The sequence below is a fragment of the Sporosarcina sp. Y838 genome (assembly GCF_056786515.1).
The window spans coordinates 57,672-115,342 of the sequence record NZ_JBXCJD010000006.1 but is presented as its reverse complement, the minus strand read 5'-3'; the positions used below and the strand labels follow the sequence as shown (position 1 = coordinate 115,342).

Here is a 57,671-nt window from a genome sequence, read left to right as displayed (position 1 = left end):
GGAAATTCGACTTACGGAAGCGGTTCCGTCTTCTGTCTTACAAACACTAATTGCGATTAGCAAATCCCTTATTGTTGAGACAGAATCGATTAACGAAGATATGACGAAGGCACGGGTCGTACAAGCTAAGGAATCTGTAGAGCCTACACGTATTTTACAAGGGCAAGTAATTGTACGTGAAGGCCAAGTTATCGATAAAGAAGTATACAGGCAATTGGAGCTTGCAGGTGTGTTGTCAAACCAGTCATCCATGAAGCCATTGGTTGGCCTGATTATCTTTGTTGTAATTATCGGTGCAATCATTTATATGCACTTTGGATCTTGGAACGAAAATAGAGTAACAAAAAGAAAAGCATTACTTATTGCGCTATCAGTCTTTTTTCTATTAGTAGTCATTATGAAGTTACTATCGCTTATTGGAAAGGATTTTGATGTCCTTCTCGCATTTCTATTCCCAACAGCCCTTGCACCAATGTTAATGAAGCTGTTAACCAATGAACGTCTTGCGATATTGTCAACAATCATCACGGCTGCAACTGCGGGAATAATTCTTCAGGAAGGTTATGCAGCAATCATTCAAATGGAAGTTGCATTATACATACTTTTCGGCGGTATTGTGAGCTTATATTTGCTTGGTAATGGTGGGAGACGTTCGAATATTTTACGGACAAGTCTTGGGGTATCCGTTTCAAATATGATGTTTATCGCATTTTACCTCTTGATGACACAGTCTTCTTATGATTTGACGGAGCTAGTGTATTATGTGATAGCGGCAATTGCTTCTGGTATTTTATCTGGAGCACTTACAATCGGTCTCATGCCATTTTTTGAGTCTGCCTTTCGATTATTGTCCGACATGCGTCTAATCGAATTATCCAATCCAAATCATCCATTGTTGAAAAAGGTTTTGACCGAAACACCAGGTACTTATCATCATAGTGTTATGGTTGCCAATCTGGCTGATGCGGCGTGCGAATCGATTGGAGCGAATGGACTTCTTGCAAGAGTCGGGAGCTATTATCACGACATTGGCAAGACCATCAGACCGGGCTTTTTTATAGAAAATCAGCTTGCTGGACAAAATCCTCATGATGCTTTACCACCGGAGAAAAGTAGGGACATTATTATCGCCCATGCGGAAGATGGTGCAAAGCTGCTTGAAAAGCACAAGATGCCAGCTGAAATCATCGATATCGCGCGTCAACATCATGGTACGAGTACATTAAAGTATTTTTACTTTAAAGCGAAGGAATCTGGTATGGATGTTAAGGAGGAGGAATTTCGGTATTCGGGTCCTAGACCGCAAACAAAAGAAATCGCAATAATATCAGTAGCTGACAGTGTTGAAGCAGCAGTACGTTCGATGAAAGAACCCACACCACAAAAAATAGCAGCACTTGTAAAATCGATTGTAAATGATAAATTAAATGATGGCCAATTCGATGAATGTGATCTTTCAATGAAAGAATTAAAGACAGCTGAAAGAGTTATTTGCGAAACATTGAATGGGATATTCCACAACCGTATTGAATATCCAAAGTGAGTTTGAAAGGAGTGTCAGAGAATGCTGGAAATTTATTTTGAAGATGAAACTAAAAAAGTAGATAAAGAAACAGAAGACTTGATAAGAGAATTGCTAAGCCATGCTTCAGTAGAAGAAGGTTTGACTGGAGAAATAGAATTGGCTGTAACATTCATGACAGATGAGGAAATACAAGAAGTGAATTCTGAATATCGTGGTAAAAATGTTCCGACAGATGTTATTTCATTTGCTCTTGAAGAGATGACGGAAGGCGAAATTGCAATAATTCCGATAGAAGGCATGCCGACCGTATTAGGTGATATACTTATATCAGTGGAAACAGCTGGTAGGCAAGCAGAAGAGTATGGGCACGATTTTCATCGTGAAATCGGTTTTCTAGCACTGCATGGTTTTTTGCATCTGCTAGGGTACGATCATATGACAGAAGTTGACGAAGCTAAAATGGTCGGCAGGCAGAAAGAGATTCTCGCATCATTCGGACTTGAGAGGTGAATACTCGATGCGGAAGTTTTTGCTATCATTCGTCTACGCGTGGAATGGAATCCGTCACGGTATACTAGTAGAACGAAATGCTAAATTGCATTTATTTTCCGCTATTATTGTCGTGTCTGCAGGAGTACTGACTGGATTGTCACGATACGAATGGTTTATCATTCTCATTTTGATTGGCGGGATGCTCGCACTTGAAATGTTGAATTCGGCGGTGGAACGTGTTGTTGATCTTGTAACAGATACGCGCCATCCGCTTGCAAAACAGGCGAAAGATCTTGCTGCGGGTGCTGTGCTAATATACGCAATGATTAGTGCATTAATCGGGTTGATTATTTTTTTACCGAGATGGTTTAACTAAATTGAAGAGGTGTTTTTATGGATGTAGAACAATTATTAAATGAGTCGAAAAAAGCACGTGAAAAAGCGTATGTACCATACTCGAAGTTTCCGGTCGGGGCTGCACTTTTGGCTGACGATGGAACTATTTATCACGGTTGTAATATTGAAAACTCTGCATACAGTATGACGAATTGTGCGGAAAGAACGGCATTTTTTAAAGCGGTTTCCGATGGTGTACGGACGTTCAAAGCACTTGCAGTAATTGGCGATACGCAAGGTCCAATCTCCCCGTGCGGAGCATGCAGACAAGTCATAGCTGAATTTTGTGATGGCGCAATGCCTGTATATCTGACAAACTTAAATGGGGACGTAGAAGAAACAACGGTAGCAAAATTGCTTCCGGGCGCATTTTCCAAGGAGGATCTTTCATATGCAGCAAAACAATAATAAGTTTAAATCAGGGTTCATATCGATTATTGGCCGCCCTAATGTTGGTAAATCAACATTTCTAAACCATGTAGTCGGTCAGAAAATTGCCATCATGAGCGATAAACCCCAGACAACACGCAATAAAGTGCAAGGGGTTGTTACAACAGATGAATCACAAATAATATTCATTGACACTCCAGGAATTCATAAGCCAAAGCATAAGCTTGGTGATTTCATGGTGAAAACTGCTCGTAACACGTTAAAAGAAGTAGATATAATCATGTTCATGGTTAATGCTGACGAAGCGATTGGCCGCGGTGATCGATTCATCATCGACTTACTTGAAAACTCGGAGACACCCGTGTTTTTAATCATCAATAAAATTGACCTAGTACACCCAGACGAGTTGTTTAAAATTATCACATCTTATACTTCCGAATTCGATTTCGCTGAAATTGTTCCAATTTCAGCTTTAAACGGTAATAATGTGGAGCGTTTGCTAGAAACGATGACGAAGTACTTACCTGAAGGGCCCAAATATTACCCTGATGATCAAGTAACGGATCATCCTGAGCGATTCATTATTTCTGAATTAATTCGCGAAAAAGTATTACATCTAACGAGAGAAGAAATTCCACATTCCATAGCTGTTGTTATTGAAAAGATTGAACGCGAGGAATCACGTGAAATGGTTAACGTAATGGCAACGATTGTCGTTGACCGCGATTCTCAGAAAGGCATTGTTATCGGTAAAAAAGGTGCATTGCTTAAAGAAATCGGCACGAAAGCAAGATATGATATTGAAATGTTACTTGGTTCAAAAGTATTTCTTGAGTTGTGGGTTAAAGTGCAAAAAGATTGGCGTAATAAGCCAGGTCAACTGAAAGAATTCGGTTTCAGGGACGATGAGTATTAAGAAATGAGTTGCATAAGTTGACAAAGAGGTGATTGCTTCGCTGAACAAATGGGAAGGAATCATTTTAAGAGGCATTCCGTATGGCGAGTCCAACAAAATTGTTACGCTGTTCACACGTGAAGGCGGTAAAATGACGGCAATGGCGCGTGGTGCGAAGAAACCGGCTAGCAGGCTAGCAGCAGTCACACAACCCTTCACACACGGTTCATTTCTGATTCGAACTGGCAGAGGAATGGGGACACTTGAACAGGGTGAACCACTCGACTCAATGCGGCATATTCGAGAAGACTTGGAAGCAACGGCCTATGCCAGTTATATTGTCGAATTGATTGATAAGCTTACTGAAGATAATGAACGTATCGTGGGAATATATGGATTGTTATATGATGCGCTTCACGCAATTAACGAACAATATGACCCCGAAGCGATTGCGTTATTCGTTGAGTGGAAAATGTTACCGATAGCTGGCATTCATCCAGTTCTTCATCAATGTGCAAACTGCGGAGCGACAGAGGGAGAGTTTGCATTTTCCTTTATGCAAACCGGTTTTATCTGCCATAGATGCTTCCAGGTAGACAAATTTGCAACCCGAATTACACCAAGTCAATTAAAACTGATTCGGACATTTTATACAGTCCCCATCAATCGAGTTGGTAATTTGACATTGAAAAAGACAACGAAAGAATTCATGAAAAAACTTGTTCGTACAATTTACGATGAGCAAGTGGGAATTCGTTTGAAGTCGAGATCATTCCTCGATCAGCTAGATTCGACACCCGAACTATTGCCCAGAAAAGAAAAACCTAAAGAAGAAAGCGAATAACTTTCTGAAATAGAAACCCCGAATTCTGGACTCTTTTAACTAGAGCCTGAATTCGGGGTTTATTATCGGTAAAAAGATTTACTCACTAATCACTCGTACTGTTCCATAATAACGTTGGCATTGAGAAATTTAAATTTCAAAATTGCCCTCAGCAAGCATACTGAATTCGGGACCCTTTAGTGCGAATTCTATAGGGTCACCACTTTCAACGTGAAACGTGACATACTACTTTGTACTAGCAGATAAATAGGTGAATATAGCTGCAAAATGCCCCAATGTATTTAGGATAATAGACTTGCCATTATTGGTCTTGGCGTAAAAGTAGTTTCAGAAGTCTATCGTAAAACGTTGAAAATTCATTGCGACCTTTGATATTTACATAGTAAATCTCTATACTGATACGAATAGAGCATCAAGTTAATGTGAAGGAAAGTAATAAAAGGGGGCAGCGTATTTTTGAAATACATAAAAATATTTTCGCAGATCGTAATTTTATATGGTTTTGTCCTAATCGGTAACTGGTTAAGAGACTTCCTGCACTTACCACTTTCAGGAAGTATAATCGGTCTTTTATTATTACTAGCAGCTCTTTCATTAAAAATATATAAGCTTGAATGGATAGAATCGGGTGCTTACTTTCTTTTAGCTTATTTGCCACTATATTTTATCCCTGCAACTGTCGGTGTGATGAATTATTGGCATGTTTTTGCAGGAATTGGTTTTTTGTTAATTCCAATTACCATAGTTAGCACGCTATTGGCGATGTGGATTTCCGGCACTACAAGTCAATCCTTGGCTCGTAAATCTGCAAAAAGTAAGGAGCAGGTTTCATGCGAATAATAATGCTTTCCATTCTGTTTTTAGTACTAACCCTCGCTATATATCTTGTGATGAATTTCGTATTTGTTAAATTTCGCAGAGTGTTCCTAATCCCAATCCTGACAACAACAATTGGAATCATATTGGTACTAGTGCTTTTCAAAGTTCCTTATGAAACATATATGCTTGGTGGAAAGTGGGTGGATTTGCTTTTGGGACCCGCGATTGTAGCATTGGCAATTCCTTTATATAAACAAAGGGAATTGATAAAAAAATACATGCTTGCGATCCTTGGTGGTATTTCGGTCGGTGCTGTTGTTGGTATGTTAAGTGGAGTAATATTTGTTAAACTTGCTGGTTTCTCAAAGGAAATCGTCATGTCATTATTACCAAAATCGATTACAACACCTATCGCTATTCAAATATCTTCAACACTTGGCGGTGTTCCTTCGTTAACCATCGCTTTTGTAATGATTGCAGGTTTCACTGGAATCATAATTGGACCGGCGTTGTTGAAATGGATGCACATTGATACAACAATTGGCCGAGGAATTGCATTAGGGACGGCTGCTCACGCACTGGGAACTTCGAAAGCAATCGACTACGGTGAGGAGGAAGCATCCTACAGCTCCCTTGCTATGACACTTTCGGCAATTATCGGTTCTGTCATAGGTCCGATTGTGGCTTGGATGTTTTATTGAAGGATAATAAGAATCAAAAGAGTGTATGTTAGGGAAAGGAATTCTTTTTTAAAGTCCATTTCCTATCAATCACAGTATTGTAGTATCTAGTAAATAGGAAATGTTGAATAAATGGTCTAGTTCACAGAAAAACTCACAAACCGGAGGTACCTATGTTTTTTATGGAAGCAAAACGTATTATTGTTGTTATTTTTGGTTCGTTATTAGTTGCAATATCACTTAACTTCTTTTTAATTAATGCAAATGTTTACGCGAGTGGATTTGCTGGGGCTGCGCAGCTAGCTTCTAGTTTGTTTGAAGATTATACCGATTTTAGCATTAGTACGGGAATCTTGCTGTTATTATTTAATATTCCTGTCTTTATTTTAGGATGGTACAAAGTAGGAAAAGGATTTACCATTTATAGCATTATTTCCGTTATATTTGCTACTATCTTTATGGAAATATTACCTGTAATCTCAGTGTCCGATGATATTATTTTAAATGCAGTAATTGGTGGGGTAATTGCTGGCGTAGGTGTCGGATTATCCTTAAAGTTAGGTGCATCTACTGGCGGTATGGATATTGTTGCAATGTTTTTATCACGATTACAAGACAAGCCAATCGGTACTTATTTTTTAATTCTTAACGGGGTTATTATTGTTATGGCTGGTATTTTATATGAGCCTGAAAATGCCTTATATACAATGTTAGCGTTGTATACTACGACAGCCGTAATTGATATGATCCATACACGTCATGAAAAAGTAACAGCAATGATTGTTACAGTTAAAGCAGATGAGCTACAGCATGCTATTCATCAAAAAATGGTGCGCGGAATTACGATTATTCCTGTAAAAGGGGCATATACAAAAGAAGATAAAAATATGATGTATTTGGTCATTACGCGTTATGAATTATATGATTTGGAAACAATTATTAAAGAGGTAGATCCAAAAGCATTTACAAACATTGTACAGACTGTTGGCGTTTTTGGGTTCTTTAGACGAGAAGGCGAAGTAATTAATAAGTAAAGCGGGTATTTCGTCAATCGAAGAGATAACTTTCATACAAAAAGGATGGCTAAGATTACCTTAGCTGTCCTTTTTAATATTTGAAACTGATAGTCATTAAGAGCAAAATATATACAGGAAAGATTTCTTGCTATTTTTATTTAGCTGATATATAATTGAATTAACGATTTGTTAATTGTTAATTGTTAATTGAAATGAAAGTTTTTGATTTTAAGAAATGATAAATAGATAGTTATCTGTTGAACAGCAATGGGCGTCTCTAAGGAAAAAATGAAGTCTAATCGACAGTTGGTTTATAAGCAAAGGAGATGAAATTGGATGTCAAAATTTAATACAGAAGAAGCACTACAACATTATGATTCGAGTCAGTACAGAACGCCGGATGGGTATACAAGTGATATTGCGATATTTACATTACTCCGCAATGAGGAATCGACTGTTGGAAGTGATTCGACTTCTATTCACTCATTAGCTTTGATGTTGATTAAACGGGCAGAGTTCGATGCTGAAGGTGAACCTAACATCGAAGGCGGAAAATGGGCTTTACCAGGAGGGTTTATCCATCCAGAAGAAACAGCATACGAAGCGGCTAAGCGGGAACTGAAAGAAGAAACAGGTGTAGATGGTATTCACATCGAACACTATGGTGTGTATGACAAATTAGGTAGAGATAAACGCGGATGGATAATATCTAATGCACATTACGCAATTGTTCCTGAAGAAAACGTTGAAAATATGGAAGCTTCTGATGATGCTGAAGATGTTCAATTATTTACGATAGATGAAGTCTTTACGTTAGATTTGGCTTTTGATCATTACCAAGTGATTAAAGATGCTTTGGAAGCCGTTCGAAAAGATGTGTTTCAAACAACGGTGGTTAAAAACTTTTTAACAGAGGAATTCAAGTTGGAAGATTTACGCCAAGTGTTGCTTGCGATTATTAATGACCCTGTTGTGAATAGTAAGCCTGGGTTCTTTAGAAAAGCACCAAGTCTGCCTTTTATCGTAGCTGCGTTAGATAAAAATCATATACCTAAAACAGCAGAACCAACGAGCACTACCAAACGACCAACAAAATTATACCGATTTGTAGATGTAGACATTACGCCTTCGATTTGGCGCTAAATTTGTGAATGGGGTATGTACCTGAACTTGTGAATCAATAAAATATGGATGCCTACTGTTGCAGGCAGTAAGGTGTCCGAAATCTCTAGTTTTTTATTTTTCAGTATAACAATTAACAAATGTGTAATTGTTAATTTAGATTAAAACTAAAGGAGTGTGTTGAAAATGATGAAAACTAAATTTGAGGAAATCGTTGATGTTTCAAGGGTTGGAAGTGAGAATTCGAAGGGATTAAATGAATTAATGGTCCTTGCGAATGCGGAGAAAATGGCACCTTCAAGAGGAGATGTTGAAAGAGTATTGTTCATAGGGATTGATATTCAAAATGACTTTATGGAAAACGGAGAACTAGGTGTCCCAAATTCCCATAAGGATGTTGAACGTGTAACTAAGTTCCTTTATCAAAACCTAGATAAGGTGACGACGATTGCCTTGTCGTTAGATACACATCAAATGCACCAAATATTCCATCCGAGTTGGTGGGTAGATGCAGAGGGGAATCATCCTGTTCCATTTACAGTCATCACAACAGAAGATGTTGAAAAAGGTAAGTGGATGGCTGTAGAAAAACAACAAGAAAGCTTGGCGTACATTATTCACTTAGAGCGTTTAGGGAAAAAACAATTGTTGATATGGTCTTATCATTGCATTGAAGGGACCCATGGCGCCGCCTTAGAAGGTCAGTTTTCGAATATGGTTCACTTTCATTCTGTGATACGGAAGTCCAGCATACAAAAAATTGTGAAAGGGCAAGACCCATTAAGCGAAATGTATGGAATCATTCAGCCGGAGTATGCCAAAACAGACGGAACAAATTATGCGTTTCTTCAATCCCTACTCGCTTACGATAAAATTGTTATCGCTGGGGAAGCAAAATCTCACTGTGTATTGGAATCCGTTCGGCAGATAGTTGAGTACTACGGATACAAGCATGAATTGCCATCAAAGATTTATTTGTTAGATGACTGCATGAGTCCCATCCCTGGATTCGAAGTATCAACAGAGCATGCATTTAAAGAACTTCAAAAGAATTATGGCTTTCATATTGTGAAATCAACCGAATTTATATTGTGAAAACGAACAAAACACGGCTGTTTGTACAATAAAAGAAGTGGCACTGTTAAAGAGACGGTGCGGTTTAGAAGTAATCAATGAACCTTATAGAGGAGGAGAATTCAATGACTAAAAAGTACTCAGATGATGGGTTAGCACTACACACGGATCTGTATCAAATTAACATGACGGAAACGTATTGGGAAGATGGCATGCACAACAAACGGGCGGTGTTTGAACTCTATTTTCGCAAGTTGCCTTTTGAAACGGGTTACGGTATTTTTGCAGGATTGGAACGAATCATTGAATTCATTAAAGAATACCGTTTCACCGATAGTGATATTGCTTATTTACGTGAAGAATTGGGTTATGCAGAAGACTTCCTGATCTATTTGCAATCGGTGCGCTTTAATGGAACGATTCGAGCAATGAAAGAGGGAGAATTGGTTTTCGCGAATGAGCCGATTCTACAAGTCGAAGCAAGTTTGGCAGAGGCTCAGTTGATAGAGACAGCTCTCTTAAATATTGTGAATTACCAAACACTCATTGCGACGAAAGCAGCACGTATCAAACAAGTGGTAGGAGAACAAACCGTAATGGAATTTGGAACAAGACGTGCACATGAATTAGATGCGGCGGTGTGGGGAACAAGAGCGGCTTATATTGCTGGGTTTTCTGCAACGAGTAATGTAAGAGCCGGTAAGATGTTTGGTATCCCTGTATCTGGAACACACGCACATTCAATGGTTCAGGCGTATAAAGATGAATACAAAGCATTTCATAAATACGCTCGTCGCCATAAAGAGTGTACGTTTTTAGTGGATACCTTTGATACGTTGCGGTCTGGTGTTCCGATAGCGATTCAAGTTGCGCAAGAACTGGGAGACAGCATTAATTTTAATGCGATTCGATTAGATAGCGGCGACTTGGCTTACTTATCAAAGGAAGCTAGAAAAATGTTAGACAAAGCAGGATTCAGTAAAACAAAAATCGTTGCTTCAAACGACTTAGATGAAAAAACCATTATGAACTTGAAGGCGCAAGGAGCGAAAATTGATATGTGGGGTGTCGGAACAAAAGTGATTACCGCATTTGACCAACCTGCTCTCGGTGCTGTTTATAAATTGGTGGCGATTGAGGATGATAACGGTAATATGGTTGACACAATAAAAATATCTGGAAATCCAGAGAAAGTAACGACTCCAGGATTGAAGAAAGTGTATCGTATTGTGAACTTGATGAATAATCGTGCGGAGGGTGATTACATTGCTATGATCGATGAGAATCCGCAAGCGGAAGAAAAAATAAAAATGTTTCACCCGACTCATACGTTTATCTCAAAGTTTGTGACGAACTTTGAAGCGATCGAATTACTCCAGGACATTTTTGCAGAGGGAGAGCTTGTGTATGTGTCCCCATCTATACAGGAAATTCAAGCGTTTGCTAAAAACAATTTAAACCTCCTGTGGGATGAATATAAGCGTACCTTGAATCCAGAACAGTATCCCGTGGATTTAAGTCAGAAATGTTGGGATAATAAAATGAGAAATATTCGTGAGGAACAGGAAAAAGTACAGAAGCTGAATAGCTAAAAGGTTTGAGATACAAGGGAATTAGTAATGGATAGGGTTGAGGGGCAAGGGCGATCCCTTGTCCCTTATGCATGTTGATAGGTTTCATAAGGAAACCTATCAACATGCATGAGAATATTCGTTCTTAAGTATACAATTTAACAGAAATTCTAATAGAGTGATGAACACCTTTCAAGGCTGCTCGGTACATTTATCTAGAATAGAAAAAACGAAAATACACCATCTTGTGAAAGATGATGTGGGTTCGATAAACCTTGTTGTATAGAGGTTTTAAGTATATGAAATTTTCTTCGATATTATAATCCGTCAACCGACGAGGATATCCGCTATTCGTAATGCTTCTTCGGCATTTTTGATTTGGTCTTCATTGTCCGCAACGATTGTGTGTAAGTGAATCCCATCTTCAGATAACTTGGATAAGTAATTGGCTTCAGACTCTCTTATACGATTGATGAACTCTTTCACTTCATTCCGATTTGAAACCATGATAGAAGCACTCAAATCACCATAGACAGGATGCTCAATTTTGACGTCTTTCACAGTAATGCCATTATCGACAAGAATATTAAGTTCTTCCATCGTTTGATCAGAAGTATGCTTGCAAACAATCGTTTTTTTAATTTTCCCATGGGTTTCCTGAGCCTGTATATAAATATATCCTCGACTTGTAGCAACAATAGGTTCATTTTTTGCTTTTAACAAAGTTATATCTCCGACGATTACTTGTCTACTGACATTAGTCATTTCTCCAAGTGTTCTTCCTGTAATGGGTTTAACAGCTGACCTCAATGTATCAATGATTTGCTGCCGACGTTCTTCTCCTAATACTTTTTCATTATCTTTCACCATAAAACCTCCTCGCAATGCCATTTTAACATATTGTAAGTCTGAATCACTTTCGCTTGAATTGTTCCACAACTCTGAGTAGTGAGCTAGTTAAAGAGGATACTGTTTCGTCGGTTGTGCTGGCCCCAAATGAAATTCGGATAAATCCTTTTGCTGTTTGTGCATCAATTCTTAAGGCCATCATTGCTTTTGATGATTGCTGTTGACCTATTTGGCATGCGCTTCCAGTTGATATCGCAAAACCGAGCCGATTTAGCTCCAGCATCATAAGTTGTCCTTCTAAATCTTTTACACCCAATCCAATAATTTGAGGGAGTTGAAAAGTCATATCTTTTGATTCGTAGATTGTAAATAGCTCTGGATATTTTTTTATTTCATCCAGTAAAAGAGCTCGGAAATGGACGTGTTTTTCAACGTCATAGGCATTTTTTGAGCAAAGTTTGGCGGAAGTCACAAAAGCAGCTATTCCCGGTACATTCACGGTTCCGCCCCTGAATCCGGATTCGTGAACAAACCCTGGAAAGACAGGAATAATTCGGTGCCGCGGATTGATGTAAACTGCACCGACACCTTTTGGACCATATACTTTATGACTGGAAACGGTTAAGCTGTCAACAACTTTCGCGATTGGTGTAATATCCATCTTACCGAATGACTGAACGCAGTCACTATGGAGAAGCGTAATGCGTCCGGAAATTAATTGGGCAATCTGTTCAAGAGGTTGAATTGTGCCTAGTTCAGGGTTGATATGCTGGATGCTGACCAATATCGTATCATTTTGAAGCGCTTTTTCGAATAAATCAAGATCGACACGACCGTTTTCATCAAAAGGAACAACTGTTACCGTGAATCCGTCCGCTTTCAAATATTCCAGTGCGGAATCTACAGATGGATGCTCGCCTGCTGATGTAATGATATGACTACCTTGATGCCGATTTGCCTTAGCAAGAGAGACGATTGAAAGGACATTACTTTCCGTACCACCTGAAGTGAAATAGATTCCGGCTGCATTCACCCCTAGCAATTCAGCGAATTCTTTGCGGCATAGTGCCAGCATGTTTTGCGCTTCACCACCAACCTCATGCAAGCTACTTGTATTTCCATAACACTCCTGTGAAAGTTTCAAGTAAACGTATGCTGCATCTGGGTGTAACGGTGTAGTAGCCGCGTAATCGAAATAATGCATAATAGATTCCTCCAAGTTAACTAATAAATTCATCTTGTCATAGTTTGCAGAATGTGTAAAGATAGGTGTCAAGACACTAATGGTTTTTAGGAGGATAAAGATGAACTCATACAGTTGCATTATTGTCGGGAGCGGAATATCCGCATTACAGTTGGCAAATGAATTGACTGGCGACGCGCGAGTATTGATCATCACTAAATCTACGAAACGTTCGAGCAATTCTTATCGTGCTCAAGGCGGCATTGCCGCAGCGCTAAGTAGTGAAGATACATCAGCTTCGCATTATCAAGATACAATCGCAGCCGGCTGTCTATTCCATAACAGTGATGCAGTACAAGAACTTGTCGAAAACGGGCCTTCACTTATTCAGGCTTTGATTAGAAAAGGATTCAAGTTCGATACAGATTCGTCTGGACAATTGGAACTTGGATTAGAAGGCGCACATAGCCTAAATCGGATTGTTCATTGCGGAGGAGATGCGACTGGTAAACATGTAGTGGACTATTTAATCAGCTCACTCGGAAGCAATGTTGAAATAGTGGAAAACCGTTTCATATATGAATTAATTGTTCATCCTCTGACAAAGTCATGTATTGGTGTCAAAGCGAAAGACCAGTTTGGACATAATGAAACGTATTACGCTGATCACATCGTGTTGGCAACAGGCGGAATAGGTGGATTATATTCATATACTTCGAATGATTCATCTGTCACTGGGGATGGACTTGCAGTTGCCTATCGTGCGGGGGCAGAAGTAAAGGACATGGAATTCATTCAATTTCATCCGACGCTGCTGTATAACAACGGAAAAACAGAGGGATTGATATCGGAAGCGGTTCGTGGGGAAGGGGCGAAACTCGTAAATGCAAATGGGACTTTGATAATGAGAGGAAAGCATCCTCAGGAAGATCTTGCACCGCGGCATTTAGTAGCGAAGGAAATATATCAGCGGCAAGTTGCAGGTCAAGATGTCTATCTGGACATTCGAATGATTTCCCGATTTAAAGAGAAATTCCCTACAATCACAGGAATGTGTCAGGAAAACGGGATTTCTTTGGCTAGAGGGAAACTGCCTGTCGCACCAGGTTGTCATTTCCTCATGGGGGGCATTGTCGTGGATTCGGTCGGGAAAACGTCAATTGAAGGATTGTATGCCATAGGAGAAACAGCTTGTACTGGTGTTCACGGTGCGAATCGTCTGGCTAGCAATTCTTTGTTAGAAGCGCTTCATTACGGAAATAAATTGGCCAAGCATTTGAATGAACTGCCAGATAAGAACTGGCAACAATCGATCTACATGGAGGCGACTGCCATGCAATCTTCAATTTATATACCCTTGCCAGAAAAAGATGAACTACGTGCCGAAATGATGGCTAAAGCAGGCATTGTTAGAACAAAAGAGGAGCTTCAGCAGTTAACTAATTGGCTGGATAGCTTTGAGCAGCCGTATTTAGCGAACTTACAAGTTGATGAGTGGAGCACTGAACAAATCCAGCGGCTATTTATGCTGCAAATTGCGAAGTTGATCACAACTGGCGCTTTGCAACGAGAAGAAAGCAGAGGCGCACATAACCGAGAAGATTATCCGAATGAGGATGAACGATGGGCTAAACTCCATATTGTCCAATCGAAAAATGGAATTGAAATGAGGGAGCGACAACATGAATATCATCAAGTTGAAATCCATGCTTGAACAGTTTTACATAGAAGACATCGGTGACGGCGATCTCTCCAGTGATTATCTATTTCCAAAATCATTGAGGGGTGAATTGTCATTTATCGCAAAAATGGATGGCATCTTTTGTGGCAATAATGTCATTGAATATGGATTACAGGTTGTAGATGACACTCTTTCAGTCGTTTGTCATGTGGAAGATGGAGATCCGATTGAGCGAGGGACTGTTATTGCGACTGCTTCGGGAAGAATTGGTAGTTTGTTAAAAAGTGAGAGAGTTATTTTGAACTTGATTCAGCGGATGAGCGCTATTGCTACTGAGACAAACAGGGTAGTGCAAAAAATTAGCGGGACAGGTACAAAGGTAGTCGATACACGTAAAACTGTACCCGGTTTACGCATGCTTGATAAGTACGCAATCCGCATCGGTGGTGGATTCAATCACCGTAATGGGCTTTATGATGCTGTTATGTTGAAAGATAATCATCTAGCATTCGCTGGGTCCATCTCAAAAGCAGTTAAAACAGTAAGAGCGGCAATCGGCCATACCGTGAAAATCGAAGTTGAAATTGAGTCATTCGAGCAATTGCAAGAAGCCGTGGAAGCTAAAGCGGATATTATTATGTTTGATAATTGTTCTCCTGAAATGATAAAAGAATGGAAGAAATCAGTTCCAGGATCAATCATTACAGAAGCATCTGGCATGATTACGAATGAAACAATCCGTGCTTATGCGGAATCTGGAGTGGACTATATTTCACTAGGTTATTTAACACACTCAGTTAAAGCGTTAGATATTAGCGCAAATGTACTAATAGAAACTCATTAAGGGGGAATCGATTTGTCAATTTTACAATACTTTGAAATAGAAAAGAGCGGTACATTACCAGAATTTTACCGGGAAATGACACGTGAACAAATGGAAATGCGTATTGTTGAAATCAAACAGCATCTTGGCGATAAACTACTTATCCCAGGACATCATTACCAAAAAGATGAAGTCATTCAGTTTGCTGATATATCCGGTGATTCACTTCAACTTGCACAGCTTTGCGCTGACAATCAAAAAGCGGAGCATATCGTATTTTGTGGTGTCCATTTCATGGCGGAAACGGCCGATATTTTAACAAGTGAACATCAGAAAGTATACTTACCCGACATGCGAGCAGGTTGTTCAATGGCTGATATGGCCGATATATTTCAGACAGACCGTGCGTGGACAGCGTTAGAAAAGATGTTCGGAGAATCAATTGTACCATTGACATATGTCAACTCGACAGCAGCCATTAAAGCTTTCGTTGGTAAAAACGGTGGTGCAACGGTAACGTCATCCAACGCACATAAAATGGTGAAATGGGCGTTTACGCAAAAGGAGCGCATTTTGTTTTTACCAGATCAGCATTTGGGTAGGAACACGGCCTTTGATATCGGGGTTTCACTTGAGCAGATGGCTGTATGGGATCCCATTCATGACAAACTCGAGTATGATGGAGATTTTGAAGACGTTAAAGTGATTTTATGGAAAGGGCATTGTTCCGTCCATGAAAACTTCACAGTCAAAAATATCGAGGATGTCCGTGCAAATGATCCTGCTATAAAAATTATTGTCCATCCGGAATGTTCACGTGAAATTGTCGCTCTTGCAGATGATAATGGTTCAACAAAGTATATTATCGACGCAATCGAAAACGCGTCCCCGGGAAGTAAATGGGCGATTGGGACAGAAATGAATCTAGTCAATCGACTAATCCGCAATCATCCAGATAAGCACATCATTTCGCTCAATCCACAAATGTGTCCATGTTTGACAATGAATCGTATCGATCTCCCGCATCTGCTGTGGAGTTTGGAGAGCATTGTCAATGGAGAAGAAGTAAACGTGATTGAAGTCGATGCTGAAACGTCACTGTATGCTATTAATGCACTGGACCGGATGTTGGAAAGAGCATAATGAATAACGAAGAGACACCTTATGTATTTGGGTGTCTTTTTTTCGATTGCTGGAGAAATGAGACGATTCATGGGTGAGACCCAAGAATAGTAGAATGAAACAAATCATAATATCGAAAGAGTCGGAAAACACATTGAACTCCGTAAGCATGTATGTGAAAATAGTAAATAACCAATCAGTCAATAACTTTTCCCGATTTATTCACCAAATAAATCGACACTTGACGCAACAGCGACTTTGTTTTCATTCATGAATGCGATTGTTGCGGGATTATCCGTAAAAGAAATGGATAGTTTTGAAATTAGGCAGAAGACCAATAAGCGCTAACAAGTGATTTTTTATTTATAGAGGGAGCGGATAGAAAGTGAAAAACGCATTACTTGAAGTAGAACCAATCATTGTAGACGTGTTCCAACATTTACATACACATCCTGAAATCAGTTGGAAGGAAGTAGAGACGACAAAGTATTTACAGCAACTGCTTGAAAAAGAGGGCTTTCAGGTGGAGACGTTCGAGGATTCAACGGGACTCGTCGTCACTGAAGGGTCAGGGGAGTATTGTGTAGGGCTTCGCACGGATATTGATGCTTTATGGCAAGAAGTGAATGGCATTTATCAGGCGAATCATTCATGCGGACACGACGCGCATATGTCGATAGCAGTTGGTGCGATGCTAGTTTTGAAAAAACTAGGATATCCGAAAACAGGTCGACTAAAAGGGATTTTTCAACCGGCTGAGGAAAAGGGGACAGGGGCTTTAGCATATGTGGAAAAAGGCGTTGTAGATGATGTCGATTATTTATACGGTGTCCATCTTCGCCCTATTCAAGAAATCGGTCATGGCTACTCGGCGCCGGCTATTATTCATGGTTCTGCAAAAATGATCAAAGGGTCTATCATCGGAACGGATGCACATGGAGCTAGACCGCATCTTGGGCAAAATGCCATTGAAGTGATGGCGTTACTCGTGCAAGCAATACATGCTATCCATATCGATCCCATGGTTCCACATTCGGCTAAAATGACAATGTTCCAGGCAGGCGGAGAGTCGGCGAATATCATTCCAGGAAATGCAGTGTTCAGTTTGGATTTACGAGCCCAGACGAACCCAGTCATGGACAAACTGATGGAACAAGTAAAGAAAGCGATTCACTCGGTTGCAGAGCTTACCGGTGTTACTATCAATTTCGAAGTTATCGCTGAAATAGCGGCTGCAGAAGTGGATGAAAATGCGGTCGATATGATGGCTAAAGCAATTACGGAAACAGTCGGCGAAGACTATCTCGCGGCACCCATTGTTACACCGGGGGGAGAAGATTTCCACTACTACACGTTAAAACGTCCAAACGTTAAATCAACAATGCTAGGTCTTGGCTGTGACTTATCACCAGGTCTCCATCATCCAGAAATGACCTTTAATCATGATAGTATACTCACTGGAATAGAAATTCTCGTTCGAACAGTTATTCATTCGTTTGAAGAATTAGAAAGAAGGAACCAAAAATGACCGTTGTTATCCGGGAACTGACTACAATTGAAGATATAAAGCTTGTGCAACCTCTAGAACAATTAGTTTGGGGTGCATATGCAATTCCTGTTCACCAAACATTTACTGCCGCAAAAAACGGTGGGTTAATCATTGGGGCTTTTTCGGGGAATGAACTCGTAGGATTTTCATACAGCTTCCCGGGATTTGCAAATGGAAAAACGTATCTCTGTTCACATATGCTCGGAATTCATCCAGACTATCAGCTGATGGGTATCGGAAAGCAGTTAAAAGATGAACAACTAAAATTAGCTGCTGAGATGGGATACGACTTAATCACGTGGACATTTGACCCGCTTGAGAGTCGTAACGCCTACCTGAATACAACAAAGCTATATGGTATTTGCAGTACTTATTTGGAAAATTGGTATGGAGAAATGGATGATGGACTCAATAAAGGTATACCAACCGACCGTTTTAAAATTGAGTGGTGGATTTCGAGCGAGCGTGTCGCAAGAAAGTGGAACCCACAAATTTCAAGATACGATCGACCGTTTACAGTCGGGCAGTCAGCAAAAGGAAACCCGATTCTGTTATTTGATGAAAAAGATATCCCAGCAAACAGTGAAGGTATCGAAATCCCTGTTCCAGAGCATTATCAGTTAATCAAAAAAAATGAACCTGAACTGGCACTTGATTGGCGAATGAAAATCAGAATGATTTTTCAACAGTTATTCGCTTCTGGATATGCATTAATCGGTGTCAACAAATCCACAGAAGGCGTTCACTATTACCAAGTCGTAAAAAGAGAAACAATCCCACTACCTACGACAACTGGAGGAGAATATAAATGATTATTAAAGAAATTAATATACGCAAAATGAAAATGAGAATGAAACATCCGTTCACAACAAGTTTTGGAACCTTTCAAGATAAAAACTTTTTATTGCTTGAAGTGAAAGATGAACTTGGAAATACAGGGTGGGGAGAGTCGGTCGCATTCCACTCGCCCTGGTACAGCGAAGAAACACTTGAAACAAATCTGCATATGATTCGGGATTTCCTTATTCCACTTGTGCTTGGCAAGAAAATGGAACATCCGGACGAAGTGAGTGAATTGTTCGCAGCAATCCGTAAAAATAACATGGCAAAATCTACTTTGGAAGGTGCAGTTTGGGATCTTTATGCGAAACGAAACAAAATAACATTAGCACATGCACTAGGCGGAGAGCTCGACAAAATTGAAGTAGGTATCAGTATCGGTATTCACGACAACGTTGCTGACTTGGTTGAAACGGTCGGCGGTTTTATAGAAGAAGGGTACAAGCGGATTAAAGTCAAAATCAAACCTGGCTATGATATTAATGTGATTCGTGAGTTGCGCAAGAGTTTCCCTGACGTGCCATTAATGGCAGATGCAAACTCGGCTTACACATTGGACGATATTGAACTTCTAAAACAGCTGGACGAATTCAACTTGATGATGATTGAACAACCCCTTGCTTCCGATGATATTATTGACCATGCTAAATTACAAAAACAATTGAAAACGCCTGTCTGTTTGGATGAAAGTATTCATTCGCTTGAAGATACACGGAAAGCTATCGAACTAGGTAGTACGCAGATCATCAACATTAAAATAGGGCGCGTTGGCGGATTGACAGAAGCTAAGAAAATTCATGATTATTGCATGGAGAAAAATATTCCTGTTTGGTGCGGTGGAATGCTGGAATCAGGAATTGGACGTGCGCATAATATAGCGCTTACGACACTTCCAAACTTCATTCTACCGGGGGATACAGCTGGTTCATCCCGTTACTGGGAAGAGGACGTTATTACGCCTGAAGTGGTTGCAATAGATGGCTATATTACGGTCCCGAAAGCTTATGGCATCGGGTACGAACCAAATCTGGAAGTGATGGATAAATTCACTGTTGAAGAATTGCATTATAAAGCTGAATAACTATATATGCTCAACACATTAATCCAGGCTCATGGCGAGAGGCATCCCCAAAGCGCCAAGCGATCTATAATCCACACTCCGAATTCCATGGAAGTCTATATTTCAATATAAATAGATCCTTAACAGCTAAAAATCTGAGGGTAAGAGTTGCTATCTTTACATGGACAAGGAACAAAGTAACAGCCGGATAAATAGATTCTGAAATCTGATAAATGCTTGACAATTTAGTTTTATAGTGTATGATTGTTTAAAATCTACAATAACTGAACGATGATGAAGGATTAGTATGCGGATACATGTTGTGATAGAGAGTGGGATTTATCAGCTGGAAGATCCCTCCACAACAAACCGCTGAACCTGCCTTCGTAGTCCTATGTCAAAACATAGGCGCAAACTTCGGCGTTATGAGGATAAGCGGGATGTGTTCACACGCATCCAATTATGGTGGTACCGCGGAAACTAAGCCCTTTCGTCCTTAATAACAGGACAAAAGGGCTTTTTTGTTATTCGAAAAGAGAGAAAGGTGAGAGATTTGATGAAAAAACAACGGATAGTCGTAAAAATAGGCAGCAGTTCGTTAACAAATCACAAAGGCGAAATTGATCAATTGAAATTTATAGATCATATTCAGGCACTAGCTCAACTTCATCAAGCAGGACATGAAGTACTTGTCGTTTCTTCGGGTGCGATAGCGGCTGGGTTCGCGGGGTTAGGTTATCCATCAAGACCTTTAACCACTAAAGGAAAACAGGCCGCAGCAGCAGTGGGGCAAGGCTTATTAATGCAATCTTATATAGAAAAATTCAGTGTACATAACATTATTCCAGCTCAAATTTTATTGACACGAACTGATTTTTCTAATCGTGAAAGCTACAAAAATGCGCTTGCGACCTTGACAGAGTTAATAGAGCGAGGAATTTTACCGATTATCAATGAAAACGATACTGTCTCTGTAGAAGAATTGACGTTTGGCGATAATGATATGCTATCTGCTTTGGTCAGTGGTCTTCTCCATGCAGATCAGTTGATTATATTAACGGACATAAATGGTCTTTATGACTCGAATCCTCGTACAAATTCGTCAGCTAAGCGCTTGGATTTTGTGAATGAAATTTCGGATGCTCACCTGGAAATTGCTGAAGACACAGGGTCGAAAGTCGGTACAGGGGGTATGAAGTCTAAACTAATGGCTGCTAAAACAGCTACTTCACTAGGTGTTTCTGTCTTTATTGGGACAGGTGAAGGTTCGGACAAATTACTGGAAATTTTGCAGGGTGATGGGGATGGAACTTATGTCTCCAACGCCGGTTACACAAAAATCAATACCAGGAAGCAATGGATAATCCTCCATTCTGAATCGACAGGTAAGCTCTATGTAGATCAAGGTGCTGAAGAAGCTCTATTGAATAATGGGAAAAGTTTATTGCCGGCAGGTATTTTTAAAGTGAATGGAACTTTTGGAAAAGGGGATGTAGTGGAAGTCTTTGGTTTGAATGGCATGTTGGGGAAAGGAGAAGTAAGTTATTCTTCCGATGAGTTGTTAAACAGAATTGAAAGTAGACAAAAGGATAGCGCGATTGAATCATTCCCTGTATCGGTGGAAGTGATTCATCGTAATCGTTGGGTTAAAGTTTAGAAATGAGGAGTGTGTAACATGGGAGAAGTAAGAAGAAAAGGTCAGATTGCGAAAGAAACAAGCTATTCACTAGTGAACATTACAACTGAAGAAAGAAACCACGCACTGGGATTGATTGCCGAACAACTACTGGTGGATCAAGAAATGATTTTGGTTGAGAATAAGAAGGATTTGAATGAAGGGAAAGAAAATGGGCTAAGTGAAGGGGTTTTGGATCGTATACTACTCACCAACGATAGGATTCAAGGCATGTCCAATGCTATTCGTTTGCTAATTGACTTAAAAGATCCAATCGGAGAAACGGTAGAGACCATAGAGAAGGATAACGGATTGCATATTAAAGTGAAAAGAGTGCCAATCGGTGTTATTGGTATGATTTATGAAGCTAGGCCAAATGTTACGATTGACGCTGCGACTCTGTCACTTAAAACTGGTAATGCTGTCATTCTTCGTGGAAGTTCTTCCGCTAAACATTCGAATAAAGTACTTATAAAATCAATACACACAGCACTTGAACACAGCAAAGTCCCGAAAGAATCTATTCAGCTGATTGAAGATACAAGCAGGGAAACTGCAAAAGAACTTTTCAAGCTAAACGAATACTTGGATGTGCTTATTCCAAGGGGTGGCAAGAAGTTAATAGAGACAGTTATTCGAGAGGCGACGGTCCCTGTCATTCAAACAGGAGCAGGAAATTGTCATATATATATTGATGAAACAGCGGACCAACTAATGGCCGAAGAAATTGTGATAAATGCAAAAGTTCAACGTCCATCTGTTTGTAATGCAATTGAAACGATTTTAGTGCATGAAAAATGGTTTGAAAGATATGGAAAAGAGTTAATTAATAAACTTCAGATTAGTAATGTGGAAATACATGGAGATGAAACAGTTGTCAGAGATTGTGAAAATGTTCAGCTGGCATCTAAACAAAATTGGTCAACAGAATACTTGGATTTAATGATCAATGTAAAGTTGGTAAGGGGGCTTGAAGAAGCCATATCTCATATCACTCAATATGGAACAAAGCATTCCGAAGCGATTATTACTAATGACGAACAAAACGCTACAAAATTCTTGAATTATGTGGATGCTGCTGCGGTTTATCATAATGCATCTACCCGATTTACGGATGGTTTTGAATTCGGGTATGGCGCAGAAATCGGTATTAGTACACAGAAATTGCACGCTAGAGGACCGATGGGATTAAAGGCGCTGACGACAACAAAATTCGTCATTTACGGAAACGGGCAAGTAAGGGCCTAATTGAACCCTTATTTTAGGGAATTAGGAAAAGCCACGGAGTGATCTCCGTGGCTTATTTCAATTCCAAATGTTGTTTTAGGATGCTTGACACTTCTTGCAATTCTATGTCATCCATCATGTAATACCAAATTCCACCATTCAATCGTTGACCTCCGCCTTTTTCAAAATGCAGCTGTTCTACTTTGACTGCGGCATCTCGATAATTCTTCTGGACGTCAACCATTTCATCGAATGTCATATTCGTCTTAATATTTTTACCCAATGAGTTGAATACAGTTCGGTAATTCAACAGACTTGTCATAGAGGTCCCTTCACGTAATATACCTTCAATGACTTGTTTCTGACGATCTTGACGCCCGAAATCACCATTAGGATCATCTTTTCGCATCCGTACATATGATAAAGCCTCTTCACCGCTTAACGTGATTTCACCAGCTGCATAATGAAATGAGTCTTGTGTGAAGCCAAATGGGTTAGACACTTGAACTCCACCAACGGCATCCACAATGGTTTGGAAACCTTCCATATTAACTTCTGTTACATAGTCAATCGGAATATCCAACAAATTTTCAACCGAGTCCATCGACATCTGAATACCTCCAAACGCATAGGCATGATTAAGCTTATCTGAAGTTCCATGACCGACAATTTCCGTATACGTATCACGTGGTATACTAATTATTTTAGTTGTCATCAATTTGGAATTCACTGCGAGCACAATTATCGTATCTGAACGTCCTTTATCGCCTTCTCGTTCATCTACACCTAAAACGAGAACCGAAAATGGATCCTGTTCATCTAAAACAACAACTTCTTCACGTTTTTCAGATACCTCTCGGTCAATTGGTTTATGCATATCTTTAAGTGTTGATGTCAAGTCTAAAAAGACACTTAACGCAAATCCGCCAATAATAAGAACAACTATACCGGTTATCCATGGCCATTTTTTTCGTTTCTTTATCTTCTTGATATTTGAACGAGTCAACTATTTACCTCCAATAACAGACGTGTTTCTCTAGTATCAAGTTACATAATCAATGAATAATAAAACTTCACAGTAGTATGTCTCTTTTCGATCAATCAATACATTTGGGGTGTATATTACATACTTTTGGGTGCTAGAGAATATAATCTGCATCAGAATGCTTGAAAAGAAACTACACAGCTTATTAGGAATTTCATAAAGGGTATGTGATATCTTATGACTCACATAAAGGTACTAGAATTTGAAATCACCTAAATTTCATGCCGGGCGGCTATGTCCATATCTACTCCAATAATATTGAGGAATTGGCCTATTTTTTAATCGACAGAATTATCTAACTGATTTGGTCTTTGTTCACCCTTTGTACAAAAATATTCATCATTTAACCTTTTGTATGAGCAAGTTAGGGCTTATAATAGACTTATATTAGAGAAGGAGTTGTAGGGCTTGAAACTTATTTCGAAATTTGCAACAAAGATTGTCGTCCTTGTCCTCTTAGTCGTGGGAACAGCAGCAAGTGTGGGGTGGTATGTCTTTGATGCAGATAAAGGAATTGAAATCACATTTTCAGAACTTGAAAATATTATCCAAGCCAAAAAAGACAATTCAGTCTCACTTAAAGAATCGTCTGATGGTACTTTGTACGTAAAGACGGATGACAAGCAATACATCGTCCAAGTTCGTCCTCAAAGTCAATTAGTCGAACAACTTGTAGAAAAATATCCTATTTCATATAAATATTCCACTCCAAATTCCTTTGGCAGTTTGATTTTGTGGGCTTTGTTCATATCATTTTTAATTACTATATTCATTCTTCATAAAAAAGGGAAGATTGGTGTCGGTGCGTCTTCCATGAAAAATAGCGCGGCTAAAGCTACTCCACTACCCGATATTACAATGCAAGATATTGGTGGACTTTCAGAAGAAATGAAGGAAGAGATTTTACAGACATTATCCATTGTGAAAGATCCAAAACGATCTTCACAAGTAGGTATTGAACCACCTAAAGGAATTCTGTTATATGGACCTCCTGGAACCGGAAAAACGTTGCTTGCACAAGCAATTGCAAAAGAAATTGGTGCGACATTTTATTCATCCAGTGGTTCGGCTTTTACGGAATTATTTGTTGGAGTTGGTGCATCACGCATACGCTCACTATTTGAGAATGCAAGAAAGCAAAAGCCAGCAGTCATTTTTATAGATGAAGTCGATGCGCTTGCCGGTAAACGGAAAACGCATGGCGGCGAAGAATCCGAAAAAACATTAACGGAATTACTTGTGCAGTTAGATGGTGGAAATAATAATGATGGTGTGCTGTTTATAGCGGCAACGAATAGAAAAGACATGTTGGATGAAGCATTTCTTCGTCCAGGTCGTATTGATTATTCTTTCCAAGTACCTTTGCCTGATATGACGGGTAGAAGAGAAATTATTGATATTCATACGAGAGGTAAGCTCTTAACAGATGAAGTCTTTGCTTCATTGGACATTCTAGCGGAAAGTACGTCAGGATTTTCTGGTGCAGAGCTAAGTTCGCTTTTCAAAACTGCCAGTAGAAGAGCAATCCGTGATGGGCGAGAACAAATTGATAAAACAGACCTTGATTTTGCGATTGATCGCACCATTTTAGGCAGTGCCTCCCGATCTATGAATGATCCGGTAACAAAAAGAAGAGTAGCCATTCATGAGTCTGGGCATGCGTTAATAGCAGAACTAACAAAACCTGGTTCTGTACGAAAGGCGACAATTATTCCGCGAGGACAAGCTCTTGGATATGTCGCGCCGATTCAGAAGGAGCTTCACTTGTCCACGTATAGTGAACTACTAGACCAAGTCAGCATGATCCTAGCGGGTGGAGTTGCCGAACGGGTTTATCTAGGTGAGCACAGTATCGGTGTGGGCGGAGATGTCCAACAAGCGAAAGAAATTATTGAGCAAATGGTAGATACAGGATTACTTCAAGACGGTTTTAGGTTAACCTTTAATAAAGTTGAAAAAGAAGCAAAAATGCAACTTCTATTTGAGGATGCGCTTCGCAAGACGGAAAGCCTCATTGCCGGACATGCACCAGAATTTAATGAATTAGTTGAAGCATTAATGCAGAAAGAAACACTTGACGGTTTAGAAATTCAACAAATTGTCAGTAGCAGTGTTGCTAAACTGGAAATGTGCTAATCAAAAAAGAAGAGACATTCGTCTCTTCTTTTTTAGGTTCTTGGAATCGATAGATTGCATGTTGCTTCAATTTAACTTCATCTGTAATAGGGACAGACTATGTTGTATGTTACCCGACCGATCATATCCAAAAATAATCTCCATAATCTGATGCATGCAGCGAGTAGTTCGTTCTAAATTATCTCCGTTCCCTCTACAGTGTAACAAGGCATGAAAATGGGGGAGATAATCTATGTTAATAGATGGGGTTTTTTCAGGGGGAGGTTTAAAAGGATTTGCATTAGTAGGGGCGTATCAAGTACTAGAAGAAAAGGGATACAAATTTCAGCGTGTAGCAGGAACGAGTGCGGGTGCAATACTTGCCTGTTTCATAGCTGCGGGGTATTCTGCGAAGGAAATTGAAATTATGTTGGATGAACAAGATTTCCAGGTACTTCTTGATCCGCGAAAAACAATTATTCCCTTACAGCTAATGAAATGGTTTCAGCTGTATTGGCGGCTTGGCTTATATCAGGGCAAAGCTTTGGAGAATTGGTTCTTAGAAAAGTTAGCGGAAAAAGGGGTGTATACATTTGCAGATTTGCCACCCGGATCATTGAAACTGGTTGCCTCAGATTTAACGAATGGTAAGATGATTGTTCTTCCTGACGATTTAAAATGGTATGGACTATCAGAAGCAACCTTTCCAATTGCACGTGCTTTACGAATGAGCTGTGGAATTCCTTTCTTCTTCGAGCCTGTAAGATTGAAAGTTGGGTCAGGTGATACAATCGTTGTTGACGGGGGAGTGTTAAGCAATTTTCCGATGTGGATATTTGAAGACATGGACGGAAAAAAAGAACGACCAGTCCTAGGTCTCAAGTTAAGCCGCAACCAGGAAGAAATGCCAGGGCATAAAATCGACAATGCATTGGATTTGTTCGAGGCACTCTTTTCAACGATGAAAAATGCACACGACGAAAAGTATATTTCGCGCAAACATGAAAAAAATATTATTTTCATTCCAGTTGATGACTATAGTGCAACACAGTTTGATTTGGATGAAGAAACAAGAGTAGCCCTTATAGAAGCGGGACGTATCCATACAGTTAAATTTTTAAAAACCTGGTAAAGAACAAGGAAATGCTAGCTCCCTGAATACGGGAAACTGGCATTTTTTATACTATAGTTCTAAAAATACCCAATTCTAAAAATATGACTTACTTACCAAATGTCTATGTCATCACATTCACACACCTCTAATTGGTATATATGATGTGACTGATTACTATTAACACTAGAATTCCCGCTACAGGAATATAGAATGACAAGTGAAAAGTGAGGCAAGCTAGGATTTAGCTAATAACTCATTTGATGTGGCATCCTTCAACATATAATATATAACTAGGAGGATGAATATGGATTACAGTAGAAAAAAATACCCCCATAAGAAGAAGCAGCAACCAAATATTCTCTTCTTAATGGTTGATCAGGAACGCTTCCCATCTGTCTATGAAACAAAAGAATTGAAGGAATGGCGAAAAGAAAATCTAGTTGCGCAAGAATTTTTGCGGAAGAATGGTATGGAGTTTTTCAATCATTATGCTGGTAGCACCGCTTGCTCTCCAAGTCGCGCAACATTATATACAGGGCAATATCCTTCTCTTCATGGAGTTACTCAAACTCCTGGAGCTGCTAAGGAGTCGTTTGACCCAGATGTATTTTGGCTTGATCCAAACACTGTTCCAACGACGGGGGATTACTTTCGAGCTGCAGGATATGATACCTTTTGGAAGGGGAAATGGCATGCGTCAGACGAAGATATCTTAATCCCCGGTACGCATAATGCTTTACCCAGCTATAATCCAATGACTGGAGTTCCTACTAAAGAAAAAGAAGAATTATATGAAAAAGCGAACCGTCTTGACTCTTTTGGATACTCTGATTGGGTTGGTCCGGAACCTCATGGGTCAAACCCGCGAAATTCCGGTTCCTCTGCGGGAATAGGCACAAGTGGTCGGGACGAAGTGTATGCAGCAGAAGCAGTAGAGCTGATCAAATCGCTAAATGAAATTTCAACATGCACGAAAGACGAGACACCTTGGTTTATAAAGTGCTCCTTCATAAATCCCCATGATATCGCGTTATATGGTGTGCTATCCGCTATTTCCCCGAACTTTAACTTTGAAGTCGACCCAACACTTCCGTACATCCCACCAGCTCCGACAGTAGGGGAGTCGTTGTTAACTAAACCATCAGTCCATGAAAGCTATCGTGTTACGTATCCTAAAGCATTGCAGCCGATAATTGACAACAATTTTTACCGCCAATTGTATTACAGCTTACAAAAAAAGGTCGATGATGAAATGCTAAAAATCTTATTGGCCCTTCAAAACTCGAGTTTCTATGACAACACAATTGTTGTATTTACATCTGATCATGGAGAACTACTGGGCGCACACGGCGGCCTCTATCAAAAATGGTATAACATGTACGAAGAATCGATTCATGTTCCATTGATCATTCATAGTCCAGCTCTATTCAAGAGAGCTAAATGTACAGATATGCTTACAAGTCACGTCGACGTACTTCCAACATTGCTGGGACTAACGGGAATAAACGTTGACTTAATTCGAGAAAAGCTTTCAAAAAATCACACGGAAGCACTTCCATTAGTTGGTCGGAATTTGACGCCTTTACTTTATGGGCATAAAAAGTTTTTTGGTGCAAATGAACCGCTCTACTTTATGACAGATGACAATGTCTTCAAAGGTTTACAACAAACGAATGCCATCACAGGCAAACCATATAAAACAGTAGTTGAGCCAAGTGACATCGAGGCGGTGATCACCAGGCTTGAAACAGGGAAAGATAATACTGAAGAAATATGGAAATTCGCACGTTATTTTGACAATCCCAAGTTTTGGACGGTTCCAGGCAATAGCGATACAGTCATAACCGAACAAGATGGCTACCGCGTCCCAGTGACAAAAACAGAGCCAGTCCCGGAGCAATATGAACTCTACAACCTCACAAAGGATCCGTTAGAAAAAACAAACCTAGCGGATCCGGTATTTGCAACAATAGAATCTGCCATTACTCAAAGCGTGTTAGCGAGGATCCTTGAGGAACAATGCCGTCAAAAGAGACTGACACCAACGAGTGGAGAAGTTCCGGGGATGCCGGGGTGTAGTCTTGATGTGGAATAACTAGTCATTAACTAAAACGCGCGTTAACTGTATCAAAAAAGCCAGCAACTCGACGGGTTAAACCCACTGAGTTGCTGGCTTATTATTGATATTCGTTCAGTTTAAGATAAACGACTCTTAAAGTCTTCATAGCCAAATTGTTTAATCACTTTAACACCATCGTTAACTGTATTCAAAACGATAGAAGGTAAATTAACACCATTAAAAGTATTGTTTTTCACCATTGAGTAATGACCCATATCACAAAAGACCAGTTTGTCGCCAGGCTTTAAAGGCTCATCAAAAGAGTAATCACCAATTACGTCACCTGCAAGGCAAGTAGGTCCACCAAATCGATAGGTGTAAGCTTTTTCGTTCGGAAGTCCTGCGCCAATGATTTCAGGGCGATAAGGCATTTCAAGTACATCAGGCATATGGCAAGCTGCTGAAGTATCTAAAATGGCAATCGGCATTCCGTTGTGAAGGGTGTCTAAAACAGTAGCAACCAAATAACCGGTATTTAGTGCTACAGCTTCACCAGGCTCCAAATACACTTGAACTCCATATTTCTCCTTCATAAACAGGATTGAACGAATGAGTGTTTCAATATCATAATCCGGTCTTGTAATATGATGACCGCCTCCGAAGTTGATCCACTTCATATTTTGAATATACTTTCCAAACTTTTCATCTACAACTTGTAAAGTTCTTTCAAGTGTATCAGAGTTTTGTTCACACATTGTATGGAAGTGTAGGCCATCGATACCTTCAAGCTGGTCTTCTTCAAAGTTTTCAAGCGTTATACCAAATCTTGAATGTGAAAAACAGGGATTGTACATATCGACTTCGATTTCAGAGTACTCGGGGTTAATGCGCAGCCCGATTTCGATTTGCTTCGAATGGTTCTGTACTTTGCCCTTGAACTGATTATATTGTTGGAATGAATTAAAGACGATATGATCTGAGTAAGTAAGAATCTCCTCAAACTCCGATTCAGAAAAAGCGGGTGCGTAGGTATGTACCTCTTTACCCATTTCATCATAGCCTAGTCTTGCTTCATGGACGGAACTAGACGTTACGCCATTCAAGTATTCTCCTATCAACGGATACACGGAGAACATCGAAAACCCTTTTTGTGCGAGTAGAATCTTACATCCGGTCCGATCGATAACTGATTTCAATTTCTCCAAGTTTTTAATGAGTAAACCTTCGTCTACTACATAGCTGGGGGAGGGGAGTGTGTTCAAGTCAATGTTCAATGTTAGTCCTCCTCAGTCAATCAGTTCAGGATTGAAGCTTTCCTGCCATGGCAAACCGTATTTGTTGAGTGCTTCCATGAATGGATCAGGATTGAACTCTTCGATATTGTGTACGCCGGGATTCTTCCATTTACCAGTCATAACAAGCATAGCACCAATCATTGCAGGTACCCCGGTTGTATAAGAAATCGCTTGTGAACCGACTTCTGCATAACATTCTTGATGGTCACAGACATTATAGACATAATATGTTTTCTCTTCGCCATCTTTGATACCTGTGAAGATACAGCCGATATTCGTTTTGCCTACTGTTCTAGGACCTAGGGAAGAAGGATCCGGTAAGATTGCTTTTAAGAATTGTAATGGAACAATTTCCTTACCTTCGAAAATAATAGGTTCAATAGAAGTCATGCCAACGTTTTCAAGTACTTTTAAATGGTTCAAATAATTCTCTGAGAACGTCATCCAGAAACGAATCTTTTTGATACCAGTAATATTGAGTGCAAGAGATTCCAATTCCTCATGATGTAACAAGTAAACATCTTTTGGACCGATTTCAGGAAGATCATAAACACGTTTAATTGACAATGGCGGAGTTTCGATAAACTCACCATTCTCAAAATAGCTACCATTTGCTGTTATTTCACGGATGTTAATTTCTGGATTAAAGTTTGTAGCGAAAGGATAACCATGATCACCAGCGTTTGCATCTACAATGTCAATTGTATGAATTTCATCGAAATGATGCTTTAACGCATGTGCAGAGAAGACACCTGTAACACCAGGGTCAAAACCACTACCAAGTAGGGCAGTGATACCCGCCTTTTCAAAACGTTCTCTGTACGCCCATTGCCAGCTGTATTCAAACTTGGCTTCGTCAAGTGGTTCATAATTTGCCGTATCGACATAGTCAACGCCAGTAGCAAGGCATGCATCCATAATCGTTAAGTCCTGGTAAGGCAATGCAACGTTAATGACGATATCTGGTTGGAAACGATTGATAAGTTCAACTAATTCTTCTACATTGTCCGCATCTACTTGCGCTGTTTGAATTTTAGTACGACCGCCGTCTAGTTTATCTTTCAATGCGTCACATTTAGAAACTGTACGGCTTGCGATACAGATTTCTTCGAACACGTCTGGAACCTGACAACATTTATGAGCAACGACCCCTGCAACTCCACCAGCACCAATAATTAAAGCTTTTCCCATTAATATACACCGCCATTTTATTATTTTTAGTTATCTGAATCAATTTCATTATATAGAGGATATTGTATTAAATTCTGAACAAGGTTGATTTACACTCCAGGCAGACGCTTCTCGTTACAATCAACGGAGCTCATCCATGCAAGTGAGTAATCGATAACGAAATTTAGTTAATGTTAAGTTTTTTAATTATAATTAGAAATTATGAAATTAATTTACATATAAGAATTAAGATAAAAAATTCTTTTAGTCGGTATTAATTGCTAATAACAATTCTCTTAACACTTTGCATGCGACAGCTGTGGAAACGCCGCTTTGATCGTAAATAGGGGATAGCTCATTTACATCACATGCGACAATATTAAGACCGCTCGCTGTTAATATGGCATTCAGTAAATCCATAAAGCTGACACCACCAGCTTCAGGTGTACCTGTTCCAGGAAAAACAGAAGGATCCAAGACATCCAAATCAATGGTTAAATAAATGGGTTTTCCTTTAAGCTTATCAACAATTTCTTCTAAACCGTTAAAGTTGAACTTGTTAGTAAAGACGTGGTCTTGCCCCCATTGGAATTCGCTACGGTCGCCAGAGCGGATACCGAACTGGAAGATTTTATCATCTCCAAGCAAGTCCCATACCCTGTGTATGACAGTAGCATGAGAAAGAGTCTCATCGAGATAATCCTCACGTAAATCTGCATGTGCGTCAAACTGAATCACATGTAAGTCGGGATGTTTTTTAGCAACAGCTCTTACAGCACCGAGTGTCACTAGATGTTCTCCGCCAATCATACATGGGATCTTGCTGTCATTCAAAATTTGAGTTGTAAAATCCTCAATTTGTCCTAGCGCTCTAGAAGTATTTCCGAAACTTAATTCTAAATCGCCACCGTCAAATACAGTGATATCTTCCAAATCTCTATCCTGATAGGGGCTATACGTCTCAATACCAAACGATTCACCGCGCATGGCTTTACTAGCAAATCGAGTACCTGGGCGGAAAGAAGTCGTTGAGTCGAAAGGGGCACCGAAAATGACGATTTTTGATTCATCATATTCATTGTCACAGCCAATAAACGTTTCAATATTTCTATTCAACATCTTTTAATTGCTCCTTTACATAGTTTGGAAGAGCGAATGAACCGACATGTATACCCGTATTGTAATACTTCGTTTTCAAGCCAAGTTCGTTCCAAGCCGCTACATCCAAATCTTGAATAGGGTCAAACTTTTTGGACGCGAAACCAAATAACCAATGTCCGGATGGATAAGTGGGCATATGAAATTGATACACTTTACAAACAGGGAAGAACCCTACAATTTTTTGATGTGCTTTCCTCATCCCGAGTGCGTCTTCAGCGTAAAATGGACTTTCGTGCTGATTTACAAGAATTCCATCATCAGTTAGAGCTTTGTAACAGTTGCCGTAAAATTCTTTAGTGAATAATCCTTCGCCTGGACCAAATGGGTCTGTTGAATCCACGATAATTAAATCATATTCATTTTCAATCCTGCGAACAAATTTTAACCCGTCTTCAAAGTGTAATTTGACTCTAGGGTCATCCAGTTTTGAGGCCGTCTGTGGCAAGTATTCCTTGCATACATCTACAACCAATTTATCAATTTCCACCATATCGATTTCCTCAATCGTCGGATAGGCAGTTAACTCGCGGATTGTTCCACCATCACCTGCTCCGATAACTAGCACTTTTTTGATAACCGGATTAGTCGCAAGTGCAACATGTGTAATCATTTCGTGATAAATGAATTCATCCTTTTCTGTCAACATGACCAGTCCATCAAGTGTTAGAACTCTTCCGAACTCTGCCGTTTGTAAAATATCGATTTTTTGAAAATCACTTTTACCGGTGTAGAGGTGCTCTTCCACTTTCAATGAAAAACGGACATTGGGCGAATGATTTTCTGTGTACCATAAATTCATTCCACCAACTCCTTCAATACATTAATATTTTCAATATTGCTGTCCTCAGTACCGGTTAGGAAACAACCTTTTACTTTTGAGTAATCAATGAAATCTAAAATCTCTTTTGTAATTCGTTCACCTGGAGCTAGAATAGGGATGCCAGGTGGGTAGCACATCACGAATTCGCTGGAAATATAACCCGCGCTTTCTGAGATAGGTAACTTTTGCTTGGGTGCATAAAAGGCCTCTTGCGGGGTTAAAACCACCAACGGACTGATATATTCATGAATGTAAATCCTGTTTTTATCTTTAGAGTAGCGACGTTTGATCTCTGCTAAGGCAGCTACTAAACGTTCCAAATCCAAATGCCTATCGCCAACAGAAATATAGGCCAAAATATTACCGATATCGCCAAACTCGATTTGAATATCATACTCATCTCGCAGAATATCATATACTTCAATTCCAGCCAATCCGATTTCACGCGTATCTACCGAGAGTTTCGTTACGTCAAAGTCGTAAATGGTATCTCCATTAATAAGCTCTCTTGAATAGGCGTAATAGCCATCAATTTTGTTGATTTCATCCCTGGTGTATTGCGCCATTTCTGCTACTTTTTTAAAAATCTCTATCCCATTAAGAGCTAAACTTCGTCTTGAGATATCTAAAGAGGATAGCAATAAGTAAGAACCGCTTGTTGTTTGCGTCAAATTAATAATTTGTCGTGTATAACCTTCACTTACGTCATTATTAATCAATAAAAATGAACTTTGTGTCAATGAACCTCCAGATTTGTGCATACTAACGGATGCCATATCAGCACCAACTGACATTGCAGAAGCAGGGAGGTTATTACCGAAGTAGAAATGCGTGCCATGTGCTTCATCTACAAGGACGAGCATGCCATGCTTATGGGCTAGATCGGTTAGTGCCTTCAAGTTAGAACAAATCCCATAATAAGTAGGGTTATTGATAAGAATGGCTTTAGCATCTGTATTCTCTAAAATAGCTTGTTCCACATCTTTTACGGACATCCCTAGGGGAATACCGAGTTCACTGTGGACGCCGGGATTTACATAAATGGGTACAGCACCGCTTAAAATGAGTGCATTAATGGCGCTACGATGAACGTTGCGAGGCATAATGATCTTATCTCCAGCTTTGCATGCCGTCATGATCATTGCCTGTACAGCAGATGTTGTCCCATTCACCATGAAAAAGGCATTCTTTGCATTAAAGGCTTGAGCAGCTAATTCTTCAGCCTCTTTGATTACTGAAACCGGATGACATAGATTATCAAGCGGCTTCATGGAATTGACATCCATGGTCAGGCATTGCTCACCTAAGAATGCAGCTAATTCAGGATTACCTCTTCCGCGTTTATGACCAGGGACATCGAAAGGGACGACACGCATAGATTTATATTGATTGAGGGCCTCCATGATGGGGGCTCTATGTTGCAAATGATTTGTCACGTTATCACCCCTTATTCATCTATATTAGAACCGTTAAAAATCTCTGTCATTTCTCTACGTAACATCGTTGTAATCTCGAGTCTTTCACTAATAGGAAGCTCAGAGACATTCGTATTAAACAAATAATTTTGTAAGTTTATGTCTTTTATCAATAGTTTCGTGTGGAAAATATTTGATTGATGGACATTAATATCTTTCCAATCGTATTTCAGCAAGGTTTCACTGTCAATATAATCCCGGATGGATTCCATAGCATGATCTATATATACTTTCTTCCCTTCAATGCTACGAGTAAACCCACGCACGCGGTAATCAGTAGTTATAATATCCGAATCAAAACTGCCAATCAGATAATCCAGTGCATTCAAAGGTGATATTTTACCACACGTCGAGACATCGATATCTACCCGGAAAGTAGCAATCGAGTTATCTGGGTGATATTCAGGATATGTATGCACAGTCACATGACTTTTGTCCAAATGACCTACAACTGTATTACGGGTTTTAAAAATTGACAGTTCCTCTTGACTGTAAGGGCCGTCAATCAGTGGTCCAGGAAAGGAACCTTCAGAGATAAGAATTGTTACGCTCGCACCCTGGGGATCATAATCCTGCTTACTAACATTCAAAACTTGAGCACCAATAATTTCGGTCACTTCATGGAGAATAGCCGTTAATCTCTCAGAATTATATTGTTCATCAATATACTCGATATATTCACTTTGCTCCCGCTCACTTTTCGCATAGCAAACATCATAGATGTTGAAGCTAAGTGTCTTGGTGAGGTTGTTAAAGCCATATAGCTTCAGCTTATTTTCCAACCCTAACATCACGCCTCTCATGTGAAAACAATACTAATTATAGCACGTCTAATTCCTAGTCAATATAGTTATTTTTAGAAAAAGTAAAATTAATTTATCATTATTAGGCGTACGATATCATAACTACGTAGAGGCCAATTTCATTGAAATATAATAGATACGACTCGCACTATCCGCGTCAGTTACATAATCCTATTTCCAAGTGAATTATTGTTTTCGTTATTATAGTCTGTGGATTAGACTTGAACTTTATGCGTTAAAACAAAAAGCCAGTTACTCGGCTTAAATAGTTTGCTGAGTAACTGGTAGTAGTAATTATATAATTATTTAATTTACAAAATCTTCTCTAAAAAGTCTTGTGCTCGTTTACTCTTTGGTGAAGAGAAGAACTCGGCAGGGGGGGCATCTTCTACTAATTGACCATCGTCTAAAAATAACACGCGATCTGCCACTTCTCTTGCAAATCCCATTTCATGTGTGACAATTGCCATTGTCATTCCCGTTACCGCTAAAGATTTAATAACTTCCAGTACTTCCTTAACCATTTCGGGGTCAAGGGCGGAAGTCGGCTCATCAAACAGCATCATTTCAGGTGACATTGCCAAAGCCCTTGCAATTGCTACACGCTGCTTTTGCCCACCTGATAACCTTACTGGATGTTCTTTCTCTTTTTCGGAAAGGCCCACTTTTTTTAATAATTCACGTCCAAGAATTTCTGCATCATTCTTCGAAGTACCTTTTACCATCATTGGTGCATATATAATATTTTCAAGAACAGTCTTATGAGGGAAGAGGTTAAACTGTTGAAATACCATTCCCACTTGTTCTCTAACCTTCATGATATTCACTTTGGGATTTGTCACTTCATTTTCATTCACCCATATTTGTCCGCTAGAGGGATTTTCAAGGAGATTGATGCAACGAAGAAATGTTGATTTCCCGGAACCTGAAGGGCCAATAATCGCGATGATTTCCCCTTGTTTAATGGTGGTTGAAATACCTTTCAAAACCTCAACTTTCCCGAAGTTTTTACGGAGATTCTGAATCTTAATCACTTCTTCTCATCCTCCTTTCAATCACTTTCCCAAGAAGTGTTAACACAATTACCATTAGATAGTAGATGACACCTGCGAAGATAAGGGATTCAAAATAGCGATAAGTGCTACCACCGACAATATAAGATCTTCTCATAATGTCCGTGACACCAATTACAGTGACAATCGCGGATTCCTTCGTTAACGTTATAAACTCATTTACTAATGCGGGTAAAATATTTTTCAAAGCTTGCGGTAGAACGATATCTTTCATCATTTTCTTATAAGGAATACCGAGCGCCATTGAAGCTTCTAGCTGTCCTTTATCTACAGCTAAAATACCAGCTCTAATAATTTCTGAGATATATGCACCCGAATTTAAACCGAATGCCAAGATAGCTGCGGTATACGCACTGACTTTTATATCAAAAAGTTGTGGGGTACCGTAATAGATTAAAAGAAGTTGGAGAATTAACGGTGTTCCACGGAAAATGGACGTATAGATATCCGCAAACCATTTGAGTCCTTTAAATGGTCCGATTTTGCATAATGCCAAAAGAATTCCGATTGCAAAACCAATAAGTGCCGCAACGCCAACAATTTTTAGAGTGACCGCGATTCCTTGCAGAATATAAGGAATCGAGGGAGCAATTTGTGTAAAGTCTAAATTCATGGGTTACACCCTCTCTTCCTATCTGACTTAGTTGCTTAGTTACTGAACCATTTCAAAACTAGTTTTTCCACTTCGCCTTTGTCTTGTAATTCTTTTAGGGCTTGGTCGAATTCAGCAGTCAATGGACTGTCCTTTTGGAATGCCATTGATAAACCTAATTTGTGCTCTTCAGGAAGCTCAAAACTGGATAGGTCCTTATCTGACTCGATGTAGCCATTTGCCACTACATCCGCAATTACGATTGCATCAAGATGGCCAGATTTGATTTCTTGGAATAAATCTGGAACACGGTCCCGGCTTTCGACTGTATACCCAAATTGTTCTTCAAGTGATTGCGCACCTTTTTCTTGAACAGAAGCTGTTTGTGCGCCTACTTTTTTACCTTTAAGATCTTCCGCACTATTGATGTTGCTGTCTTTTGCTGTAATTACCAGATTTGTTGCTGTGAAATATGCTGTTGAAAAATCCACTACTTTTTTACGTTCTTCATTGTTGCCGTCCATACCTGCAACGACCATGTCAATGCTCTTTGCTTGTAACGCTGGAATTAGGCCATTGAAATCCATATCTTCAATTTCAAGCTCATAGCCAAGTTCTTTAGCAACCATTTTTGCTAAATCTATATCGAAGCCAATAATTTCATCACCTACCGCAGTGTCAACATATTCGAAAGGAGGGTAATCAGCTGAAGTTCCCATCTTAAGAATCTTGGTTTCTTCCGTATCTGAAGTACCTGTTGTTCCGCTATCCGCCTCATCTTTCGTTCCACATGCCGCTAGTACGCTCATAACTAAAACGAGTAGAAGTGCAATTCCTGACCATTTTTTCATATTAAATCTCTCCATTCTCAATTGGTTTTATTTTCGAATTCCGTTAAAGCTTCATCCAATACGTTCAATCCATCGTCAATCTGCTCTTTCGTTATTGTAAGCGGGGGAATCATCCGGATTACTTCACCCGAGTTACCGCATAAGTAGAACAGAACGCCTTTTTGGAGACAACTATCTAGTACAGTCATTACGGCTTCGCCATCAGGTTCACCCGAATCAGGATTACCGAGTTCGATACCAATCATCAAGCCGACACCTCTAATATCGGTAATAACTGGGTGCTTCTCTTTCATTTCAAGCAGGCGTTTCTTTGCATAGGCACCCATTTCGGTCGCGTTTTCCAATAACTTTTCTTCTTTCATCACTTCAAGAGAAGCAAGGGCAGCAGAACAAGCTATAGGGTTACCGCCAAAAGTCGTTCCATGTGTGCCGAGCGGCCATTGATCCATCAGTTCCTTGGAGGCGACCGTCGCACTTAACGGAAGTCCTGCAGCAATCCCTTTAGCAATCGCCATGATGTCCGGTTTAACATCAAATGTCTGTGCAGCAAACCAATTACCAGTACGGCCAAACCCTGTTTGGACTTCATCGAAAATAAGAAGAATGCCATGACGGTCGCAAATTTCACGAACTTTTTTAAGCCATGCCTTTGGCGGAATGATGTAGCCACCTTCGCCGAGAACTGGTTCGATGATCATGCAGGCGACTTCTTCAGGGTCAACTTGGTGACTGAAAAGTTTTTTTACGTCTTGTTCTAGTTTTTCAGGGAAGAAGACTTCAGGATCTGCCCCTTCAGGAAGATATTCAGGTAAAGCATATGGCAATTGATATGAAAGCCATGTGGGTTGCAGATGTTTTCGGTATTTACTTTTAGATGTTGTAACGCTTAATGCGCCCATTGAACGTCCGTGGAAGCATCCTGTAAAAGAAACAATATAAGGTCGGCGAGAAGTGTACTTGGCAAGTTTTAATGCACCTTCAATCGCTTCAGTACCACTATTTGCGAAAAAGAAGTTATCGAGTTTTGGTGGCAAAATCGATTGTAATTCCGCAGCGAGTTTTAGAATTGATTCGTAAATGATGACGCCCGAGGGACCATGTATAAGGTTGTCCGCACTGTCTTTTATCGCCTGAACTACTTTGGGATGACGATGACCGACGTTTTCCACGGCAATACCAGATGTGAAGTCTAAATACCTTTTACCATCAGCGCCGTAGTAATAACATCCCTCAGCTTTAACAACCGGTAAATTCGGATGGTCTTTTGCCATGCTTGGTGCTAGAAAGTTTCCGATATTGTCGACCATATGAAGCCAATCTTGTTTTTCATTGTTTTGTAGAGACAATCTAGACACTCCTATTGAAATTCATTGTATTTTTTTAGTTTGCGTACGACGGAAGGTTGACTTATTCCTAAGAATTTCGCAATTTCAGTTGTTGTTCGATAGCGCTCTTGTGCGTCTCTTAAGACTTTCATTTCTACGTCTTCTAAAATGCTTGGGAGCGTACGACCTTCAAGATGAATAATAGACAAATCATTTGTGGTTTCCTTGCGGTATTCTGGTGGTAAGTCTATCGACGTGATAATAGAAGAATTACTTTGAACAACAAGTCGTTCCATTACATTCTTCAGCTCGCTGTGATTACTCGTCCATTCAAGTCGAAGTAGATGGTTAAACAAATCATCTGCAATTCTCTTCTCGGTATGGTGATAACTGGCAAAGTGATGCAAATAAAATGTAATTAAAGCACTCAAATCTTCTTTTCTCTCATGTAATGGTTTTAAATAAATAGGCACAATATGAAGTAAATAATATAAGTCTCGGTGAAATTCTTTTCCAAGTAATGCATCTGTAAGAACACTTTCGGAAGAGCTGATGAGTCTCACATTAAGTGGAATGGCTATCGTTGAATGGATAGGTGTGTATTCACGTGCTTTTAAAACACTCATCAGTTTCCCTTGTAAATGAACAGACAACTTATTAATCCCTTTTAAATAGAGTGTACCTCCATGAGATAACGTCAACAATCCGGTTTCTGTGTTTTCAAACTCACCACCGAATAATTCTCGTTCAAACATCGCTTCAGGTATTGTTTCGCAGTCGATTTCAATGAATGGCCCATCTTTACGAGTGCTTTCATTGTGAATGACCTTTGCCATTGTCGTTTTCCCGGTTCCTGCTTCTCCATAAAGGAAAATGGAGACGTCTAGTGCGGCTGCATTACGTGCAGTTTCATAGGCGATTCGAGTTGATCTGCTTTCAATCGTCAGCCCATCAATTGTAAGATTTTCTTTACGTAAGTGAGATAGTTCTTGTTTTGCCAAAGACATTTCAAGTTCAAGATCTTTCATGTATTCCTGAATAACCAGAAGTTCTGCTACTTCATATGAATAGCTCATTACAAATTCAACTTCACCCGATTCATTAAAAAAAGGCATACCAGTAATAAGTACTTTCTGTCCAGCAGGTGTGGATTGTATAATGACTACTTTCTTTTTCTGTTGAAGTACTAGAGGTGTTATGGCAGGCGAGAATATCCCCATTTTCTCCAGCGCATAAACGGACTTTCCGAGTAACTCTTCAGCTTGTATACCATAATTTCTTCCACTAATTTGCGAGGCTTTTACTATGATACCTGCGTGATTGGTTACGATGATGTCTTCGTCATATGAATCGATAATTTCTTCCCTTGAATTTGGATGTAAGAAAAATCCTAACATACGACCACCTTTCCTCAGAATGACATTATTCAATTTTGAATTATTATTTAGAAGTAAATAAATTGTACTGATTTTTCAGAATAGCGGCAATAGATATTTAAAAATAGGGAAGATTTTTTTATGTAAATAGTTGATAACGTTGAAAAGTATAACATGTATGTTCATTCTTGCACAAGTATAATTATGCAAAAATGAATAAAGGGAAATTAGGATTTCCTTTCTCTATTGCTTTATGATTAACTGACTAGAAGGGCTACAATTTAAATTCATTAAATGGAAGGAGAATTATGAATGCTAAAAGAAGTGATATTCAAGAATATATCGGATGCTAGGATGGAAATGATAAAGATTCGTCGTCATTTACATATGCATCCTGAGCTATCACATCAGGAGATTGAAACGCCTAATTTCATCGCGAACTACTTGGAAGACTTGGGAATTGAAGTTAGGCGGGGGGTTGGTGGAAGAGGAGTCACGGGGATAATTCGTGGTGGGAGGTCTGGGAAAACAATTGCATTTAGAGCGGATTTTGATGCGTTGCCAATTCAAGATGCTAAAAATGTCCCTTATCAATCAACTGTTCCCGGAGTCATGCATGCTTGTGGGCATGACGGTCATACTGCAGCATTACTAGGGTTTGCGAAATCTTTGAATTCAGTAAAGGACCAACTTCAGGGAACTATTGTGCTCATTCATCAGTTCGGGGAAGAACTGCCACCTGGTGGGTCAAGGGCAATGATTGAAGATGGTTGCCTTGAAAACGTCGATGCGATTTACGGTGCCCATCTACAGTCCAATATGGAGGCGGGTTATGTCTATGTGCGTGATGGTTATTTACAGGCTGGAGAAGATACGATAAAAATCACTGTAAATGGTTCTGGAACACATGGGGCGGAACCGCAAAATGGGGCAGACCCGATTCTGGCAGCCGGTCATATTATGGTTGCCCTACAGTCGATTGTAAGCCGCAATGCAGACCCATTGAAAGAACTTGTCATTTCGATAGGGAAGTTTCATGCAGGGGATGCGGATAACGTCATTCCTGAGAAAGCAGTTATGGAAGGGACAATTCGCGTCTTTGATGAGGACTTGCGAATGCTTGCCGGCAAACGTCTAATTGAACTTGCACAATTTGTAGGTCGTGGACTCGGTTGTGAAGTTGAAGTCCAAATAGAAAAAGGCTATGACGCACTTTGGAATCATCCAACACAAGTGAATATTGTCCGCCAAGTGGTAACGGATGCATTTGGTATGGACGTTTTGGTGGAAACTCAACCAATTATGCCGGTTGAAGACTTTTCTTATTTTCTGCAAAGAATTCCAGGTGCATTTTTCTTCGTTGGAGCAAAAATGGATGACACAGATAATGTCTTTCCACATCATCATGAACGTTTTGACTTTCACGAACCTGCAATGGAAATGATCGCGAAAACATTCGCGGGAATTGTACTTGCATATCAAAAATAACCAATGCTCGGAGCGCAATAGCCCGTACAATATTAAAGGCAGGACTATAATTTTATTATAAATGAATGCTAGTTGTTGTAAACGGTTGAATAAAGGGGGAGTTAAAGATTAAAATAGTTATCGCTCCAGATTCATTTAAAGGCAGTGTCACAGCGATGGAAGCTGCACGATCGATTGAAAAAGGTGTTTTCCAAGCGCTTCCAAATGCAGAAACGGTTCTTGTCCCTGTAGCAGATGGGGGCGAGGGAACAATGGAAAACTTAGTCGCTGTTACCAAGGGATATACGAAGACAGTTCTAGTTATAGGACCACTTAGAAGTCCGATTGAAGCTAAATACGGTGTGCTTGAAAAGTGGTTGAATGATATGGAAATCAAAAAACGATTGAAAAGCTAAACAAAAAAGCCCTAAACAGTTCACCTGAACTTGTTTTGGGCTTTTTCATGTTATTGAATTGCTTGAATATCCTTCAAAATTGCATAACCGTTTTTCACCTTTAAGTGAGCAACCAATTGCCCTTTAGCAGATAAATCCTCAAGCTCTTTTCCAGCGTTTTCTGGTACATAGAATCTATCTAAACCAAAGTTAATGGAATGAACGTTTATACCTGTCGTATTTTGATAGTCATAGCCATTCAGTTTTCCAGTTAAGTAAATACTGCCTTTTGGTTTTTTATCAGTTAAGCTATCAAGTACATAAATGTCTCCCTGTTTAACTAGCTTTCCATAAACAGTTAACTGATTGGAATTCGTGTGTTTTTCAATTTTTTTCAAAATACTTGTGGGAATTTCGCTTTTTGCAACTTCCTCAATTTCATAGCGGAGCGTTACATAATCTCCATACAATAAATCTCTCGGATCCACAGGCACAGTTAACAAGCTGATATCTTCACCGTACGTTAGCGCCCATAGCGGTTTAAAAGTCAAGCTAATTAACAATATAAGAGGGATGGCTAATGCAACGATGAAACCAAAACGCTTATTTTTCATCCTGTTCATTGGCTATCACCTTTCCTCTGACGTGTCTTTTCAAACCAGAAACCAAAGCCAATTAGGATCAAACCACCAATGACAAAGAATAGTGATTTTGGCATGAAGTCATATGACAAATCTGCGTAAAAGCGGAAAATCAGTGCACAAACAATGAGAACAGCGGGTAAACTACCGATTTTCAAGAAGAACAGTAGTTTTATCGCGAAAACAATTGTGAAAATAATCGCCATGATTTCGGCAGTTTCTCCAGAAACAACATCTATCCAAGTAGTTGGAAATGTTAGAAATAGACCCGCTATTCCATAGACAACTGAACCAAGCCATTCAGACGATAATTGGTACCTGCCAAACGGGTAAAAGGCGAGAAATAACCCAATGATGAAGAAAGTACTTGCAATAAGAAGCCCATGCACATCAAAATAGATGAATAAATTGAAAATAAACGTCATTGCTAAAACCGTATTAGCGATGAACAAACCTCTAGAATGATCGAACCTTTTTTCATTCATCCAAAAAAGAAATGGAATGACAAGTAGAAGGAAGTAAGGTACACCACTGATTCCACCCCATACATTGAATCCATAGATAATGAAAAATCCTGTTGATACTGCAGCTATAAATTTATCTTTCAAGTAATATGCGAGCGGTAATATCCCGAGTCCCCACATGAAGAAATCTGCATAGACGCCTGCGCTTAGGTTAAACATCTGGCCAATCAAGAAGATACCAGCACCGTACACAGCCACACCGATATAATAAAGGCTACGCGATGTTTTTGGATAACGTTCTTCCATTTTATAGCCGCCAATATAAAAGCCAGCTGTCGCAAAGAATAATAGAATAAACTTTGCAAGTTTCGGTATTTCCTGCCAATTTCCAGCGATGAAACTTAAAATACCGACACCTATTAAAATGGCTCCAAAGACCAGCAAGACCCGCACAAAACCCACTCGTTCAGTAGGCTCGTATTCCGATAGAAGTGCGCTTCTTTGATCCGTCCCAAGCTTTCCTGCTTGTTCCAAATAGCGAAACTCCTTTTCAAGAACACGGTATTCAGAATTACTGACTTTTCTCTTCATCTAATCGAGCCCCCTATTCCATAGTTTCTCGTATGCTTAATTATACCCGTTTTTATTCATTAACAACACTGGAAGTTAAGGCTATTTTCTAGAACAGTTTAAACTGTATAAGAGACAAGTGGTAGATAGACGAATGAATAGTTTTTGGGTACTCTAGTACTTAGCACATTGTATTCTTTGCTGTGTGCTATAAGAAGTGTTCTTCCTTAAAATGAAAGTAGGGATGCGACGAAATCGCATCCCTACGTATTAAGACATTTCGATAATGTATTGAAGTCGTTCAATATAGTAATACAACTGTATCCGTATTGCTCATTGTGTGGATTAAATTATTCGCTGGCGATTCTGGACAATTACCATGCGTAATTTTATTAGTACATATCTAAACCCCACGTTTATTCCCCCATATAAGGGTATGGAGCTGAGGTAACACCCTAACGTCATTCATGATAGATGAATTGACGGTCAAATCAACCAACCATTCATACCGATTCAGTAGAGAAGACACTAGCAGTTCATTTTCAGTCGTCGTCGTATCATCGTTTCCTGTCTGTAAAAAGAAAGGAAAAGCCGGGTAACGTTGGTGGACGGCTTCGGCAAATTTGAAATCCACTTCATCAAAAATGACGATTTTCAAACTAGCCGTCGTATTAAGCAGTTTCTCCATAAATGTATCCAGTTTGCTGAAATCTGTTGCCATTCCAGAACTAGGTGGTTTTGGAGAAAGGGTAATATCATCGATTTCCAACAACCAATCCTGCCAAAAAGAAGCCTGCGTTTCAACCGCAACTTTCCAGCCTTGTTCATGGCATAAATCAACAAGTTCCCCGATACCTTTATGAAGCGCAGGATTCCCACCTGAAATTGTTACATGTGAAAATGACTGCCCGCCAATTGCTTTAAGTTCATCTATAATTTCAATAGGTTGTTTCGAAACGCTCTTTCCTGAACCATCCCACGTGAAACTGGAATCACACCACGAGCATGAATAATCACACCCTGATGTCCGAACGAACATCGTTTTCAATCCCATTACCATTCCTTCACCTTGAATAGTTGGTCCGAACACCTCCATCACAGGAATCTTCATACGTTCTCCTCCAGTTTAGGCCGGTAGATGACGTAGCTTGTTGGCGTTTCACGGACAATGACCTGAAGACAGACTGCTTTATTGCTCCTCGTCTGTAGAACTTCCTGAATTGAATTATAAATCTGTTCGGCTAATTTCTCAGTTGTAGGGAAGTTAGCCTTAAATTCAGGATGATCATTCAATACGGAATGATCATATTTATCATGAATGAGGGTTTTGAGTTCCTTGAAATCAATCAGAAAACCAATTGAATCCAATTCATTTCCTCCGATTGTTATGTTCAAATAGTACGTATGCCCATGCATCACTTGGCACTTTCCAGCATTTTCACTCGGAATGTAATGCGCCGCCGAAAAATGCATGTCTTTGTTAAGTTCAAAACGAAACGAGTGCTGAACTTGTGGGTAAAATTGCTGCATCATTCGGAAACACCTTCAGACTTTTTAGTAATGTAAGCAGTTAGTCCATCATTTCGTAACACACAAGCTGGACATTCCCCGCAGCCTGAACTTGGAATCCCGTTGTAGCATGTAAGTGTTTTGTGCTGTACAAAATCAAGTGCATCTAATTCATCAGCCATTGCCCAGACCTCGGCCTTATCCAGCCACATTAAAGGCGTATGGATAACAAAGCGCCCATCCATTGCTAAATTCAACGTGACATTCAATGACTTAATAAAATTGTCACGGCAATCTGGATATCCGCTAAAATCAGTTTCACTCACACCCGTTATTAAGTGCCGGGCTCCAATCGCATCCGCATAGACAGCCGCAAACGACAGAAATAGATGATTCCTTCCTGGAACAAAGGTAGAAGGTAATTCACCATCTACTTCTTTTACTTCGATTTCATCACGTGTCAAAGCATTAGCAGATAGTTGATTAATAAGGCTCATATCGAGCAGTTTAAACGACACACCGAGCTCATCCGCAATTTTTCTTGCACATTCAATTTCCGCTGAATGGCGCTGACCATAATCAAACGTGACCGTCGCAACTTCAGCGAAATTTTTCAATGCCCAAATTAGACATGTCGTACTGTCTTGGCCGCCACTGAATACAACGACTGCTTTTTCATTTTTCATAGTAAACATCTCCTTAGTTTTTTTGAGAGGGAGTTTTCGAACCTCTTTTTCGAACAATGTTAATAATAGCATAGGAGTAGAAGCTACTAGTAGTAGTTTCCACTTTAAATAAAATGATATATTTATTCAGTATTTATATACCGATTTAATCCTAATCATTTTTAATATATAAAATGTGATTTGTTGGTACATTCATTTGTATAAAGAAAATTGACATCACCAAGGATCAAAAACGGGAAGCATAAAATATATAGGATTAGTGCCGATTAACTCCACAAATTTTTATGATTTATGTATTAAAACGCTTTTTTAGCAGAAGATAATAACGAATCTTAACAATTACCGAGAAGAGTGTTTTTATGGTGCCCATTCGTAATGATGTAATCCCTTTAAAACTCGAAACGGTATTGCGGATTCAATAATTGTTCGAAACTGCTTATTAAATAAGGGAGGTGTTAAAATCATGAGAACGATACAACGAATCGCCTTGGCTTTGGTAATAATTGGAGCAATCAACTGGGGCTTAATTGGATTCTTTAAGTTTGATTTGGTAGCATCACTATTTGGTGGACAAGAGGCGTTTTTATCACGGGTGGTTTACGGTCTGGTAGGGTTAAGTGGATTGGCTTGCTTGGGTATCTTATTTAATCCAATCGAAGAAACAGTCGCAGATAAAGAAATCAATCGTCGAGGCGTTAATAATCTCAGTTACGATACTGAATTCGGTGAGGAAACAGATATTGCGAAGTTGCGCGAGTCTTCTAAGAAACCCATTGATGAAAAGAATTCAGCTGACACAAGAAAGAAGGATTCAACAGACAATAAAAAATAAAGGAAGCTGAGCAAAGTTGTGGCATTTGAAAAAACATCCCAGCCTATGTCATATTGACAAGGGCTGGGATGTTTTTTAATGCATTACCTATACTTTTTCGAAATTATTAATATAAATTGGTGTCAATTTTCATTAATAATTTCATCTACTGTAGATTCAACTTCAGCTCGTGACATTTTTTCTTTACCACTCTTAAGCGTTTTTAATGTTGTTTTTGCCAAGGCAAGTGGGATTTTACAGAATAAAAGAATGTTTTTAGTGTCTAATGACTCTACATAGGCATCCGCTTTATCCAAGTTCTTTGTTGCATAGGAAAACATGTCGTTACGGTCCCAACCATCGGGAATAAAATGAACGCCACGATCAGCATCTTCCTCTTGATTGCGAAGCATATTGACTGCCTGCAAACCACGTCCGTATCCTATAGCTAATTCACGATCTGTTTTAGTTCCATCATACATCTCCCATATGTCCGAAAGCATAACACCTACTAATCCTGCTACATAGTATGTATATTCATCTAAATCTTCTTTGGTTTTAACTAACCAATCCTTCTCGACCCATTTCGCCATTCCGTCTGCCATAATACTTGTTGACTCTTTTACCTTGTCCATAATATTTTCCGGACAAAAAGATAGCCAATCAGCCAGCCTTAATGTTACTTCAGGTAAAAGGTCCTCATAAGGCTTTAATAGTTGTTGATAGGCTGCACCATCAAAGTCTGCTTTTAAAAGTTCGCTTGTTGAGCGCAAAAGATATTGCTTCGTCTCCGATTGTAATCCTTCGTGATCTTCAATTTCATCAATTGCTCGCATACATAAATATGCTGATCCTACAGACTTTCTTAATGTTGGATTTAGTAATTTGATGGGGATATAAAAGGTTCTACTTGTCAACTTAAGGATGTGCATGGCTTCTTTATTTAACTTTGCTTCATTAATCAATGAAATGATCCCCCTTTCACAATGAGGTTGTTAATGTTTTAACGCGTCAGATAGAAAACAATCAATTACTCGGATAATATCTCAGGTTATTCAGATTGTATTCGCTCACAATATACTTGGATCGTATAATCTTTATTGTATCATGGACGGCAGTAATACGTACAAATAAACTCAGCCTACAACTTAAAGGCTGAGTTTGGATTATATTGCAGTCAACTTCAAATTGATGTCGTAATGTGCAAAAAAGACAAATTATTATTTCGTGTTCTTCTTTTTAGCGGCTTCTTCCAGTTTGCTTTTTGGATCTTTTGATAGGTCAGTATCTGCATAACCTTGGGGTGTTACACTAGTCGCTTTCTTACCCTTATCGTTACTTTTGTCTTTCTCCATTTTTTCACCCCCTATTAAAATGAATTGCTATATGTGATTGTTCCTTGTCACTTCATCTGGATTTGTATCACTGTAGATACCAGTTCCAAGTCCGCCACTCTTGGCAATTAATTCTTTTACTTCATTATAAGTTAGGCCCGAGTTTGCATTTTTTCTTTTTACGTCTTCAATATCTGTTCCAGATACTGTATAAGTTCTTTTGTTCGAATTGCTATTTATGTTCAAAAAGTCACCTCCATTTTGTGTATACTTATGTTCTCTCAATTCAGGATAATTATTCAGGGATTTATTGTCATTGGTGCAAGTGACTATATGGGACACTGCTTCGGAAATACACTATAATTGTCTAGAGTGAAAATCCAAAACACGAAAAAAGGTAATTGCTGATTTATTGGACCAACAAGGTAGTTCGTCTGTTAGCCGCATTTTACAAATGAGAAATCAGTACAAAATAATCGTATAAGTCATAATGAAAAGTCAGTAATCTGAATAGGGATGCTGACTTTTCCATGTTTATAGTTATCAGATTGTGAAAGAGGGCATGCTAATGAAACAAGATACATCCACACTTAAGGTAATGCGGTGCGGACTAGGCATGACGGATAATGCCCGCAAAGGAATAACGAAATTGACAATGGACGAATATGCATTTTTTTCGATGCAAGAATCCTTTTATGTATATATTGAAAAACGACCGAATAATAGACAGGGGAATATGTCGTTTTCAATTTACTTTGATAACGTAGCGAATGAAGTTTTATCAAAACGTCTAAATGATAGAGTGGCCGTAATGGAATGCGTTTATCAAAATGAAAGTTTTTTGGCAACCGGTTTTCAAGTTAGGGGAAGGAAAGAACCCGTCCAGACAAACAGACGTCTTCCAGCACGCTTGAAATTTCTGGTAGGGCGTAGCACAGGTATTGCAATGCCGATTGATCTTTACACAAGCATTCGAGAATTGCCGATTGCACAAGAACGTTCGGAGTATGTGAAGAAAAGAATTGCCGGCTGGGAAGGCTATCTGCGAGTAGAGGAAAGAATTGCCGATGTCGATGATTTGACGACGCCTTTTTCACACGCATCTTTGAATGCAGACTTCAGTAAATTGACCATTCGATGTAAAGAACTAAAAGGAAATGAATGGAATACAATTAATGGTTTCAGTGTTAAGTTGAAAGGACTTCAAAATGAAATTGGAAATGTTATTAATACGAGTAAGGGCAAAGGGATTGTAGAAATCGAATTGAGTCGCAACTATAAAGAGATGGCTCGCCGGAATGAATGGAATCCGAATACATATAAGGAAGTAGTATTTAGTAACTTTGCTGCGCTGAGCCAGGTAAGGAGACTTCGAAAGGGGTTCAAAGATCTACAGGATGGACTTGCTGCTAATGCAAATTTGGAAAGGGTACTTTTTGAAGAGCGCCCAGTTGTACGTATTTCCAAGAAACAACAGAATCTTGTTTTTCATAATGAACTTAACCAGTTCCAGAAAGAAGCAGTCACTGGAGCAATGACTTCAAATGATTTGTACGTTATTCAAGGACCACCGGGTACAGGGAAAACGACGGTTATTTCAGAGATATGCCATCAGAATGTCAAAGCTGGACTGCGTACTCTCGTTGCTTCTCAAGCAAACCTTGCTGTGGATAATGCACTCGGAAGACTTCTATCTCATCAGGACGTCCGAATTTTACGTTATGGTCGAACTGAAAGTATTGAGGAAGAAGGCAAAAAGTTCATTGAAGAAAACGTAGCTATAAACTGGAAAAACGTGACGTTAAATACCATTAATGCAAAACGCCAGTCGAATACAAATAGAGAAATACAAATAAATGATTTGTTAGTAAGTCATGGCGTAAAGTTAACAGAAATGAAGAATGAATTGGTATCTTTAGACAAAAAAGTTGAATTGAAGGAAGCGGCTCAAAAAGAATACATAACTAATTCATTGACTATGAAAAAGCAACTTACTAATCTGAAGAGCTTGAAAGAAGAAAGTGATAAGTTGGTCAAAATTCAGGCCGCATTCATCCAATCTGAAACGACGTTAACCAGTGATGTTAATCGTCTTGAAGAACTCGTCTTATCGAAAAGCACAAGTATAGCTACAGCGGGGCAAATGGAAAAATTAGAACTACGAATAGAAAAGCTTCAATACTTCATTAGCTATAGTCAAACAGTAAATAAGATTGACGAGATGAATAGGTCCATTGGGGCCCTCCATAAAGAAGTACAAATAATAAATAACAAAAAGAAGCGACTTCATGTATTTTTGGAGGATATTCAAAAAATCACTAAAATAGATCGTTTACAAAAACACATGGATTCGTTTGAAATTATTCCACACTTCAACACACAGTGGAAAATTACCGAGTTAAATCAATTGATCGCCACTATTAAATCTGAAACAGCGGATGTTGGATACAGTGAGTGGCAAGAACTTTCACAGCGACTATACAATGCCATTGAAATGATTGAGCGTTTATTGAAAGATAATGGTTTTATTAAGAAAGAACTGAAAAGAACAGTAAATGATAAATATAGTTCTATAAAAGAAATTCATAGCCTTATTGACCGTGTAGGTAAATTTCTAATTCACCCATCTACCAAGAGTAGCCTAGAAACGCGTAGCTACTCTGCACAAAAATATGATAATCTCGAAAAAATAGCAATTGCACTTGAAATGTTATATGAAAGAAAGAGATTTTCAGAATTGCAAGAAGCAGGTTTTGAAAAACAAAATCAAATTAAGATAAACTCGAAAAAAATGTATTCAGTCATAAAAACCGAAATTAGCGAACAGACGAATCAATCCATAGTGGAAATAGGACAAGAAAAAAAAGCAATCGACTTAATTGTTAGTAATCACCAAGCTGAGATCATCAGTCTTCAGCAAACGGCCATGAAACTTTTAGAAAAAGTGGAACCCGTTGACGAAACTATGACAATCAGTGCTGCAATAGAGGAATTGAAGAAAAATGAGATCGTTTTTTCGGATTATAATGAGAATAAGAAGGATATCAAACAATATAAAGATGAATTAGAAAAGAAAAAGCATGAAAATAGAATTAATGAAGAACATTATTTAGATACTTCAAAGGCACTTGAAGATATTAGAGATAAAACTGAGGCATTGAGCAGCAATCTCATGAAGTTGGAAAAAGTAATGATTACCTTGGATAAGCTATTGGATGAAAATCCTGAAGAAATCCGTAAACAAGTTTTAACTACCATTCAAACCATTTCCACTGAAGTAGAAAAACTTAAAGTAGAAAAAGAACGACTACCAATAACAGATAAACTCCAAAAAGAATGGGTTTCACTTCTGACTAATGCCACTGAATATGATTTAGATGAAATACGAAAACTATATGTTAAACACGCAAACGTAATTGGTACAACCTGCGTTGCGTCTGCACGGCGTGATTTCATGGAGGAGTATCCTACTTTCGATGTAGTTATTATCGATGAAGTTTCCAAGGCGACGCCGCCAGAACTACTTCTCCCAATGTTAAAAGGGAAAAAAATCATATTAGTTGGAGATCATCATCAGTTGCCTCCGCTCATGGGACAAGCAACTCTTGAAGAATTACTTGAAGAAAGCAACAGTCATGAAGAAAAGAATGAACTGGAAAAGCTTTTGAAAGAATCATTATTTGAACGTCTTTTCAGAACGTTGCCAAAACAAAACAAAACGATGCTGGGTATTCAGTACCGCATGCATGAAAGTATTATGGAAACAATTACGCCGTTCTATGAAGAAGGGAATTACAGTTTACGCTGCGGGTTAACTGATTCGGATTCCTTGCGTGATCATTTGCTTGATTCCCACTTCGTGAATAGAAAAGATCATCTGTTATGGTTTGATATGCCGAACGAACAAAAGTATTTCGAAGAGAAGGTCAAGGGCGGCACAAGTCGTTTCAATCAAGCTGAACTAAACATGACTTGTAAAATATTGAAGGATCTAGATATGGCTACTGAGAAGGCCAAAACCTCTGGGCTAATGAATCAAGATACTAAAAAAAGTGTCGGCGTAATTAGTTTCTACGGTGAACAAGTCAAAAGGATGGATCGGCTAATTCATCAAGAGCTGATACCTCAACATTTAAATTGCAGAACCGGTTCGGTTGATAAGTTTCAAGGAATGGAAATGGATGTCATTATATTGAGTTTTGTTAGAAACCATCGGGAAAAAGGTGGAGATATCGGTTTTGCGAGAGATTATAGACGTTTAAATGTTGCGTTATCTCGAGCACGTGAACTACTCATTATAGTAGGGAGTTCAGAAATGTTTACAGTACAGACGAAACATCCTAGTTCGAGGAAAATGTACGGACGTTTACTTGAGAATATCAAAATGAAAAATGGCTTAAGAGGTCTAGATGGAATTGTTAAATCGTAATTTGATGGATGGAGGTCCCAGGTTAATGATTGAGTTGAAAGCGCGGTTAACAAAGGAACTTCAGCAGGACATCAATCTAAAAGTAATGGGTTCTCTAATATGGAATCTACCTATACATTTAATTGAAATTGAATATAAAACGGTAATGCGAACTAAAATGGATATACTCATGAAAATGATGTTGATTGCATTTGGAAAAGCTGAATTTTCGACAGTAGAAGAATTAAGTGAAGTTCTTCTCGTAGAACAGCTCTTTATTACTGATTTAATCGATAAAATGTCCAGAACTGGTGTAATTGAAAAGAGAGAAGGCTTTTTTTCATTGACTGAAGCCGGGATTGAACAGCTGAAGAAAGGGGTTTTTGAACATGAACCAGAAAAAAAATCGACACAGACGCTCTATAGTCCTAGTCATTCAGCGTTTTTGATAGGCGAAATAAAAAAAGGTGCATATGAAAATGCCGAAGTCTACCGTTATTTTGTTGGTTTTGATGAGAGGGATTTGGCAGTTATAGAAGATGACTTATTAATAGAAGTGCTTAAAAAGAGTGGTGTTGAGTCAGGTGAAGGAAACGTTCAAGTCATTGTTTCAGAAATTATATCTGCATCTGAGTTAGCAACTGAATCATCACAATGTATAGAATTTCATTTGTATAACAAATCTGAAGATATATTATACGCGCGTGTTTGGAATACACTAACAAGTCACTGGGATGAGGTTATCGAAGCACAATTAAATGAAAAGGAACGTAAAAAGTGGCGGGAAACATATTTGGCATAAGTTAACTAGCCGGTCTTTGTCCTTAGAACATCGTTTGTACCAAGTATCACAGAAACTAATCACATAAATTCATGTATAAAGTAGCCTTGCTCACTGTAAAAGTGATCAAGGTTTTTTGTTTTTGATTTAAATGATATTTACTGCGGCAACTTTATCAAAAATAGTTTGCATCTTTTCGTATATCAGCGCATATACTAAATAGTTCAATGACTTTATAAGGAAGCTTATATATTTCCTTCTACCGTTTTGTCTTTACAAATTAGGCGATTATAATTCGGTTATTCAATTGTTCAATATACATAGTTGATAAATGCTGAAATTTAAAAGTGATAATAAAAAATCTTCAGTATATTGTAACTATTTGGGGCTATCAAACGTCTAATATGGACACAATCATTTTAGAAAAGAGGGGTAAACTATGAGAGAAAAGAAAAGATTGTTAATTGCTTCAGTTGCGATAGTAATTGGGATTGGATTGTTTACACCATCTTATACATCAATTGCAGCCGAACAAATTGAATCGCAAATTAAAGTTGGACAAATTATTAAAGGCACTGTATTAGAAAATTGGGGTAATGAAATTATAGTTAAAGGAGATGACGGTAAACGTTACCATGTAGGACTCTATAATTTTGAAGAAGAACAAATTCAAAAGATGAATGTTTCTATCGGTTCCACTGTGCAAATCGAAGGAGAAATACTTTCTAGCTTTTCGGAATTATATGACTTCAACTATTTTGTGAAAACATTACCCGAAGGAGTAACTGAAGATGAAATCAAGAAGTTAGAAAAACTTTATAATAGAGTCATGGTTTTGGAAAAAGATGAGTTATGGGAAGAGTCTGGGAAGGTCTGGGTTAAAATCAATGAAATAACAAACCCATACTATCTGAAGAACTGGGAGCCGGAACCTTTTGATATTTATATCAGTATGTTTGAATATTCTTTTTCAAGTGACGACTTGATACAAATGGAAGAGCTTTATAATCAATGGATTACGCTTGCAAAAAGTGGTCAAGAAGAAGAATCAAGTAGTAAGTTGAATAAACTATTTGAAATTGTCGGCAACTATTATGTGGAGCCAACATTTGATGAATATATTGCAAGCATGGATATGATTATTCCGATTGAAGATTATCAAGTGATAAAGAACTTATATGAAGATGCTCGTCAGGCAAATATAGATGAAGATGAACAATTATCGATGGCTAAATGGGAAGCCTTTGACTTAGCGATGCGTCCATATTACCGTACCGCATACCCAATGCCGACATTTGAAGAACAAATGTCTTACAATGATTTCGAAGTATCGAATGTAGACTTTTCTAAGCTAAAGCAGATTTATGCAACTATCCTAGACCTGGAGCAGAGTGGTAAATATGATGATGTAGATAGCCAGTGGCAGCTGTATTACTCTATTTTAGAGCCTTATTATACAATTAATGAAAGTATCCCATTTCGTGCTTTACAAGTTATTGCAGATGATAAAGTGAAGCGCTGAAAAAAGGTGTGTAGATTGAAAGTATCAAATCGGTATATAAATATCGATATGCTTTTGTGATAAACAGGTAAAATGAATTTCCTTGAATAGTAGTTAATAGCCAGTGAAATTATTCAATTTGTCATTGAATAATTTTACTGGCATTTTTATTTTACAAAAAATGTACATAGATGGAAATCCACAAATCATTTGAAAGAACTTCTAAGTGGAAGTTCTTTCAAATGAAATTCTTTCCTGTATTATTACAGTATGGTAGACAGTTTTCTGATACTTCATTAGGAATCCTTGTAGAAAAAACGAAACGTAGTTGGCTATGACAACAAAGTCGGAAGTATCTATGTCAAAATGTAGACCTGTGAATTCTGTGCCCGTAAGAATAAGGAGCATGGCTGAATTTGATAGTGTCGGAAGAATTATTTTTGGAAGCGTCTTACAATCAATAATTAAACTTAGGAGTGTGTGAAAAATGAAAAACTATCTAATGTATATTAACGGAGAATGGGTTGGGGAAGATCTTGAGAAGCTAGAAGTTAAGAATCCAGCGAATGGCCAAGTTGTCGGTTCAGTCCCAGTTGGGGGAGAAATTGAAACGAATCAGGCAATAGATAGCGCACATGAAGCCTTTCAAACTTGGTCCCAAACGACTGCGTATGAAAGAGCCAAGTATTTAAAGAAATTGAATGACCTTATATTAATAAATCAAGAAGAATTGGCACAAGTGATGACGATGGAAATGGGCAAGCCGATTAATGAATCCAGAGGAGAGGCTGCTTCAGCCGCTACATATATTGAATGGTATGCGGAAGAAGGTAAACGGATATACGGAGAGACAGTCCCTTCCCATATTGCTAATAAACGTATGCAGGTATGGAAAAAACCTGTCGGAGTTGTTGCGGCAATCACGCCGTGGAATTTCCCAGCAGCCATGTTAACCCGTAAAATGGGACCTGCTTTAGCGGCTGGCTGTACAATTGTAATAAAACCTTCTGGTGAAAGCCCCTTGACAGCGGTTAAACTTATTGAGTTATGTGAAGAAGCTGGGTTTCCGAAGGGTGTAGTTAACCTAGTAACAGGGTCTTCATCTAAAATAGGAAAAGCGATAATGGAAAATGACAAAGTACGGAAGGTAACGTTCACTGGATCTACGGAAGTAGGTAAATTGCTAATTCGACAAAGTGCGGATCAAGTCAAACGCCTATCGATGGAACTTGGAGGACACGCACCAATCATTATTTTGGATGATGCGAATTTAGAAAAAGCCGTAAAAGGTGTAATTGCATCTAAATTTAGAAATGCAGGTCAGACTTGTGTTTGTGGAAATCGAATATATGTGCAATCGGGTATTTATGATACATTTTTGGAGAAATTTACGGATGCAGTAAATAAATTAACTATAGGCGATGGCATCAATGAGGAAACAGATATAGGACCATTGATAAATCAGAGTAGTGTGGACAAAGTATCAAATCAAGTAGCCGATGCTCTCTCAAAAGGTGCTTCTCTATTAACTGGCGGAAGTGCGTTAACAGATGAAGGTGGAACTTTTTATACACCTACTGTGCTAAGTGGGGTTAATCCATCCATGGTTATTATGCAAGAGGAAACGTTTGGGCCTGTAGCACCTGTTCAGAAATTCGAGACTATAAAAGAGGCTATCCAATTAGCGAATGATACAAATTATGGTTTAGCAGCCTATGTCTTCACTGAAAGTGTATCTAAAGGCACGCTTTTAATTGAACAACTGAATTTTGGAATTGTAGGCTGGAATGATGGTACTCCTTCTGCTGCTCAAGTTCCATTTGGGGGAATGAAAGAGAGTGGAATTGGTCGCGAAGGCGGTCATGAAGGTCTGGAAGCGTTTTTGGAGACGCAGTACGTATCGATTGGGATGGATTAATTCTAGGTAAGTATTATTTATATAAAGATTTTAAAATACACACATATACATCTATTAAACATGAAAATCAGCCAATTAT

Annotated in this window: 51 protein-coding genes, 1 pseudogene and 1 riboswitch (1 of these 53 only partly in view); of the genes and pseudogenes, 30 read left to right on the top strand and 22 right to left on the bottom strand. The window is 39.0% G+C overall.

Annotated features, from left to right (window positions below):
* From AC1TO4_RS10370 to AC1TO4_RS10315, 12 genes are all read left to right on the top strand, one after another.
* On the top strand, window positions 1-1,543 hold the 3' portion of the coding sequence (locus tag AC1TO4_RS10370) for an HD family phosphohydrolase (RefSeq protein WP_482105258.1). It extends 572 nt beyond the left edge of the window; the window shows 1,543 of its 2,115 coding nt (coding positions 573-2,115); its start codon lies beyond the left edge, outside the window; it ends in the stop codon at window positions 1,541-1,543.
* Window positions 1,544-1,564: 21 nt separating this feature from the next.
* Entirely contained in the window at window positions 1,565-2,035 is a 471-nt protein-coding gene (gene ybeY / locus AC1TO4_RS10365) for an rRNA maturation RNase YbeY (protein WP_482100748.1), read from the top strand.
* Between the two features lie 7 nt (window positions 2,036-2,042).
* The gene (locus tag AC1TO4_RS10360; RefSeq protein ID WP_482100747.1) at window positions 2,043-2,393 is read left to right on the top strand and encodes a diacylglycerol kinase family protein; all 351 of its coding nucleotides are present in this window, start codon (window positions 2,043-2,045) and stop codon (window positions 2,391-2,393) included.
* 17 nt (window positions 2,394-2,410) lie between these two features.
* Window positions 2,411-2,821, top strand: coding sequence for a cytidine deaminase (locus tag AC1TO4_RS10355; protein ID WP_482105257.1), 411 nt, complete (start codon window positions 2,411-2,413; stop codon window positions 2,819-2,821).
* Window positions 2,805-3,719 carry a GTPase Era gene (gene era / locus AC1TO4_RS10350; RefSeq protein WP_482105256.1) on the top strand — a complete coding sequence of 305 codons (915 nt, stop codon included), beginning with the start codon at window positions 2,805-2,807 and terminating at the stop codon, window positions 3,717-3,719. Before AC1TO4_RS10355 ends, era begins: the two co-directional genes overlap by 17 nt.
* A gap of 28 nt (window positions 3,720-3,747) precedes the next feature.
* A complete protein-coding gene (recO, locus tag AC1TO4_RS10345; protein WP_482100744.1) occupies window positions 3,748-4,542 on the top strand; it encodes a DNA repair protein RecO in 795 nt (264 codons plus the stop codon).
* A gap of 456 nt (window positions 4,543-4,998) precedes the next feature.
* Complete coding sequence (locus AC1TO4_RS10340; RefSeq protein ID WP_482105255.1) at window positions 4,999-5,382, top strand: CidA/LrgA family protein; 384 nt, start codon at window positions 4,999-5,001, stop codon at window positions 5,380-5,382.
* Window positions 5,373-6,062 (top strand): LrgB family protein, encoded by a 690-nt coding sequence (locus AC1TO4_RS10335; RefSeq protein WP_482105254.1) that lies wholly within the window; start codon window positions 5,373-5,375, stop codon window positions 6,060-6,062. The genes AC1TO4_RS10340 and AC1TO4_RS10335 overlap by 10 nt, the downstream gene beginning before the upstream one ends.
* Before the next feature lie 152 nt (window positions 6,063-6,214).
* Window positions 6,215-7,075, top strand: coding sequence for a YitT family protein (locus tag AC1TO4_RS10330; protein ID WP_482100741.1), 861 nt, complete (start codon window positions 6,215-6,217; stop codon window positions 7,073-7,075).
* A 318-nt stretch (window positions 7,076-7,393) separates the two neighbouring features.
* Entirely contained in the window at window positions 7,394-8,200 is an 807-nt protein-coding gene (locus AC1TO4_RS10325) for an NUDIX domain-containing protein (protein ID WP_482105253.1), read from the top strand.
* Window positions 8,201-8,365: 165 nt separating this feature from the next.
* Window positions 8,366-9,274 carry a cysteine hydrolase family protein gene (locus AC1TO4_RS10320; protein WP_482105252.1) on the top strand — a complete coding sequence of 303 codons (909 nt, stop codon included), beginning with the start codon at window positions 8,366-8,368 and terminating at the stop codon, window positions 9,272-9,274.
* Between the two features lie 104 nt (window positions 9,275-9,378).
* Window positions 9,379-10,845, top strand: coding sequence for a nicotinate phosphoribosyltransferase (locus AC1TO4_RS10315; RefSeq protein ID WP_482105251.1), 1,467 nt, complete (start codon window positions 9,379-9,381; stop codon window positions 10,843-10,845).
* A 306-nt stretch (window positions 10,846-11,151) separates the two neighbouring features.
* Here the strand turns inward: AC1TO4_RS10315 and AC1TO4_RS10310 are convergent, their stop codons facing one another.
* Window positions 11,152-11,691, bottom strand: a complete 540-nt coding sequence (locus tag AC1TO4_RS10310; protein ID WP_482105250.1) for a 3H domain-containing protein — start codon at window positions 11,689-11,691, stop codon at window positions 11,152-11,154.
* A 46-nt stretch (window positions 11,692-11,737) separates the two neighbouring features.
* Window positions 11,738-12,877: an IscS subfamily cysteine desulfurase gene (locus tag AC1TO4_RS10305; RefSeq protein WP_482105249.1), complete on the bottom strand. Its 1,140-nt coding sequence runs from the start codon at window positions 12,875-12,877 to the stop codon at window positions 11,738-11,740.
* 100 nt (window positions 12,878-12,977) lie between these two features.
* Between AC1TO4_RS10305 and nadB the strand changes: the two genes are divergently transcribed.
* From nadB to AC1TO4_RS10265, 8 genes are all read left to right on the top strand, one after another.
* Window positions 12,978-14,570: an L-aspartate oxidase gene (gene nadB / locus AC1TO4_RS10300; RefSeq protein ID WP_482105248.1), complete on the top strand. Its 1,593-nt coding sequence runs from the start codon at window positions 12,978-12,980 to the stop codon at window positions 14,568-14,570.
* Window positions 14,539-15,381 (top strand): carboxylating nicotinate-nucleotide diphosphorylase, encoded by an 843-nt coding sequence (gene nadC, locus AC1TO4_RS10295; RefSeq protein WP_482105247.1) that lies wholly within the window; start codon window positions 14,539-14,541, stop codon window positions 15,379-15,381. The genes nadB and nadC overlap by 32 nt, the downstream gene beginning before the upstream one ends.
* 12 nt (window positions 15,382-15,393) lie before the next feature.
* A complete protein-coding gene (gene nadA / locus AC1TO4_RS10290) occupies window positions 15,394-16,503 on the top strand; it encodes a quinolinate synthase NadA (RefSeq protein WP_482105246.1) in 1,110 nt (369 codons plus the stop codon).
* Between the two features lie 364 nt (window positions 16,504-16,867).
* Window positions 16,868-18,010: a M20 peptidase aminoacylase family protein gene (locus AC1TO4_RS10285; protein WP_482105245.1), complete on the top strand. Its 1,143-nt coding sequence runs from the start codon at window positions 16,868-16,870 to the stop codon at window positions 18,008-18,010.
* Window positions 18,007-18,843, top strand: a complete 837-nt coding sequence (locus AC1TO4_RS10280) for a GNAT family N-acetyltransferase (protein ID WP_482105244.1) — start codon at window positions 18,007-18,009, stop codon at window positions 18,841-18,843. Before AC1TO4_RS10285 ends, AC1TO4_RS10280 begins: the two co-directional genes overlap by 4 nt.
* A complete protein-coding gene (menC, locus tag AC1TO4_RS10275) occupies window positions 18,840-19,952 on the top strand; it encodes an o-succinylbenzoate synthase (protein ID WP_482105243.1) in 1,113 nt (370 codons plus the stop codon). The genes AC1TO4_RS10280 and menC overlap by 4 nt, the downstream gene beginning before the upstream one ends.
* A 535-nt stretch (window positions 19,953-20,487) precedes the next feature.
* Window positions 20,488-21,588, top strand: coding sequence for a glutamate 5-kinase (proB, locus tag AC1TO4_RS10270; RefSeq protein ID WP_482105242.1), 1,101 nt, complete (start codon window positions 20,488-20,490; stop codon window positions 21,586-21,588).
* Between the two features lie 18 nt (window positions 21,589-21,606).
* Window positions 21,607-22,854: a glutamate-5-semialdehyde dehydrogenase gene (locus AC1TO4_RS10265; protein WP_482105241.1), complete on the top strand. Its 1,248-nt coding sequence runs from the start codon at window positions 21,607-21,609 to the stop codon at window positions 22,852-22,854.
* A gap of 52 nt (window positions 22,855-22,906) precedes the next feature.
* Here AC1TO4_RS10265 and AC1TO4_RS10260 read toward each other — a convergent pair whose 3' ends face one another.
* Window positions 22,907-23,839, bottom strand: coding sequence for an LCP family glycopolymer transferase (locus AC1TO4_RS10260; protein ID WP_482105240.1), 933 nt, complete (start codon window positions 23,837-23,839; stop codon window positions 22,907-22,909).
* 447 nt (window positions 23,840-24,286) lie between these two features.
* Here AC1TO4_RS10260 and AC1TO4_RS10255 point away from each other — a divergent pair, with 447 nt between their 5' ends.
* The 3 genes from AC1TO4_RS10255 (at window position 24,287) to AC1TO4_RS10245 (ending at window position 29,202) form a co-directional block, all read left to right on the top strand.
* Complete coding sequence (locus tag AC1TO4_RS10255) at window positions 24,287-26,014, top strand: AAA family ATPase (protein ID WP_482105239.1); 1,728 nt, start codon at window positions 24,287-24,289, stop codon at window positions 26,012-26,014.
* Between the two features lie 232 nt (window positions 26,015-26,246).
* Window positions 26,247-27,125 (top strand): patatin-like phospholipase family protein, encoded by an 879-nt coding sequence (locus AC1TO4_RS10250; protein WP_482105238.1) that lies wholly within the window; start codon window positions 26,247-26,249, stop codon window positions 27,123-27,125.
* Between the two features lie 286 nt (window positions 27,126-27,411).
* On the top strand, window positions 27,412-29,202 hold the full coding sequence (locus tag AC1TO4_RS10245; protein WP_482105237.1) for a sulfatase family protein: 1,791 nt from the start codon (window positions 27,412-27,414) through the stop codon (window positions 29,200-29,202).
* A 101-nt stretch (window positions 29,203-29,303) separates the two neighbouring features.
* Here the strand turns inward: AC1TO4_RS10245 and nspC are convergent, their stop codons facing one another.
* The 11 genes from nspC to AC1TO4_RS10190 all read right to left on the bottom strand — a co-directional run bounded on the left by nspC (window position 29,304) and on the right by AC1TO4_RS10190 (window position 41,128).
* Window positions 29,304-30,440, bottom strand: a complete 1,137-nt coding sequence (gene nspC / locus AC1TO4_RS10240; protein ID WP_482105236.1) for a carboxynorspermidine decarboxylase — start codon at window positions 30,438-30,440, stop codon at window positions 29,304-29,306.
* Window positions 30,441-30,452: 12 nt separating this feature from the next.
* Window positions 30,453-31,652 (bottom strand): saccharopine dehydrogenase family protein, encoded by a 1,200-nt coding sequence (locus AC1TO4_RS10235; protein ID WP_482105235.1) that lies wholly within the window; start codon window positions 31,650-31,652, stop codon window positions 30,453-30,455.
* A gap of 243 nt (window positions 31,653-31,895) precedes the next feature.
* The gene (speB, locus tag AC1TO4_RS10230; RefSeq protein WP_482105234.1) at window positions 31,896-32,750 is read right to left on the bottom strand and encodes an agmatinase; all 855 of its coding nucleotides are present in this window, start codon (window positions 32,748-32,750) and stop codon (window positions 31,896-31,898) included.
* Complete coding sequence (gene speE / locus AC1TO4_RS10225; RefSeq protein ID WP_482105233.1) at window positions 32,740-33,591, bottom strand: polyamine aminopropyltransferase; 852 nt, start codon at window positions 33,589-33,591, stop codon at window positions 32,740-32,742. The genes speB and speE overlap by 11 nt, the downstream gene beginning before the upstream one ends.
* Entirely contained in the window at window positions 33,588-35,015 is a 1,428-nt protein-coding gene (locus tag AC1TO4_RS10220; protein ID WP_482101006.1) for an aminotransferase class I/II-fold pyridoxal phosphate-dependent enzyme, read from the bottom strand. Before AC1TO4_RS10220 ends, speE begins: the two co-directional genes overlap by 4 nt.
* Window positions 35,016-35,059: 44 nt before the next feature.
* Window positions 35,060-35,878, bottom strand: coding sequence for an adenosylmethionine decarboxylase (gene speD, locus AC1TO4_RS10215; RefSeq protein WP_482105232.1), 819 nt, complete (start codon window positions 35,876-35,878; stop codon window positions 35,060-35,062).
* A 323-nt stretch (window positions 35,879-36,201) separates the two neighbouring features.
* Window positions 36,202-36,924 carry an amino acid ABC transporter ATP-binding protein gene (locus tag AC1TO4_RS10210; RefSeq protein ID WP_482105231.1) on the bottom strand — a complete coding sequence of 241 codons (723 nt, stop codon included), beginning with the start codon at window positions 36,922-36,924 and terminating at the stop codon, window positions 36,202-36,204.
* Window positions 36,917-37,576, bottom strand: a complete 660-nt coding sequence (locus AC1TO4_RS10205) for an amino acid ABC transporter permease (RefSeq protein ID WP_482105230.1) — start codon at window positions 37,574-37,576, stop codon at window positions 36,917-36,919. The genes AC1TO4_RS10210 and AC1TO4_RS10205 overlap by 8 nt, the downstream gene beginning before the upstream one ends.
* A 35-nt stretch (window positions 37,577-37,611) precedes the next feature.
* The gene (locus AC1TO4_RS10200) at window positions 37,612-38,406 is read right to left on the bottom strand and encodes a transporter substrate-binding domain-containing protein (protein WP_482105229.1); all 795 of its coding nucleotides are present in this window, start codon (window positions 38,404-38,406) and stop codon (window positions 37,612-37,614) included.
* Between the two features lie 17 nt (window positions 38,407-38,423).
* Complete coding sequence (locus tag AC1TO4_RS10195) at window positions 38,424-39,752, bottom strand: aspartate aminotransferase family protein (protein WP_482105228.1); 1,329 nt, start codon at window positions 39,750-39,752, stop codon at window positions 38,424-38,426.
* Window positions 39,753-39,763: 11 nt separating this feature from the next.
* Window positions 39,764-41,128, bottom strand: coding sequence for a sigma 54-interacting transcriptional regulator (locus AC1TO4_RS10190; RefSeq protein ID WP_482105227.1), 1,365 nt, complete (start codon window positions 41,126-41,128; stop codon window positions 39,764-39,766).
* A gap of 291 nt (window positions 41,129-41,419) precedes the next feature.
* Between AC1TO4_RS10190 and AC1TO4_RS10185 the strand changes: the two genes are divergently transcribed.
* Together AC1TO4_RS10185 and AC1TO4_RS10180 are read left to right on the top strand one after the other, a co-directional pair.
* Window positions 41,420-42,595: a M20 metallopeptidase family protein gene (locus AC1TO4_RS10185; protein ID WP_482105226.1), complete on the top strand. Its 1,176-nt coding sequence runs from the start codon at window positions 41,420-41,422 to the stop codon at window positions 42,593-42,595.
* A 107-nt stretch (window positions 42,596-42,702) separates the two neighbouring features.
* Window positions 42,703-42,942 (top strand): annotated as a pseudogene (locus AC1TO4_RS10180) (glycerate kinase); the annotation flags it as partial.
* A 98-nt stretch (window positions 42,943-43,040) separates the two neighbouring features.
* Here AC1TO4_RS10180 and AC1TO4_RS10175 read toward each other — a convergent pair.
* The 5 genes from AC1TO4_RS10175 to queC all read right to left on the bottom strand — a co-directional run bounded on the left by AC1TO4_RS10175 (window position 43,041) and on the right by queC (window position 46,839).
* Window positions 43,041-43,592 carry a GDYXXLXY domain-containing protein gene (locus AC1TO4_RS10175; protein WP_482105225.1) on the bottom strand — a complete coding sequence of 184 codons (552 nt, stop codon included), beginning with the start codon at window positions 43,590-43,592 and terminating at the stop codon, window positions 43,041-43,043.
* Entirely contained in the window at window positions 43,589-44,665 is a 1,077-nt protein-coding gene (locus tag AC1TO4_RS10170; protein WP_482105224.1) for a DUF2157 domain-containing protein, read from the bottom strand. The genes AC1TO4_RS10175 and AC1TO4_RS10170 overlap by 4 nt, the downstream gene beginning before the upstream one ends.
* A 382-nt stretch (window positions 44,666-45,047) precedes the next feature.
* Window positions 45,048-45,755: a 7-carboxy-7-deazaguanine synthase QueE gene (queE, locus tag AC1TO4_RS10165; protein ID WP_482105223.1), complete on the bottom strand. Its 708-nt coding sequence runs from the start codon at window positions 45,753-45,755 to the stop codon at window positions 45,048-45,050.
* Window positions 45,752-46,177 carry a 6-carboxytetrahydropterin synthase QueD gene (queD, locus tag AC1TO4_RS10160; RefSeq protein WP_482100709.1) on the bottom strand — a complete coding sequence of 142 codons (426 nt, stop codon included), beginning with the start codon at window positions 46,175-46,177 and terminating at the stop codon, window positions 45,752-45,754. Before queD ends, queE begins: the two co-directional genes overlap by 4 nt.
* Window positions 46,174-46,839: a 7-cyano-7-deazaguanine synthase QueC gene (gene queC / locus AC1TO4_RS10155; RefSeq protein WP_482105222.1), complete on the bottom strand. Its 666-nt coding sequence runs from the start codon at window positions 46,837-46,839 to the stop codon at window positions 46,174-46,176. The genes queD and queC overlap by 4 nt, the downstream gene beginning before the upstream one ends.
* A 7-nt stretch (window positions 46,840-46,846) precedes the next feature.
* Window positions 46,847-46,890, bottom strand: a riboswitch (PreQ1 riboswitch).
* Between the two features lie 412 nt (window positions 46,891-47,302).
* Here queC and AC1TO4_RS10150 point away from each other — a divergent pair.
* Entirely contained in the window at window positions 47,303-47,671 is a 369-nt protein-coding gene (locus tag AC1TO4_RS10150) for a DUF378 domain-containing protein (protein ID WP_482105221.1), read from the top strand.
* A 122-nt stretch (window positions 47,672-47,793) separates the two neighbouring features.
* Here the strand turns inward: AC1TO4_RS10150 and AC1TO4_RS10145 are convergent, their stop codons facing one another.
* From AC1TO4_RS10145 to AC1TO4_RS10135, 3 genes are all read right to left on the bottom strand, one after another.
* On the bottom strand, window positions 47,794-48,615 hold the full coding sequence (locus AC1TO4_RS10145) for a squalene/phytoene synthase family protein (RefSeq protein WP_482100706.1): 822 nt from the start codon (window positions 48,613-48,615) through the stop codon (window positions 47,794-47,796).
* A 255-nt stretch (window positions 48,616-48,870) separates the two neighbouring features.
* Window positions 48,871-49,005, bottom strand: a complete 135-nt coding sequence (gene sspL, locus AC1TO4_RS10140) for a small, acid-soluble spore protein L (RefSeq protein WP_482105220.1) — start codon at window positions 49,003-49,005, stop codon at window positions 48,871-48,873.
* A 27-nt stretch (window positions 49,006-49,032) separates the two neighbouring features.
* Window positions 49,033-49,230 (bottom strand): gamma-type small acid-soluble spore protein, encoded by a 198-nt coding sequence (locus AC1TO4_RS10135; RefSeq protein ID WP_482105219.1) that lies wholly within the window; start codon window positions 49,228-49,230, stop codon window positions 49,033-49,035.
* Between the two features lie 322 nt (window positions 49,231-49,552).
* Here AC1TO4_RS10135 and AC1TO4_RS10130 point away from each other — a divergent pair, with 322 nt between their 5' ends.
* From AC1TO4_RS10130 to AC1TO4_RS10115, 4 genes are all read left to right on the top strand, one after another.
* Window positions 49,553-53,413 (top strand): AAA domain-containing protein, encoded by a 3,861-nt coding sequence (locus AC1TO4_RS10130; protein ID WP_482105218.1) that lies wholly within the window; start codon window positions 49,553-49,555, stop codon window positions 53,411-53,413.
* On the top strand, window positions 53,394-54,194 hold the full coding sequence (locus AC1TO4_RS10125) for a hypothetical protein (protein WP_482105217.1): 801 nt from the start codon (window positions 53,394-53,396) through the stop codon (window positions 54,192-54,194). The genes AC1TO4_RS10130 and AC1TO4_RS10125 overlap by 20 nt, the downstream gene beginning before the upstream one ends.
* 418 nt (window positions 54,195-54,612) lie before the next feature.
* Window positions 54,613-55,695: a hypothetical protein gene (locus AC1TO4_RS10120; protein ID WP_482105216.1), complete on the top strand. Its 1,083-nt coding sequence runs from the start codon at window positions 54,613-54,615 to the stop codon at window positions 55,693-55,695.
* Window positions 55,696-56,161: 466 nt separating this feature from the next.
* The gene (locus AC1TO4_RS10115; protein WP_482105215.1) at window positions 56,162-57,592 is read left to right on the top strand and encodes an NAD-dependent succinate-semialdehyde dehydrogenase; all 1,431 of its coding nucleotides are present in this window, start codon (window positions 56,162-56,164) and stop codon (window positions 57,590-57,592) included.
* Window positions 57,593-57,671 lie beyond the last annotated feature (79 nt).

Excerpts from the sequence above, each read along its gene's own strand:
- ybeY (WP_482100748.1), top strand. The coding sequence starts at position 1,565 with ATGCTGGAAATTTATTTTGAAGATGAAACTAAAAAAGTAGATAAAGAA.
- AC1TO4_RS10360 (WP_482100747.1), top strand. The coding sequence starts at position 2,043 with ATGCGGAAGTTTTTGCTATCATTCGTCTACGCGTGGAATGGAATCCGT.
- AC1TO4_RS10355 (WP_482105257.1), top strand. The coding sequence starts at position 2,411 with ATGGATGTAGAACAATTATTAAATGAGTCGAAAAAAGCACGTGAAAAA.
- era (WP_482105256.1), top strand. The coding sequence starts at position 2,805 with ATGCAGCAAAACAATAATAAGTTTAAATCAGGGTTCATATCGATTATT.
- AC1TO4_RS10335 (WP_482105254.1), top strand. The coding sequence starts at position 5,373 with ATGCGAATAATAATGCTTTCCATTCTGTTTTTAGTACTAACCCTCGCT.
- AC1TO4_RS10330 (WP_482100741.1), top strand. The coding sequence starts at position 6,215 with ATGTTTTTTATGGAAGCAAAACGTATTATTGTTGTTATTTTTGGTTCG.
- AC1TO4_RS10325 (WP_482105253.1), top strand. The coding sequence starts at position 7,394 with ATGTCAAAATTTAATACAGAAGAAGCACTACAACATTATGATTCGAGT.
- AC1TO4_RS10320 (WP_482105252.1), top strand. The coding sequence starts at position 8,366 with ATGATGAAAACTAAATTTGAGGAAATCGTTGATGTTTCAAGGGTTGGA.
- AC1TO4_RS10315 (WP_482105251.1), top strand. The coding sequence starts at position 9,379 with ATGACTAAAAAGTACTCAGATGATGGGTTAGCACTACACACGGATCTG.
- AC1TO4_RS10305 (WP_482105249.1), bottom strand. The coding sequence starts at position 12,877 with ATGCATTATTTCGATTACGCGGCTACTACACCGTTACACCCAGATGCA.
- nadB (WP_482105248.1), top strand. The coding sequence starts at position 12,978 with ATGAACTCATACAGTTGCATTATTGTCGGGAGCGGAATATCCGCATTA.
- nadC (WP_482105247.1), top strand. The coding sequence starts at position 14,539 with ATGAATATCATCAAGTTGAAATCCATGCTTGAACAGTTTTACATAGAA.
- AC1TO4_RS10280 (WP_482105244.1), top strand. The coding sequence starts at position 18,007 with ATGACCGTTGTTATCCGGGAACTGACTACAATTGAAGATATAAAGCTT.
- menC (WP_482105243.1), top strand. The coding sequence starts at position 18,840 with ATGATTATTAAAGAAATTAATATACGCAAAATGAAAATGAGAATGAAA.
- proB (WP_482105242.1), top strand. The coding sequence starts at position 20,488 with ATGAAAAAACAACGGATAGTCGTAAAAATAGGCAGCAGTTCGTTAACA.
- AC1TO4_RS10265 (WP_482105241.1), top strand. The coding sequence starts at position 21,607 with ATGGGAGAAGTAAGAAGAAAAGGTCAGATTGCGAAAGAAACAAGCTAT.
- AC1TO4_RS10250 (WP_482105238.1), top strand. The coding sequence starts at position 26,247 with ATGTTAATAGATGGGGTTTTTTCAGGGGGAGGTTTAAAAGGATTTGCA.
- AC1TO4_RS10245 (WP_482105237.1), top strand. The coding sequence starts at position 27,412 with ATGGATTACAGTAGAAAAAAATACCCCCATAAGAAGAAGCAGCAACCA.
- AC1TO4_RS10235 (WP_482105235.1), bottom strand. The coding sequence starts at position 31,652 with ATGGGAAAAGCTTTAATTATTGGTGCTGGTGGAGTTGCAGGGGTCGTT.
- speB (WP_482105234.1), bottom strand. The coding sequence starts at position 32,750 with ATGTTGAATAGAAATATTGAAACGTTTATTGGCTGTGACAATGAATAT.
- speE (WP_482105233.1), bottom strand. The coding sequence starts at position 33,591 with ATGAATTTATGGTACACAGAAAATCATTCGCCCAATGTCCGTTTTTCA.
- AC1TO4_RS10220 (WP_482101006.1), bottom strand. The coding sequence starts at position 35,015 with ATGGAGGCCCTCAATCAATATAAATCTATGCGTGTCGTCCCTTTCGAT.
- speD (WP_482105232.1), bottom strand. The coding sequence starts at position 35,878 with ATGTTAGGGTTGGAAAATAAGCTGAAGCTATATGGCTTTAACAACCTC.
- AC1TO4_RS10205 (WP_482105230.1), bottom strand. The coding sequence starts at position 37,576 with ATGAATTTAGACTTTACACAAATTGCTCCCTCGATTCCTTATATTCTG.
- AC1TO4_RS10200 (WP_482105229.1), bottom strand. The coding sequence starts at position 38,406 with ATGAAAAAATGGTCAGGAATTGCACTTCTACTCGTTTTAGTTATGAGC.
- AC1TO4_RS10190 (WP_482105227.1), bottom strand. The coding sequence starts at position 41,128 with ATGTTAGGATTTTTCTTACATCCAAATTCAAGGGAAGAAATTATCGAT.
- AC1TO4_RS10185 (WP_482105226.1), top strand. The coding sequence starts at position 41,420 with ATGCTAAAAGAAGTGATATTCAAGAATATATCGGATGCTAGGATGGAA.
- AC1TO4_RS10175 (WP_482105225.1), bottom strand. The coding sequence starts at position 43,592 with ATGAACAGGATGAAAAATAAGCGTTTTGGTTTCATCGTTGCATTAGCC.
- AC1TO4_RS10170 (WP_482105224.1), bottom strand. The coding sequence starts at position 44,665 with ATGAAGAGAAAAGTCAGTAATTCTGAATACCGTGTTCTTGAAAAGGAG.
- queE (WP_482105223.1), bottom strand. The coding sequence starts at position 45,755 with ATGAAGATTCCTGTGATGGAGGTGTTCGGACCAACTATTCAAGGTGAA.
- queD (WP_482100709.1), bottom strand. The coding sequence starts at position 46,177 with ATGATGCAGCAATTTTACCCACAAGTTCAGCACTCGTTTCGTTTTGAA.
- queC (WP_482105222.1), bottom strand. The coding sequence starts at position 46,839 with ATGAAAAATGAAAAAGCAGTCGTTGTATTCAGTGGCGGCCAAGACAGT.
- AC1TO4_RS10150 (WP_482105221.1), top strand. The coding sequence starts at position 47,303 with ATGAGAACGATACAACGAATCGCCTTGGCTTTGGTAATAATTGGAGCA.
- sspL (WP_482105220.1), bottom strand. The coding sequence starts at position 49,005 with ATGGAGAAAGACAAAAGTAACGATAAGGGTAAGAAAGCGACTAGTGTA.
- AC1TO4_RS10130 (WP_482105218.1), top strand. The coding sequence starts at position 49,553 with ATGAAACAAGATACATCCACACTTAAGGTAATGCGGTGCGGACTAGGC.
- AC1TO4_RS10125 (WP_482105217.1), top strand. The coding sequence starts at position 53,394 with ATGGAATTGTTAAATCGTAATTTGATGGATGGAGGTCCCAGGTTAATG.
- AC1TO4_RS10120 (WP_482105216.1), top strand. The coding sequence starts at position 54,613 with ATGAGAGAAAAGAAAAGATTGTTAATTGCTTCAGTTGCGATAGTAATT.
- AC1TO4_RS10115 (WP_482105215.1), top strand. The coding sequence starts at position 56,162 with ATGAAAAACTATCTAATGTATATTAACGGAGAATGGGTTGGGGAAGAT.